The following is a 40,794-nucleotide window of genomic DNA, read 5'->3' on the forward strand; positions in this document are numbered from 1 at the left end:
GCAGGTTGCCTACGTGTTACTCACCCGTCCGCCGCTAACCCCGAAGGGTCCGCTCGACTTGCATGTATTAGGCACGCCGCCAGCGTTCGTCCTGAGCCAGGATCAAACTCTCCATTAAGGTATCTTTTTCGGACCGAAGACCGAAATGGATACAAATTGCTTGCATAATCCGAAGATCATGTTCGCTATAATGTAAGCTGATTGAGCTCAAAATTTACTGCTAGCGAGAATTTGCATTCTCTATTTCACTCACTCGTTGTTCAGTTTTCAAAGGGCAATTGGTGATCGTTTGCGTCAGCCGCTGTTAGCAGCCGACAAGAAAGTAATATATCACATTTACTATCTTCAATGCAAGTGCAATGTTTTCCATTCTTGGGATAGTCCATCAAGCTCAGAAACGAACACTGCTTACAGCAATAACGACCAGGTAAAGAAATATATCACATTTACTTTTGTAATGCAAGTGTGATTATCTTCCGCACTTTGGATCAATTCCTGCAAGCTCAGAAGAACATCTCTTGCCTCACTGGCCTCGTTGTTCAGTACAACGACGACCGGAATTAGAAATTTATCATATTTGCTCTTGTTATGCAAGTGTAAATATTTTTTTGGTTTGGTTGCGAGAACTTTGATCTGTAACATAATCAAAAATAGGAAGCACGCTTCTTACGATCCTTAATGAAATATAGGCCGCTTATGCGGTAAAATCGTGCCTTGCGTATAGGACCGCTGACCATCTTACAATATCGAAACGCACGCGATAGTTGCGAAGAGGACCCCTAATATGGTTGCGGACGCATGCTCTAGGAACATATTAAGGAAATGGGGAGCCTCAGTCGAGCCCCCCGTTTACGCATTCGACAATTCAGATTCGAAATGAGACCCCCGTCAGTTTCTCGCTCAGTTGCCAGAGCCGCTCGGCTGCTTGTACATCCATGGCCCAGGGCCATACGCCGGTTAGGCCGGACTCATGAATTTGTTCCTTGGGCACCGCCGGAGCAATGTCAGCATTTTGACAATAAACGCCCCCCTTGCCGTCCAACTGCTTGCTTACGGCACACCAGACGATCGTGGCCGCTCCTTCGGGAATCGTTTTGTGTTCTTCTGTCATTTTGGTAAAAGTACGCTGCCCCTGTTCGTCAAGCGCCCCCATGGCCTTCATCTCGTTATCGGACAAATGGCGGGACAGATCCGTTACAATAGAACCGGGGTGAACCGAGAACGCCCGTACATGGTGAACGGCCCCCTTCCTGTCCAATTCCAGGGCAAAGAGCGCATTCGCCGTTTTCGATTGTCCGTAAGCTTCCCATTTCTCGTAGGATCGGCTCCTAAAATTCGGATCTTCGAAGTTGATGTCACCCAATCGGTGTCCGCCAGAAGAAACGGAGACGACACGTGCGCCGTTCGCGCGCTGCAACGCCGGCCACAGCCCTGCCGTGAGCTGATAGTGTCCCAAATGGTTGGTGGCGAATTGAAGCTCGTACCCTCTGCCGTCACGCTGCTCCGGAATGGCCATAATGCCGGCACTGTTCACCAAGATGTGCAGCGGACGTCCGGATCTTTCGAACGTGCGGGCAAACCGATCGATGGAGGCAGGATCCGCCAGATCCAGCTCCGCTAGCTCCACTCCCGGGATGGACGCTGCGGCGGCTTCCGCTTTTTTCAGCGATCTCGCGGGGACGATGACATGGGCGCCAGCCTTGGCAAGCACTCGGGAAACTTCCAGTCCTAGACCGGAGTAACCGCCCGTGACAATGGCAATTTTTCCGTTCAAGTCGACATGCCCGATCACTTCCTCTGCCGTGGTGCGCGGTCCGTAACCGGTATGGAGCGGCCGTTGGGACGTTCTTTCCAAGTTTGCTTTATCCATCACAATGTGCCTCCTTTTGTTGTACCGTCTTTAATTTCCTGAAAATGTTCAAGCTTGTACTTGATTAACTGAAGCGTTGTGTTCAATTCGGTCAGCTGGCACTCGATTGACGCCCGGTGTTCATCGAGCAAAGCATAGCAAGAGTCTTCATCCTGTTTGTTATAGGATTGAACGTACGCAAGGATTTTTTTGAGTGGCATGTTCGTTCGCTTGAGATACGTAACAAACTGGATTTTTCCCACATCTTCGCTGCTGTACATTCGTTGCCCGCCGGCACCGCGTTTCGGAGAAGCGATCAATCCGATTTTCTCGTAATAACGGAGCGTATCGAGACTAAGTCCGGTCATTTCCGCGGCTTCCGCAATAGTAAAGGTCTGTCCAGTCAACAGCTTGAAGCCCTCCTTTCAACGATGCAGCATCGCTGCACATCCCAACCTTAATCCTTGGAGTATGCTCCAGGTCAAGCGGATTTTTCAAAAAACTACTGCCCCAGGGTCTGCTGCCGATTGAACGTTAATCGCATCAATTTGGATAAACTGTGTTTATCATCATGTTCTTCTCCAACAGCTCGGTTCGTGTATCTGCAAACAGGAAATATCTGCTATCCTTCGCATGTTATGCCCCGAACATCATGGGTTCTACTTGTACAGAATGAACTTCTTTTAACGCAAAAAAGCGCGCAAGAAGCCTGAGGGCTATGCGAGCTCGCATTTTCGATGAAATGTTATTATTAGATCAGTATCACGAATATTGTTTCGTTCCCCCCCCCCGCTGCCGCATCGCTTCGAACAGCACGACTGTCGCGGCCATCGCGGCATTGAGCGACTCGGTACGCCCTTGCATCGGAATGCGCACATGATGCTGCGCCAGCTGCTGCACGGAGGCCGACACGCCCTGCCCTTCGTTGCCGATGACGAACCAGGTCGGCTGTCGAAAGTCGTATTCGTACATGCTGACCGCATCCTCCAAACGGGTGGATACGACCTTCACCCCACGGCTTGCTGCTTGCGGCAGCCATTCCTGCAGATCGCCCTGCACGATCGGCAGATGAAACAGTGACCCCATCGTGGAACGGACCGTCTTCGGATTATACAAGTCGACCGTACCTTTGCCCAGCAATACGCCAGAGGCTCCGACGGCATCGGCGCTCCGAATGATCGTCCCAAGATTGCCAGGGTCCTGCATCCCGTCAATAACGGCGACGAGACCGCCCTTCTCGCTTGCGGCAAGCAGGTCCGCCGGACGCCATGGCAGCTTCGGCACGACCGCGAACACCGGCTGCGGCGATTCCGTATCGGTGCACTTCGCCAGCACCGATTCCATGACCGCCACGCATTCAATGCCGAGCGCCGCCGCTTCTTTCCGCAAGCGCAGCGAAGCTTCCGCCCGCTCTGCAGAATATACCAGCACCTCCGGCGGCACGTCGCTGCGGAGCGCCTCCTCGGCCAAATGAATGCCCTCGATGAGAAAACGCCCCTGCTTATCACGCCCCTTGCGGTCCAGCAGCTGCGTCCATTGTTTCACGCGTTCGTTATGAACGGACGTGAGCACCGCTTGTTGTTTCCCTGACTTTTCCATGTAATGTCCGTACCCCTATTCCGTTCGTTTACTCGGCAAATGTTACTTCAAAATGCTGCAAATCCGTATTTTTCCCGACGACGACCAGTACGTCGCCCTCTTGTATCAGATCCTCCGCATGCGGAGCGATATTCATTTTATCCCCGTTCTTCACGGCCATAACGTTGCAGCCGTATTTGGCCCGGATGTCGAGCTGGCGCAAGTTTTTGCCGATCAGCGCGTGGGTTGCGGCGATTTCGACAATACTGTAATCGTCCGACAGCTCGATATAATCGATAATATTCGATGAGACGAGATGATGCGCCACCCGCATGCCCATATCGCGCTCGGGATAGATGACCTTGTCGGCGCCCACTTTTTTGAGCACTTTGCCGTGCAGCTCGTTCTGCGCCTTCACGACGACCTTCGGCACGCCGATCTCTTTCACGATAATCGTCGTCAGGATGCTCGCCTGAATGTCCTGTCCGATCGCCACAACCACCACATCGAAGTTGCGCAATCCGAGGGCGCGCAGCGCTTCCTCATCGGTCGAATCCGCCTGCACCACATGCGTAACGATGTTCGACGCCTCTTGTGTGCGCTGCTCGCTGCTGTCGATGGCCAGCACTTCAAAGTCGAAGTTCGCCAGCGTTTTGGCTACACTGAACCCGAACCGGCCCAGGCCGATGACTGCAAATTGTTTTTTCACCGCCGCTCATCTCCCTTCGGGACTATTATAACAGTCGGGCCGAGCAAGCACAAAAATCGCTGCAACGGCCAGGCCTGGACGAAAGCGGCGGGAACAAGCAAGCATGAAAAAAAGAGAACCCGCGCATAATAATGGAGTGAACTGCCGCAATAAGGTAGACGAACCAACATAAAGCGAGGGCCGAGCATGAACCTAAACTTGAGACAAGCCATTATTCAACGCATGCAGGATAAAAATAACGAAGAACTTCAGGACGTGATCGAGGACTCCATCGACGGAGAAGAACGCGTGCTACCCGGTCTCGGCGTTCTTTTTGAAATCATTTGGAAGCATAGCGAAGCCGGCTTGCAGGACCAGATGGTCACGACGCTCAAGGAGCATTTGGCATAGCCGACCTGCAGCCGCACAGTGCAAAGAAAAAGCGCGAGGCCTTCACCGAAGCCTTGCGCTTTTTCTTTGCGTTCAATCCAGGATGCCGCGTACGAGACCTTGCGGCATGGGCGCCGGACGCTCGCAGCTGCTTTTCATCGCATAGTGCCTGCCTTCGTCCGACGCATCGTGGAACGCATGCATCGCTTCAAGCACGTGATACGCGAGCTGGCCACAGGCCCGGTTGATCCGGCCGCCGCGAATCGCATAAGCCATATCAAGCACGCCCAGCCCCCGGCTGTTGTCGGTATACCCATGGGTCAGCGGCATTTCCTTCCATTCCTTGGCGTCATGGCGCTTCAGCAGAACCGGGCCGCCGAACGTGTTCGGGTCCGGAACGCTCAGTGTGCCCAATCTTCCGTATATTTCGATCCGCGGAAGCTGCGCGCCGCCAAACACGTCAAAGGACGTAATGATCGTCCCGATCGCCCCGCTGTGGAAATCCATGATGCCTGCCACATGCGTCGGTGTTTCCACTTGGATCGTTTTGCCGAATTTCTTCTCGCTCGTAATCGTCCGTTCCGGGAATGTCATCTTCGTCGACCCTGTGATGCGCGCAATCGGTCCGAGCATCGCGACCAGCGCCGTCAAGTAGTACGGACCCATATCGAACATCGGACCGCCGCCCTTGGCGTAGTAGAACTCGGGATCGGGATGCCAGTGCTCATGCCCCCGGCCCATCATGAAAGCGGTCGCTGCCACCGGTGTGCCGATCCAGCCGTCGTCGATCAGCTTGATGCATGTCTGGATGCCGCCGCCGAGGAACGTATCCGGAGCGCTGCCGACGAGCAGCCGCTGCTCCGCCGCCTTCGCGAGAATCGCCTGCCCTTCCTCGCGCGTGACGGCCAGCGGCTTCTCTACATATACATGCTTGCCGGCTTCAAGCGCTTGAAGGCACACGTCCGCATGCGCCGCCGGTATCGTGAGATTGATCACGAGGTCGATCGCCGGGTCGGCAAGCAATTCCGCAACCGAGCATGCTTTCGGTACGCCGTATTCTTCGGCGCTGGCGGCGGCACGGCCCAGATCCAGATCAGAGCAGGCCGCGACCTCAACGGCGCTATACGATTTCAAGTTTTTAAAATACGCGCCGCTGATTTTGCCGCAGCCGACAATCCCCACTTTGATTGGTTTCATCCGTAAGGTCTCCCTCTCCCGCGTTTATTGGCTGTCGCCCATGCCCGTATATGCCGCTTTCGCCGCTTGCTGCCGCCTGGAAGCTTCCGCGGCCGTCTTGCCTTCCGCGCACCATGCGAAGCCTCGGCGCATGATTTCTTTCACCGGAGGCATCTCCACGATGTTCGCTTTATGGCCGAGGGAGCAGTAAAATACGCGCCCCACGCCCCAACGCTTCGTCCAGACGACTGGCATATCGACCGCTTTATTGAGCGAGTGCGGTCCCTGTACGACCGGAAACCGCGTCGTTGCCAGCACCTCGACGGCCGGATCCACATGGAGGTAATACTGTTCGCTTCTTACGTCGAAATCTTCGATCCCTTCCAGCAGTGAGCTGGAGCTGTACTTGATATTCACCGCATATTCGACGCCGTCATTCCCCGGATGCGCTACCCATTGACCGCCTGTCATGAACTGCCAGTCGACGTTATCCCGGAACGCGTCGCACATGCCGCCGTGGCAGCCGGCGATGCCAACCCCGCTCTGAACAGCAGCTGAGACGTTGCCAGCCTGTTCTTTGGATATTTTGCCCATCGTCCATACCGGCACGATCAGGTCGAGCGCCAGCAGCTTCTCCTTATCGTTGAACGCATCCAGCGTATCGGACACTTCGACCTCGAAACCTTGTTCCCCGAGTACTTCATGGAAGATGTCAGCGACTTCCTTCGGCTCATGGCCGAGCCAGCCTCCCCATACAATCAACGCCCGCTTCATCCCGATCACGCTCCTCGCTTCGTTTATAGTTCCTCGATCCGTACCCAGCGGCGCTGCTCGATCGACCAATCGACGGCCTCAAGCACCTGCTGGCATTTGACGCCGTCCGCGAAATTCGGCACCGGCTGGCGGCCCTCCTCGATCGCTTGCATCAGCTCGACCGTCTCGTGAATGAACGTGTGCTCGTAGCCGATCGTATGACCCGGCGGCCACCAAGCGTCGGCATACGCGTGCGCCGGGTCTGTGGCGAGCACACGCCGGAAGCCCTGCACGTCGTCCGCGTCGCCTGTAAAATATACCTGCAGCTCGTTCATCCGCTCGAAATCGAATTTCACGCTTCCTTTGCTGCCGTTAATCTCGAATGCGTTCGTGCAGCGATGGCCCGGCGCGAACCGCGTCGCCTCGAAGCTGCCGAGCGCGCCGCTCTCGAAACGCGCCATGAACAATGTAGCGTCGTCGACCGTTACGGGGCCTTTCGCCGCATCGCCGCTCCCCTTGGCGCTCAGACCCGTCATTGAAGATGGCAGCGGACGTTCCTTGATGAACGTCTCGCTCATCCCGATCACCTCGGTCAGGTTGCCGATGAGAAAATGCGCCAGATCGATCAGATGCGCACCCAAATCGCCATGCGAGCCGGAGCCGGCGATCTCTTTTTGCAGCCGCCAGACAAGCGGAAACTGCGGATCGACGATCCAGTCCTGCAAAAACCAGGCGCGGAAATGGTAGATTTGGCCGAGGCGGCCTTCTTCGATCAGCTTCTTCGCGAGCTGAACCGCCGGAGCGAACCGGTAGTTGAAGCCGACCATATGCTTGACGCCCGCCGCTTCGGCTGCCTGCAGCATCTCGCGCGAATCGGCCAGCGTCAGCGCCAGCGGCTTCTCGCAGAACACATGCTTGCCGGCCGCCGCCGCCGCAAGCGCAATTTCCTTATGCGCATCGCTCGGCGCGTTGATGTCGATCAGGTCGATATCGTCGCGCTGCACAAGCTCCCTCCAGTCGGTGCCCCAGCTTTCCCAGCCGAACTGCTCCGCAGCCTGCCGCACCCCTTCCGCGCTGCGCCCGCAAATCGCTTTCATGACCGGTTTAGCCACCTTCGGAAAAAACATCGGCACATCGCGGTACGCATGGCTGTGCGCCTTGCCCATAAATTTATAGCCGATCATCCCCACACGAACTTGTTTCAACTGCGCTCGCCTCCTCGCGGATTTATGGCCAGAGCCGCAGCGGCGGCCCGGCGTTACCGTTCACACGATTGTCTTACGACCAGCTTCGTTTCAAGCTTGATGGATACGGGCGACGCCTCTTCCCCGGTCTGGCTGCCGCCGGCCGCACGGGTCAGCACGCTCTCCGCCGCCAGCCGCCCCATTTCGTAGAACGGCACCGCGACGCTCGTCAGCGGCGGGTCCGTCACACGGGCGGCTTCCGAATCGTCATAGCCGACGATCGCAATATCGCGGCCCGGCACAATCCCGTGCTCCCGAAGTCCTTGCATCAGGCCGATCGCCATCCGATCGTTCGAAGCGAACACCGCATCGATCCGCTCCCGATTCCGGACCATTTCGGCGGCCGCCTTGTATCCGCTTGTACGGCTGTAGTTGCCTTCGTAGTACCAGTGCGGCGGAACCGCTCCCGCGCCGATGACGTCTTCACCTGCTTCCGCTTCCGGCAAGAGTCCGTCTTCCTGCATCGCCTGCACATAGCCGCGAAGACGGTCGCCGCTGTTCGAATACTGCGGCGAGCCATTCAGGAATGCAATGTGCCGGTATCCCTTGCCGATCAGATGACGTACGGCGCGGTAGCTGCCCTCGGTATGATCGGCATCGATCTCCGGGAAGCGCTCGCCGGCAAAATGCTGATTGACCAGACAAAACGGCAGACCTGCTTCCGCCATCGTTCTCAGTTCTTCGCGTTCTCCCGGCGTATCCGTTGCGCCGAGAATGATGCAGGCATCGACCTTTTGCGATCGGAAAATACGCATGTAATCGCTTTCTACACCGGGCGTCCGGAACATGAGAAGCATGTCGTAGCCCATCTCCTTCACCTGCTGGCCGATCCCGCTTAACACTTCCGAGAAATAATAAGTGGAGAATATATGCACTTTCGGCACGTAAGGAAGCACTACGCCCACATTGCCGCTGCGGCGGCGGGCGAAGCTCTGAGCGATCGCGTTCGGATGATAGTTCAAGCTCTGGGCTGCCTCAAGGACCCGCTGTCTCGTTTCCGCTTTGATCGGGCCTACGCCGCTCATGACGCGGGAAACGGTCGCCTCGGATACCCCCGCTAACTCAGCGACTTCCTTTCGGGTAACGATGAACTCCACCCCCTCATCTCTTATTATATTTGGCTGTTATTCCCATTATGTACGCGCGTTCATTATCTCATGGGCAATGCACGGTGTCAATCTTCTTGTTGGCGCAGCGCCCCGCCGACTCCAGGTTCGGCCGACCTCTGCGCAGCGCCGAAGCTGGCTTGGGATTCGCGTGCACCGGATATAAGTCTCCCTTCATCACGGCACCGTAGCGGACGATGCAACTTTTCACCATACCCCATGGTTTTCGTCTTGCCAACGGTAGCCGAAGCGGATATGCTTGATTTAAATGAAGCCATTTGATACGTGGGAGTGTGGCCGGATGAAGCTGTTGGTGGCAGAAGATGATCGTTCGGTATGTGAAATGCTTCAACTTTTTTTTCAAAAAGAAAAATATGAAACGACCTTCGTCTACGACGGTTTGTCGGCCGAGGCGCAGCTCGAGCAGCAAGCATGGGACTTCATCATATTGGATTGGATGCTGCCCGGCAAGGACGGCATCGCGCTCTGCCGCGACATTCGCCGCCGCTTCGAGACGCCCGTCATTCTGCTGACCGCGCGGGACCAGGAACAGGACCGCATTCTCGGTCTGGAGCTCGGCGCCGACGATTACGTGACGAAGCCGTTCAGCCCGATGGAGCTGATCGCCCGCATGAAGGCGGTGCTGCGCCGCTACCAGCGCGGAAGCGGTACGGCGGAGCGTCCTCCCGAGGCGGATCCATATACGATCGATTCGAGCAAGGACGAGCAGCTGCGGTACAAAAATATTGTCGTCGACCTGTCTTCGCGAACGGCAACGATCGGCAGCATGACGATCACCCATCTGACGCCGAAAGAATTCGAGCTGCTGTCGCTGTTCGTCCGGTATCCGAAACGCGTGTTCACGAGAGAACAGCTGCTGGAAAGCATCTGGGGCTTCGATTACGTAGGCGAAGAACGAACCGTCGACGTCCATATCAAACGTCTGCGCAATAAAGTATCTACAGCGGAGCACCCGCTCATCATTACTGTATGGGGCGTCGGGTATAAACTGGAGGAATAACGGATGAGCAAGAAACGAAGGCCGTTCCGCTACCGTTTCACTTTTTTTCAGCGCCAGTTTCTCAGTCATCTCATTATTTCCTTGCTTATTCTGGTGCCGCTCTTTTTCGGCTTCACCTATTTTATGAAGCAGTACATTTACAAGCTGGAAACCGACGAGCTGGTCAGCGTCTCTAAAGCGGTTACAAGAACGTTGGTCAAAGAGGAAGAAGAGCACGCGGCGGCGCTGCAATCGTTCCGGAATTTGCTCGTGGAACGGAAAATCACCTTCATTCTGCTGGACAAATCGGGACAGCTCGTCTTTCGCGATCCGCGCATGCCGAGCGCCATGCGTTCCAAAGCGTTCCTCGATAGCCTGAAGCTGAAAATGTTCGGTGCCAAAGAAAACGAAAGCTTCATTATTCAGCGCAATACGGAGGACCCGCTGGTCGTCATTTTCAAGCCGATACGGACGAAAGGCGCGCGAGGCGACTTTTACCTGTTCGTCATTTCGCCGCTCAAAGGGATCCAGACCGCCGTGCAGACGCTGAATAAAGCGCTGGTCTATATGGCGATTTTCATCTTCCTGCTCGCCGTCGTCGTCAGCTTGTTCGTCTCGCGCAGCCTGAGCCGGAGCATCAGCTCCCTCCGGCAGACGACCCGGCAAATCGCGGCCGGCGATTATGCGGCCCGTTCGCCCGTGAAGCGCTCCGACGAGCTGGGGGATCTGGCCAGCGACTTCAACTCGATGGCGCACCAGCTCGAGATCACGTCCAGCAAGCTGCAGCAATTCGAGATGCGCCGCAGCCACTTCATCATGGATATGACCCATGAGCTGCGTACGCCGCTCACGTCCATCCGGGGCATTATCGAAGGATTGAAGAACGGGCTGGTTAACGCTTCGGAAGAACGGCATAAGTATTACGGCATTATTGAAAAAGAAACGTTCCGCCTCATTCGCCTCATTAACGAACTGCTCGATGTGGAAAAAATCGAGGGCGGCATGATTACACTGCATAAGCAGCGCACGCCGCTCGGCGAGCTGTTCGAAATTGTGTCCGAGGCGCTTGAGGTGCTCGTTCTGGAGAAAAAGCTGCGGATTCAGATCGAATGCGCGCCGGAGCTTCTCGTGTACGGGGATTACGACCGGCTGATGCAAATTTTTATTAATCTCGTTAAAAACTCGATTCAGTTTACGGAATACGGCACGATTTGTCTGACAGGTCGCGAAACGGAGCAATCGACGATCATCGAGATTGCCGACACCGGGCGGGGTATGTCCAAAGAAGAACTGCGGCTCATCTGGGAGCGGTTCTACAAGGCCGACCCCTCCCGCACCAAAGCTAGCAGCGAAACCGGCCTCGGACTATCGATCGTCAAGCAGCTCGTGGAAGCGCACGGCGGCACCATCGTAGCGGAAAGCACGCCAGGCATCGGCTCGACGTTCACGATTACGCTGCCAAGGGCGGAGCTGGGGGCGCCGGCCGATGGCCCAATCGCTCTCGGACCGGGTACGTAATCCGGCGGCATGCCGCGCATCGTCAAATAAACCCCATCCCGCATGTGAACGCCCTCTACGGTTAGAAGCAAATCTAACCGTGAAAGGCGCGGTACCATCGCGGGATGGGGTTTTGTATAAGGCCCGGCTGGATGACCGTGTAGCTTACGGGGCCATCTCCAGGAATTTCATATTCGGATTTTTCTCCATGGCCGTGCGCAGCGCATATTCGTTCTCGAACAGCGCGACGTAATTGTCCTTCTTATCCTTCACGAGCTGCGAATTGATGCGGAATTTGCCCGGGTCGATGTCGTCGCCGACAAGCCAGCGCGCGAATTGGTAGCTCATGCGCGACAACTGCACTTCCACACCGTACTCCGCCTTCATCCGGTATTCGAACACCTCGAACTGCAGCTGCCCAACAACGCCCAAGATCATATCCTCGAAGCCGATCGTCTTGAATACCTGGATCGTGCCCTCCTCGGTCAACTGATCGACGCCCTTCTGGAACTGCTTATGCTTCAGCGCGTTTTTCACCGTTACTTTGGAGAACAGTTCCGGCGAGAACGTCGGCAGCTCGTCGAATTCCACACCGCCCGTTTGGCTGAGCGAATCGCCAATGCGGAAGATGCCCGGGTCGAACAGACCGATAATATCGCCAGGGTACGCATCCTCGACAATATCGCGGTCCTGCGCGAGAAACTGCTGCGGCTGCGCCAATTTGATATCTTTGCCCACACGCACATGCTTCACGGACATCCCGCGCTCGAATTTGCCCGAGCAGATGCGCAGGAAAGCGATGCGGTCGCGGTGCGCCGGGTTCATGTTCGCTTGAATTTTGAAGATATAGCCGGAAAACTTCTCGTTGAGCGGCTCGATCATGCCTTCGTTGCTCTTGCGCGGCGTCGGCGTCGGCGCAAGCTGCAGGAAGTTCTCCAGGAACGTCTGTACGCCGAAGTTGTTGATCGCGCTGCCGAAAAATACCGGCGTCAGCTCACCGGAACGCACCTTCTCGAAATCGAACTCGTCGCCCGCTACGTCAAGCAGCTCCAGATCCTGCACGAGCTGATCGTAAAAAAACTCGCCCGCGATTTCCTTGACGATCGGATCGTCATAGCCGCTTACTTTGCGTACTTTGATCTCCCGGTGATCGTCGCCCTGGAACAGCTCCACTTGCGTCTGCTTGCGGTCGTATACGCCGCAAAATTGCTTGCCCATCCCAATCGGCCAGTTCATCGGATACGAGCGGATGCCGAGCACCTGCTCCAGCTCCTCAAGGAGATCGAACGGATTTTGCCCTTCGCGGTCCAGCTTGTTGATGAACGTAAAGATCGGGATCCCCCGCTTGCGGCATACCTGGAACAGCTTCTTCGTCTGCGTCTCGACCCCTTTGGCCGAGTCGATCAGCATGACGGCGCTGTCGGCAGCCGTCAGCGTCCGGTACGTGTCTTCGCTGAAGTCCTGGTGACCCGGCGTATCGAGAATATTAACCCGATGTCCGTTATAATCGAACTGCATGACGCTCGACGTGACGGAGATCCCGCGCTGCTTCTCGATCTCCATCCAGTCGCTCGTCGCGTGGCGGCTTGCTTTCCGTCCTTTGACCGTCCCGGCAAGCCGGATCGCCCCCCCGAACAGCAGCAGCTTTTCGGTCAACGTCGTTTTCCCTGCATCAGGGTGCGATATGATCGCAAAGGTACGCCGCTTCAGTACCTCTTGCTTTAATGTTTCGGATAATCCGGTGCTCATGGTGATGAAATTCCTTTCTTATACGAGTTTGACCGTCCAATCGGCTTCTTTAATCCAAGTGCGGTCTGAAAATTCTCTGCCGCGCAGCGTCACCCGGTCCGAGTATACTTGCACGTACAGCCCTTGCGACCGTTCTTTGGCCGCGTTCTGATAGCTTCGGTTCAACACCCGACCGACCGACGAGTTATGAAAGTAGTGGAAGCCTGCGCTATCTTTTACATAGTGTTCCATAGTTCCGATAAAATCTTGATGACGATGGCCGCAAAATACAAAAACATTATTGTACGGCTTCAAAATCTCGCGGAACTTCTTGGCCGGAATGAGCGAGTGCGAGCCTCCATCTTGACCTGCCGGCGGCAGCGGCTGATGCGTCATTACAAACACCGGTTTGCCGTCCTTGTGCGAGGCTAGCCGTTCCTTCAGCCATTCGAGCTGCTCATCCGAATACCACGCGCCTTCGCCGACCTCCGGCTTTTCCTGAACGTACGTTTCCTGGGACATCAAGATCAGATGATATCCTTTCACCGTGGCATCGTGATACGGCTTATCGAGTCCCCAAAACTTCTGGAACCGTTCGCGGGACTGCCAATCGGTCTTGCTGTTAGGCATCGTGTCCTTGTTGAACCAGCCGTTTTTATCGATCCATATGTCGTAATAATCGTGATTCCCCATATTCGCATACATGGGCGGAAGCTTGTATTCGGACAAAATGTTCCGCAAGTCCTTATAATCCTTCTCCCGGCCGTACTCCGTCAAATCGCCCGTCATGACCAGCGCCTCGATCGGAGACTCGAACTGCTTCATATCCTCGAGCGCTTCCTTCAAATGTTTGATCGTATTCGGGTCGTCTTGCGATATGTGCAGATCGCTGATGATGAAGTACGAAAACAGCGGCACGGTAGGATCGACAGGCTTCTCCGGTGCTTTCTCCTCTGCGGGCTCGGACTTCGGTGCGGTCACGCCCGGATTCGCGCCTGCGGCTGCGCCTCCGCTTGTTTGTTTGGCAACTGATGCTTCAAGCAGTTTCCATAATGCGGTTGCGGCAGCGCCGATCATGACCAGCAGTGCAAGCATCCAACGAATAAATGCGCGTCTTGACATGAAGAATAATGCCCCCTGAACTCTCTTTCTAGGATCGCCCCATCCTTACATTATATCGCGCAGGTAGCCCTCTTGCCTACTCCCGCTCAAAAATTAACCCTGGCCCGCCGCCAGCCTTGGGGAACGAAAAAAGAGGCTGGTTCCAGCCCCTCTTCCTCTTGATATGCAAGATGTTACGATCCGAGCAAAAACGCCCGAGCCGGTGCCGCCTCGATGCCCTCAAGCTTCAGCGGCGCCAGTACGAAAAAGTAACTGCCCGCCGGAACATCCTTGAGACGCAGCCCCTCGAGAATCAGCACGTTATTCCGCATGAGCGAACGATGCGTCGGATACTCCGGCTGCGATCTTTCGATGCCGAGCGCATCTGTGCCGACGCCCTTAATCCCGATCTCGGCCAAATACTGTGCGCCGTCGGCACGCAGAAAAACAAAGTCGACGTCGAAATTCGGGCTCTCGTTGTCCGAATTGCGCGTTTTGAACAAAATCCATTCGCCCTTCTGAATCGCGAACGGCTCCAGATCGCTACGCGTAATCTCGTACTTCACGTGGGTCAAATCGAGCACCCGCGCCGTGCCGATCAGATCGCTCAGCGGAATCGACTCGATCGTCGCCCCGTTCTCCAGCATATGCAGCGGCGCGTCCAGGTGCGTTCCCGTATGCGCATCAAGACTGATGCGAGATTCGTATGTCGTGCCGGTTTGGAAGTTGCTCGTATTCGTAAACGTCGGCCGTTTCGCGTCCTTGTCTTTCCACACTTGAACGGACGTGCTGACCGTCATGGATATGTCGTACAGCTTGAACATGCGGTTACCTCCTAGTACGAGGGGGCGGGTTATCCGCTTCCGATCGCCGCTGTCGAACGCTATCGCTCCTCCGGCGGATACCCTACCTTCGTATATATGGCTTTATTCTTTTCAATAAGACTCGGGCATTGCATGGCCGCGCCATGCTGCTGCGCTTCTTTTACTTGTGGACCTGTGTAAATTCCCAAGCGACTTCGCCCTCATCCTGCCCGTTGACCGGCCACCAGCGGAAGCCGTCCTCGGCGAGCAGCTGCGAGCCGCGCTCCGGCCCCCATGTTCCTGCGCCGTACAGATGCAAATCTTCCGTGCGCTCGCCCCAAGCGGAGGCGATTTTATCGACATACTTCCATGCAAGCGCCACTTCGTCCCAGCGGGTGAAGTACGTCGAGTCTCCGCGCGCCGCATCGTACAGCAGACGCTCGTAAGCTTCCGGCGTATTCAGGCCGACTTGGCAGCTTTGGCAAAAGTCCATCGCCACAGGAACGATCGCTCCTTCGGAACCCGGCTGCTTAGCGTTCATCTTAAAGTAAATGCCTTCCATCGGATTGACGCGGAACACGAGCAAATTCGGCTCCAGCTTATGTTTACGCGACAAATAGACGTTGTTCGGCACATTTTTAAATTCAATGACCACTTCGGTCGTTTTCACCGGAAGGCGTTTGCCCGTGCGGATATAGAACGGTACGCCCGCCCAGCGGAAATTATCGACGAACACGCGGGCGGCAAAATACGTTTCCGTCGTCGATTCGGGATTGACGGACTCCTCTTCGCGATATCCCGGAACCGGCTTGCCCTTCGTCGTGCCGGAGATGTATTGCCCGCGCACGGTATTGGCCCGCACTTCCGCAGGCGACTGGAAGCCGCGCAGCGAACGGAACACCTTCACCTTCTCATCCCGAATGTCCTCCGGGTGCATGCGGCTTGGCGGTTCCATGGCCATGACGGCCAGCATCTGCAGCATATGGTTTTGCCCCATATCCCGCAGCGCGCCGGACCGGTCGTAATAGCCGCCCCGGTCTTCTACGCCGACGGTTTCGCTGAGCGTAATTTGAATATTGGAAATGTACTTGTTGTTCCAGAGCGGCTCGAAAAACGCGTTCGCAAAACGAACGACATTGATGTTCTGAACCATCTCTTTGCCGAGGTAATGGTCGATCCGGTAAACATCCTTCTCCTCGAACACTTGGCGGATTTCCGCATTCAGCTTCTCCGCCGACGGCAAATCGTAGCCGAACGGCTTCTCGATGACGAGACGGTGCCATCCGCCGGCTTCCAGCAATCCGCCCGCCTGCAAGTTATGCGATACGCTGCCGAACAGCTCCGGGGCAAGCGCCAAATAATACAACCGGTTGCCGCCGATTTCGAATTTCGCGTCCAGCGTGCCCGTCAGCTCGCTCAGCTGTCTGAATCCATCCACATTGTTAATATCGAGAGACATATATTCGAAATGCTCCGCAAACGAAGACCACTGCTCGTCCTTCGTTACGTTGTAACGGGCGAATTCCTGAATCGACTCGTACAGATCGTCACGGAACTGCTCGTTCGTCCGCGGACGGCGGGCGAGACCGATCACGGCAAAGCGGTCGCCGAGCTTCCGCTCGCGATAAAGGGCGTAAAATGCGGGAAACAGCTTGCGCCGGGCCAAGTCCCCGGTCGCGCCAAAAATTAAGTATACGGCGTTTGACATTGTATCATCATTCTTTCCTTATCATTTTTTGGTAATCACGAACTGCCAAAGCTTTCCTGATGCCTAGTTATTTCTATAGCATAACGAAAAGCGCAGCGAGATTCAATACTCAGTCGTAATTACCGGTGTGCCGATCGTCAAACGCCATGCTTTTGTAAGCGAATCCCGATGAATCGCCGCCTGCAGATGAATGCGGTGCGCGCCGCTGTCCACCGACTGGCTCAGGACATCCGACGTATACGAGACGCTGACCGTCCCCGCATCCTCATACCTCTCCACCGCTTTGGCCGCCAGTTGCCCCTGTATCGTCCGAAACGCTTCCTGTGCGCCTTCGGCCGACTGCTCGGCCAGCAGTCCTTGCGCCATCACGTTCCATATGCCGCCAAAGCGGAGCTTCGCTGTCTGCCGCTCCAGCGCATCCTGCAAGAAGGCTGCTTTCGACGTCAGCTCGGCCGACTGCACCGCCGCGCATTCCGTCTTCACGATCGCGTAGGATGATCCTTCGCCACGCGAGGTGAGCAGCAGCGACTGCACGCAGCCCTCCGCCATCAACCGCTCCTGCCGGTACACGCGTTCCCCCTGCTGCTCCGTCAGCGCATCCAGCGCCGGCATTCCCAGCGCCCGGCTCCACTCCTGCCCGAAGCGAAGCAGCTCTTCATCATTTGCGTACGGACGGTACGGGCCGGTCTTCTTCAGCACCAGACGAACGGGCGTTTGGGCGGACATGCTCTGCGCCGCCGTCTGCAGCAGCTTCACCGTGTCGGAGGCAGCGCCGGCCCCAGGTTCCGCCATGCCGTGCCCAGCCTGCAGCAGCCACAAGCCGATTATCCCGAGCAGCACCAGTATACCTGCCGTTCTTGTCCATGAAGTCCGCACGCGCTATCACTCCGTTTCCGAATCTATCAATCTATCAAACAGTATGCCCAAGCCCGCGGGGCTTATACCTAGAAAATGGGCGCAGCGACCGGGACATTCGTCTAGGCAACGGACGCGGCGTAGCATAGTCTGAAAGCAGAAAGTAAACTCTTGCGGAGGCGAACATGCGATGAGAGCGATTTATCCGATCAGTGCGGAAAAGTGCAAGCCATTTTACGGAAAGCCCGTATGTATATTTTTGATGGACGGCTCGGAAATTTTCGGAACGTTAAGCCGTGTCGACGGGCAAACATTAATATTGAACGAGGATGCCGCAGCAAGCGCCAAGGCGGGCAAGACGTCGTCACAATCCAAGAAAGGCGCGTCCCGCAAAGCGAAACCGTCCGTGAAGACCTCTGGACCTTTGGGACCGGCCGTATTCCCCGGATTTCGTCCGTTCAGCAGTGCCATTGCGCTTGAACTGCCGATGGTTGCCCGGGTGTACGCATTGAATTGAACGGCTTGCGTGCCATACGACTTACTTTTTCGCGAAGCCGCCATAGCCACCCTACCCACACAAACGAAACAAGCACCGCCAGCCCATTGAAATTCAATGGCGGGGGTGCTTGTCGATTTATTGTAACGCCTTAACGCAAACGTTTGGCCATCAAGTAACAGCGCAGACGCGGATCATAATGAACCGGCTCGAAGCCGTGACGCATATAAAACCGCTGCGCGTTTCCGTTTATATCGTCGACCCACAGCTGGATGCTGCCGCTGCCCTGCAGCTCAGCCACCCGCTCCGCCTGCCGCATCAGCCGGCTGCCGACCCCCGCGCCTTGATACCTGGGGTTAACGGCCAGCATATCGACGAACAAAATATCCTTCTCGGGCTTGAGCGATACGAATCCGATCGCCTGCCCTCCGGAAGAAGCGTCGACATACGTCATGCAGCGGTTCAAACGCTTGCGGATGATGGGCATGCTCAAACGAAGCTCGGGCATCGTCTGTCTCGCATAAGGGAGCAGCAGCTTATCCACCAGCTCGAATAGGATGCCGTCGTCCTTTTTGGGAATTCGCTTACGGATCATTCGGAGGACCGCCTTTCCTGCCGTTTCCACGAAGTACATTATCGTATGAAACGAAAGGACAGATGGTTCAGGCTGTCACTTCAAATATTTTTTGCCGACAAACGCCATGAAAAGAATGCAGATGATAACAACGATGGCGATCACGACCCATTGAATCCAGTTCATGACAGTACTCCTTTTAAAGGGGATACATCATCATACTTCATCCTCCCGCGCACTGTCAACCGATGCATCATCGGCATACGCCGCATGTATCCGCCGACATAACCCTTCTTTCGGCACAAGACCCGGCATCCGGCACTCCGGTATCTTCACTTTCATTTGCTGAAATCCAGCCGTCCATCGCCTGCCGCGCTTCGCCTAAGAAGCTTGACCTGGAGCGATTGCCGGACCGCCTCCGCTTTGACCGCAGCCTGGCGTTCCTTCTCCGGCAGCATGTAAAAGTCGCAGCGCGGATACAAGGCGAGCAGCGTCCGCTCGGCGGCCAGCCGTGCGCTATCCTCGTCTTGCAGCAAGTAATACGCGACCTGGTAGCAGTACACTTCATGCTCCTTCAGCATATCCGCTTTCTCCCCGAAAGCTAGCGTCCTTTGCCGTTCCCGTTCTTGCAGCGCGTAACCCATCGCCCGCTTCACTCCTTTTCCTTGATCTCGACAGACCAGCCGACGTTGGAATATGTTCTATCGATCACCTTGCGGACAAGCGTGAGGCGATCCGGAATCGTTCGTAATCCGCGAATCCGGAAAGCATAATCTTTTCCGGCCGATTCATGTTCCAGCACGATTTTTTCTCCCATCAAAGAGACGCCTCTCATCTGAATCGCGTATTCGTTTCCTTGCGGATCGCGCACGACCCACTGATCGCGGTGAAACTCATTGGCAAATCCCCCTTGTACCCGCAGCACGCCTTCGACATCCTTGATGCGCGGATTATCCTGGCTGGCATCCATTTCGAAGCCCGTAAGCCGCAACTCGTCGCCCGCATCGTTAAACAGAGCCGGATGCTCCTTCAAGGTAATCGGCTTGAAATCGAGCGAAGATCCACTGTTCTCGGCCACGAAATAACCATCCAGAACGAACCTATAATTTTCTCCGGGAGGCAAATACCGGAACGTATACGACATATGCATAAGCCCCGTGCGGGCATCCGCCGTCTGCGTGGAGCTCATCAAGCTGGCGAGAAACGGGCTTTTCCGGCTGTTCACGCTGTGAATCTCTTGGCCCGCCCCATCTTCAAAATGAAACCGTAAGCCTTGCTGCTTCCACAGCTCTCCCGGCGAACGCGCCAATGCTTGCGCATCGAGCTCCGTATCCAGTTCGAGCCGGACGCCCTGCACCGTGCGAATCAGACGTTTCAGCCGAATGGTCATACCGTCTGGCGCCGTGTATTCGCCATGCAGCGGAATGACTTTCGTCTGCGCTTTCGCCTGCCGCAGATCGACGTCGAACGAAAAGTCCCAATTTCCTTCGACGTAGGGGATGCGCAGCATCTCATTGCCCAGCCGGCGAATCGTCCCTTCCACCGTAATATGATCGGCGGACGTCGGTTCGGCAAAGTAGCCGATCAGCATATAGAACGCATCGGTCATGCCGACATCGTGAAGCCGTCCGATCTCGCGGCCTTGATCGTCTTTAACGACGATCCGATTCGGCTCGCCAAGCGACAGACGGTCGTGCAGGTTCTTTCCGTCCGGCCCGGACAGCTGCAAAGCCATAACGACGCGCGCCGGATCCGCAACCGCTTCGTTGATGCGGATCGTGAAGCCTTTATCCTTCACCGTCACGTTCGGATTGCTGACGAGTCCGAGCTCTTTGGCTTGCAGAAGCCCGTAATCTACCGTCGCCTGGGAAAATAACGAGCGCACCAGATCGGCCAGCGTCGGGCTCGAATAAGCGGCAAAAGCGCCTACGGCGAGCACCACGGATGCGACGGCCGCGGCGCGTTTCCATCGAAGCCGCGGCTTGCGCGTCCGAACCGGAACAGGGTCACCCGCAGGCAGCTCCCGCTCCAGATCCAGCTTCGCCATCACGTCGGCTGTGAACGAAGCCGGCAGCTCATCGGCGAATAACGCTTCGGCGGCGCGGGCCTGCTCATCCAGCTCCGCTTCGAACAGCAGCGTGCAACGCGCGCATGATGCGATATGCCGCGCCGCGGCTTCCCGCTGCTCTGCAGGCATCGGCAGCTGCAGGATGTAATCTTCGATCTCAGCGCTGTTTAAGCATTTCATGCACCGCCGCCCCCTCTTCTTCCGTGATCACTTGCTTCAACCGCTTTTTCGCCCGATGGAGATCGTTCTGTACTTTGGCGATCGGAACGGCCAGAATGCCGCTAATTTCCTCATAGGTCAAATCGTTCGTGTACCGGAGCAGCAGCGCCATCCGGTAATTTTCCGGAAGCCGCTTCAGCCGCTCTTGCAGCTCGCTGCGCCGCTCCGCCTGCAAATAAATGTCCTCCGGACTTTCCCCGCCGCTTGTTTCCGCTGCAATCGCCGCCTCGGCCGACGGGCGTCTCCTTTTCCAATGATCCCGCAGCCCGTTGGCCGCGATCGCATAGAGCCAGGAGGCGAAGCTTCTGGACGAGTCATGCCCGGCAAGCCCGCGATACGCTTTGAGGAACGTCTCCTGCGCCAAGTCCTGAGCGTCCATTTCACCCGCTCCCATCCCCCGCAGAAGGCCGTACACTTTATGTTTATACCGATGTACCAGCTCGGCGAAGGCATCCCGGTTTCCCCTCAGCGCTTCGGCGACAAGCTGCTCGTCGCTTACAGGATCGTTCATCGATAATTCCGCTCCGTTCTCTGTCTATCTATGTTATAGACGAACGAAAGGGCCTCAATCTCTCACCCTTCATAAAAACTTAAGATATAACCCCAGCCCGGCCAATATCTCCTCGGCGATGCCGCCAGCGGCATGCGCGGACGCAAAAAAATCCTTGCAGCCCGCAGCATGTACAGGCAATGCAAGGATTCGTTATCGGTACGGTTACTCCGCTAGTCCATTCTTGAACGCATAAATCGCCGCTTGCGTGCGGTCCTCGACGCCCAGCTTGGCGAGAATGTTGGTGACATGGAACTTCACCGTCTTCACGCCGATGAACAGCTCATCGGCCACATCCTGATTGGATTTGCCGGCTGCGATCAGACGCAGCACCTCCATCTCGCGGTCGGTCAGCTCCTCATGTGGCTGAGCCGCTTGCTTCGGCTGGCGGAAGCGGTTCATCAGCTTGGAAGCGACCTGCGATTCCAGCACGGACTGCCCTTTCATCGCGGAACGGATCGCTTGGGCGATCTCTGCGGCGCGCGACGTTTTGAGCAGGTAACTGAACGCGCCCGCTTCGATGACGGGATATATTTTCTCATCGTCGATAAAGCTTGTCAGCACAATCACCTTGCAATCCGGATGCTGCTGCAGCAGCCGCCGTGTCGTCTCGATGCCGTCCATGCCTTCCATGACCAGATCCATCAGCACGACATCGGGTCTGTACTCCAGCGCCAGCCGGATGCCTTCCTGGCCGCTGCTCGCCTCGCCTACGACCTCGATATCCTCCTCTGTGCTGAGCACGGCCGCAAGACCGATGCGCACCATCTCATGATCGTCCACGAGCAGCACATTAATCGTTGTCTCCTCCAATGGAGTCCCCTCCTTCCACCAGTATCGGAATGCGGATGTCAATTCGCGTTCCTTTGCCCGGCGCCGTAATCAGATTGAGCGAGCCGCCAATTTCGTTAACCCGCTCCTTCATGGTCAGTATACCATACGACGCCTGCTTTTTTTCATCCATGTTAAAGCCTACCCCGTTATCCCGGATCATCAGCCGGACCGTGCCCTCCGACGGCTTCGTCAGCCGCACCTCCAGCTTGCTTGCCTTCGAATGCCGCAGCGCGTTGGACATCGCCTCCTGCGTAATCCGGAACAAATGATCCTCGATACCCTTGGGCAGCTTGATTTCTTCCGTCAGCTCCAGATCGATCTCCATCGGCACCTTGGCCGACAGCTCCTGGGTAAGCTCGACGAGCCCTTCGGACAACCGCTTGCCCTCCAGATGCACCGGGCGCAAATGCAGCAGCAGCGCGCGCATCTCGGACTGCGCCACCGACGCCATCTCCTCGATCAGGAAAATTTGGCGCCGCGCTTTGTCAAAGTCCTTGTCGAGCGTTCTTCCGACCGCCGTCGCCGTCATCGAAATCGCAAACAACTGCTGGCTTACCGCATCGTGAAGCTCCCTCGCAAGCCGCTGCCGCTCCTCGACAATGGCCGAATATTTGGCCTTTTGCGCCAGCTGCGCATTGTTATTGGACAGACGCTGCAGCGAGGACACCTGCTCTTCCCACTTTTTCGTAATGCTGTTCAGCTGCTCCCCGAGGCGCCCGATCTCGTCCTCGCCCAGCGGCGGCACAGAGCGGCTCAGGTTGCCTTTTTCCAGCGACAGCATGACCTCGCGGATTTGCTCGAGCCTCCGCTTCATCCGGCTGCTGTACCACAGACCGAAGGAGCCCCCGATCGCCGCCACAATGACGATGAGCGTCAAGCTGAGCCGGACGCCTACCTGCCATGATTCGAAGGGCCGCAAATAACCGCTGGACTGCAGGAAGTAGACCACGACGCCAAACAAAACAAGGCTGAGCCCGATGGACTCACCCATGCTTCGCCATATTAAATTGGTCAGACGCTTGTCATGTCCTTCCATTCCCTAGTCCTCCGGCCCTTAAACGATTTTTATATCAATATCCGCTACGGCGTACGATATTTCCAGCTTCACCTGGCGTTCAGCGGTCCAGTAGTTCGGCGACTCCCATACCATCTTGTTCAACACACCGGCTTCTTTATCGTAGCCGACGCTTGTTTGTCCAAACAACACGGAAGCCGTTACGCTGAGACCCATATCTTCCGGCACGATCAGATCGATATCTGCAATGACGCCCTGCAGCACGATCGTCGTTTCCTTTTGCTCTGGGATTGCATACGTGAAATCCATTTGCAGCTCGCCGAGCACGTTCCAGATGGACATGTTTCGCAAAATCCACGGTTCTTTGCCCCAGCGGATGCTTTCGATCAAGCTCTGCTTGCGGACGTGCCTGTCGCTGCGGTGCATCTTACGCGACTTGTTATAGAAGATGCCGAGCGAGATCAAGACCACCGCGATGATTAACGGAAGATTACCGCCGATGAGCAGCAGCAGCCCGACAATCATCATCAAATAGCCTTTCCGTTCCGCTCCCGAACGAACCTTATGAACGCCAAGCAGCAGTAAAAAAAGAGCGACGACGGTGAAAAAGCTCAGGTGATTGTCCGCCAGCATAAACAAACCGGCCCCGATCAGTACCAGCGCTATGTTGCGGTTCCGTTTGCTGTTCATCCGTGTCACTCCTTTCGCTGATCTGGTTGAATTGGTTTTACGCAAAAGGCCATAGCTGGCGATAACGGCCTCCTATGGCCTTTTGCCTTACATAGCATATCATAACTGTTGTTTCGGCTCCACTAGTTTATTCGAGGCGCCTTGGCCGCTAATTCAGCCCGTTCAGACCGTTTATTGCCCTTGCTCGCTCGACAGCTTTTCTTTCAACAGTTGGAGCTGGTCGTCGATTTTTTGCTGCTTGGCCGGGTCGGCCTGTGCCGGCGTGCCGTAGGCGGAACCGACATAAGCGGAGCCTACGAACGGCTTGCGGGCAATTTCCGCTTCGACTTCCATCGATAATATTTTTTCCTCCATGCGGCGGAATCCTTTCACCGCGCTGCCGCCCTCGATGACGTTATTCGCCGTCACTTCGGCCATCTGCTTTTTCGCTTTGGCAAGCTGCGCCCGGGTAACCAGTTCATTGCGCTTATTGCGCATTTGATAGAACGAATCCTTCATTTCATGCAGCTGCTGAACCAGCTCGGCGGCTTGCGCCTTGGACTGCTCGTGCATTTCCGTATACTCGGCGATTTTGCCTTCGTGGTACAGCTTTTGCTCCAGTGCCTGGCGCGCCGTCATCTCTTGGCCGTTCTTCAGCGCTTCTTTCGCCTGCCCTTCGTAATGGGCCGTCAAGCGGATCGACTCTTCCAGACGCTCTTTCAGCTTGCGCTCGCTTGCGATTTGACGGGCAACCGTCACTTCCGCCTGAGCAATTTCTTCCTCCATGTCGCGGAGATACTGATTCAGCATAACAATCGGATCTTCCACCTTGTCCAGCAGCTCATGCAGCGAAGCCTTCGTCATATCCTTAATTCTGGAAAATACACCCATGATTACACATCTCCTTTAGTCGATTGTTGTTGTTTTTCGTATTTCGCGATTTTGGCGCGAAGCTCTTCGATTTCTTTCCACATTGCTTTTTTCTCGATATCTTTCATCATATCGTCCAGGTTGCTGCCGCTATCGGACTTCGCATCCGTCTGATACGCATAGTTCGCATCGTATTCGTTACGCTCGTGCGGCGGCGTCCATCCGTATTTGGTAGCTTTGCGGTAATGCCGCTCGGCGCGCTTCCAATCTTTCCAGCTGCCGTACGAATGTCCGAAGTGGCCTTTGGAAGAACCGCAGCCTTGCGCATGCCCGTCGTAGCCCGGCTCCGGACCGTACGGTCCGCCGTTCCATGGCTCGCTCGGGATGACCAGCGTAGCCAGGAAGTACAACGGAATGACAATGCCTGCGGAAAAGAACGCCGTTACCACCAGGATCAATCGCAGCAGTGTTGCGTCAATCCCGAGCGTTTCGGCCAGGCCTCCGCACAAGCCGGTTATTTTGCGATCGGTTCGGGAACGGTATATTCTCGTCATGGCCGGTTCCATCCCTCCTGTTCCAGTTTGGAACGAAGCTTCGCCAGCTCTTTCTCCACCGCGCCGTTCGCCGCGGAGCTTGCCGCGGACCATGCGTCGCGGAGCTGCCCGCGAACCTCCCGCAGCGTGCGGGCCGTGATCTCCATGTCGGAGACGCGTTCTTCCAGCCGATCGAACATCCGCGGAGACGGCGCGCCGCCCATCGAGCGGAGCCGTTCATTCATCCGCTGCTGCAGACGAACCGACTCGAGCCTGGCGATGTAGTAGCTGCGCTTCGAAGCGATCTCGTCGAAATCGGCGCGCAGCTGCTGCAGCTGCGCCTCCAGCTCGACGATGCCGAGCTTGCTTTGCTCGTACAGCGCTTTGTACTGCGCCGCTTTTTCTTCCTGCTGCATCTTCTCCTGCAGAGCGATGCGCGCCACTTCCTCTTCTCCCGCCTTCAGCGCAAGCAGCGCTTGCTGCTCCCGGCGTTCCTTCAACTGTTCCGCCGAGCTGTACTGCTGGCGAAGCGACGCTGCGTGTGACAGACATTGCTGCAGCAGCCTCTCGGACTCGCGAATCTGTTCCGATTGCGCGGCCAAATATTTATCGATCATGCGTACCGGATCTTCGGCATTCTCCAACATTTCATTAAAGGTTGCTACCGTAATGTCGCGGAATCGTTTGCCCAGACTCATTCTCCCTTCAACCACCTTTGCTCATAAATTTTGCTTGTGTATTTACAAGAACGATTTGCTGCGAAGCATCGAAATGCCGAAGACGATCAAGCCGACCGCAATCGCGATTCCGATCAGCCCGGACAGCTTGCCCAGCAGGATGAGACCGCCGAAGACGATAAGCACCCAGCCGATTGTCCTTCTTCCGTTGACTAACCCCAAATAGCCGAGACCTACCATGGCCGCCGGGAACAGCCAGCCCGCGATGTGACCGAACAGATGCCCCGTATGCACCCCGAACTTGTTCAAGAGGATCAAAGCGCCAAAGAAAATCAACAGAATCGCCAGTCCCTTTTGTCGATTCATTTTCATGTTATGTAGTCACCGCCTTTCGCTCAGTTATCGTTTGTTCATGTCTTCATTTTAGGCTCAATGGCGTTTTTCCAAAACGGACCTGCGGCGGTTTTTGAAACTGGACCTAAGTCCAGTACGCCCTGGCCTCCGGACAAGAGTCTTCCGGCAAGGCGCATTTTCACTCCGAAGTCCGTTCTCTCCTCGGCGCATGCTGCGGATAAAGAAGGCTATACTAAGGTAACATTACTTCACGAAGGATGGTGCCTTATGAAAAGTAAGCTGTCGCCGCGCCGTTTGCCGGTATGGATGCGCCTTTGGGCCGCATTAAGTCTCATTGCCGCCGTTGCTTCTCCCGCTCCCGCCTTTGCCGTCGCCGCCGCTGCGCCCGAGCAAAGCCCGGCTGCCGACCAAGCCGATAAACCGATGTTGATATACGATGTCAAGCAGGAGAAGGTTGTCGGAGCGATCCCGAATTCCGAGGACATCCGCCGGGAAGCGGAAGGCTGGCTGAAGAAGGCTAAATCGATTACGCCGAAGGTGAAGATCGGCTACGACAACGGCATTATCATCCGCATCCCGTTCGAGCCGGCCTTGCCCGTCTCGCAGGCGGGGCTATCCTTCCAATGCCGGGATTTGTTCGTCGTCATTCCATCCGAAAAAAAACAAAATCCCCAGTTGCTGGCGTTCAGCACTGAGGATCAAACGTATATATATGAAGGAAACATGAAGGCAATCAAGCCGTTTCTGGAGAAGTACGACCTGATGCATTGGCTGCTGGCGCGCCCGAAGAAGCAGCCCGCTCCGGCGCCGGATACACGGCTGGGCAACTCCGTCAAGCAATAAGGACGCGCGCCAACAGTCAACCGTGAGGCCCCCCGTCGCACCCGCAGCAGGAGAAATACCTTTCGGCCTTTCCGAAAGCCGGTCAAAAATAATCGGGCAAATACGTCTGCCGGCATGGAATGAGCCGTTCCAGCGTATCGAGCGCCTCCTCCTGCCCTTGCAATCTGCCGATTTCATGCAGGAACGACGGTCTCTGATAGCTGAGCAGCATCGCCGTCAAGGCCTGAATATCGCAGCGGATGATCGGGTACTCCCCGTGATCCGCTGCTTCGGTTTGCACTTCCGCGGTTCCCGATTCGTCGATCCTTAACATGAACGTTCCGTTATTCCATGCCGCCTGGGCGTCGGTAACCTGCAGACAAACCGTGCCCTCGACGCCGGACGCAAACGGATACTTCCGTAAAAATCCGGGTACGTCGACGATTCGCGCCATGAAGTAAGGCACAAGCTCCTGCTGAATTCGCGGATTGTCCAGCAAAAACGGCAGCCGATCATCCGCAGGCGCAGTCAGCTTCAGCTTGTCGATCATCGAATCGTGATCGGCCAAAAAACGCCAGATGGCAAGCCTCGCTCCGTGATGCAGCGCCACCAGCTCATGAACCGTGCATACCCGGTTTTTCACCTGATAATGAACGTAGCCCCCTGGCTTCCCCGCTTCGTCGTAATACACGACGATATCCCCCGGTCTCCGGCCGAAAATGCGGTCGGTCCACCATTTCTCGCTGCGAAGCAAGCTGCCGTTATAACGGGAGGCATACGCATCATACAACGGATTCAGCAGGCCGGCGTCCGGAGCGGTACGGACCATCCGGCCCGGCTGCGGTGCCAGCTTCGGCAGCAGCGCCGCCGGAATTTCGTAAGCCTTGTGCTCCGTATACGTTTCCCAACCGAATCTCCGGTAAAATCCGAACTGGAACGGATGCAGGAACGAAACTGTTTGCCCTTTGTCCCGCATAGAGCGCAGCGCATTGTCCAGCATTCGCTTGACCAATCCGCCGCGCCGGTATTCCGGCCACGTCGCCACGCTGGCAATGCCGCCCATGTCGAACGCCTTTCCCTGGATCCACGTTCGCAGCTCCAGAATGTTCATCGCAGCCGCCAGCCGGTCGTCCACATAAGCGCCCCACAGCTCATAATGACGCATATCCAATTTGCGCCGCTCGACTTCTTCCGGTGTATACGTCATCTGAAAGGCAAACGACCAAAGGCTCAGCGTATCCGGAAAATGCGCCTCCGGAATTCGATTGATCTCGATCGCTGCCGCTTCGCTCGCGTCTTGCTGCCGTACTTGGCTCATACCGCTCCCCTACCTTCCACCCTCAACAGTATCTTTGTCGATTGTACCAAAGCCCCGGCGAAAATGCCATGTACGGTCAAAGCAGATGGTTGCTCCAGCTGCGCCTCTCCCAACAAGCTTCACGAATGCTATCCCCGGTTTATGTCGGTGACTCAAGGCTCATTTCCAGTCCGGACACAAAGGTTTCATCTTCTTCCTTCCCATCCGATCTCCGTTTATTTCGGAATAAATCATTCGAAAGGCATATGTACATACCCGTTTTTATTCGGAACAACGAGAATGCATAGTTCTATAGGCATAACCCCTTCTTTTCGCATCCGGGATTACCCACAATTTCCCACTCTATCTTATTTCGGGCCTATGCTATCATATCGGTAGAAAGGAAGATTTAACAACTACAGGAGGCTTCCGCCAATGAAAAAACAGCTTATCGCCCTCGTGATGAGCGCCGCCGTATCGCTGTCGGTCATTCCTTACCACGCCCTCGCCTTCTCCTACGACACCGAAAAGGCGAAAGTCGTCCAAGCCGTCAATTTCCGCGAGCAGCCTTCCACTTCCGGAGACCGCATCCGCTATTTGAAGGTAGGGGAACTGCTGGATATCGTGAGCACCTATAACAGCAGCTGGCTCCAAGTTCGCGATGACACAGGTCAAGTCGGCTACGTCTCTTCTTCTCCAACGTACATACAGTTGACCAGCGTCAAGGTTCCGGCCGAACCGAACGGACAAATCGTCAAATCGGTCTCGTTCCGGACCGGTCCGACGACTGATGCCTCCCGTATTCGATATCTGCAAGCCGGAGAGCCTGTTCTTATATTAGAGAAAATGAATGCCTACTGGTACAAAGTGCAGGATAAAAACGACGTGATCGGCTACGTCAGCACGAGCGAGGAATATATAAGCACCGCATTCGAGCAGACCCAGGAGCCGGAGGAGCCGCTCTTCCAGTCGACACCGAACGCAACCATCGTCAGCTCCGTATCGTTCCGAACCGGCATGTCCACCGATGCCGACCGCATTCGTTATTTGCAAAAAGGCGAGCAGGTGCTTGTGCTCAATAAGGCGAGCGATTACTGGTATAACGTGCAGGACCGCAACGGCGTGATCGGCTATGTCAGCACGAGTTCCCAATACATAACGACCACGTTCGTCGAACCGTACAAGCAGCTCGACCATACCGTTGCAGCAGGCAAAGTGGTCGATGCCGGCATGAACTATTTGGGCGTGCCGTATGAATTCGGCTCGAGCCGCAACGATACGAGCACCTTCGACTGCTCCGACTTCGTAAGACAAGCCTACCTTGACGGCATCAAGCAGCTGCTGCCGGGCGATTCGCGCAGCCAAGGCGCCTATGTCCAAGCCGTCGGTAAAACGAAATCCGATTGGCGCCAGTTAAAAAAGGGCGACCTGCTGTTTTTCATGAACTACAAAGGCTATAACGCATCAAGCTACGCCGGCGTAGACAAATCGAAAGAGACGATTACGCATGTCGGCATCTACCTCGGCGACGGCAAGATGCTGCATACGTACTCAGCCGCTTCCGGCGGCGTACGGATTGACAACATCGCCGACTCCCAGTGGGAGCTCCGTTTCCTTTACGGAGGCGCGACCTACTGATTCCCGTCTTGTGCCAGGAGACGCGTGTACTTTTCGCCGCCAACCGGGCTAACGTCCAATCCCGGCAGGTCAATCGCTCATATAATTTATCAAATCTCTGAAAGGGGGAAGTTACATGAGCGCAGTTGGCGGATACTTTACGACTACAGGCGTGATTCTGGTACTCTTCATTTTGCTGGTAATCGTTTCCCGTGCATTCGTGATCTAATGCATAGCGCAAAAAACCTCCGAAAGGCGCTTCATTGCCCTTTCGGAGGTTTTCTTTTTTTGAGGATCTATCCTCATCTGAATCCATCGTATTTATGTTCGTTCTGGTCTTGTCTTTCCAACGCGGCATACTGTGCCGGATCGTTAATGTTTTGCACGAACCCGAGCCCGACTCCCGCGCTTTCGAATACCGCTTCCTCAGCCGCACGCCAGTTGATGCGGTCGAACAGCCGCATCAGCCTGCGCTCGTCTTCCGCAAGCATCGCCTCCAGCTGCGGCAAGCATCGCCGATGATACACGCCATGCAGCGGATGAAGCCGTCCGCCAATCTGAGCGATCGCAGCCTCGGCATCCGTTTCGGCTCTCAACTGCGCCAGCACCGCCGCTGCCTCCGCGCTGATACAAGGCATATCGCAGCCGATAATCCACAGCAAGTCGCTCGCGGCTGCGTGCAGCGCTGCCTGCATGCCGGCAAGCGGTCCAGCCCCCGGCCGCAAATCACGTATGACCTGAACGTCTCCCTTTACCCGCCCGAGCGCCGCTTCATATCGCTCCGGCTCATTCGTAACGATGATTCGCTCCCGGCACAGCAGCGCCATCTCCTCCAGCTGCAGCTCCAGAAACGTCCGCCCGTTCCGCTCCAGCAGCGCTTTCGGCTGCCCGCCCATGCGCCGGTTCATGCCCCCGGCCAATATGACGCCACATAAATTCATCGGCAATCCCTCACCTCGTCATCGCATCCATGCGTATCCGTGCGTATCTATACGCTTCACCGTGCTTCGCCCCATCCTTAGCTTCGCAGCCGTTTCTCGAACGACTCGCGCCAGCTGGCCGACAGCGCGCCCACCGCCAGAAGCTTCCGAATGCCGTCCATGTCGGATTTGTCATGGTATTTAAGGCGGTTCGCTTCGGCAATTGTAACGCCGGACGCATCGCGCGCGATGCGCCGGAACGGCTGACCGGCTGCTACGAAGCCTTCTTGGAGCACACGGAGGTAATATCCCGAGTAGCCCGTGTCCTGAATCCATACGGGCAGCTCCGGCCAATCTTGTTTCAGCGCCACCTTGAAGCAGGGCTGGCGAGGCTGGCTGATCTGTACCGCGGCCGAGCCGAGCTCAAACACATCCCCAATGCACACCTCTGCTTCCGGCATGCCGGAGACCGTAAAGTTTTCGCCGAACGCGCAGCCTTCAAGCTTGCGTCCCGACCGCTGCTCCCAATACGCGTAGTGCTCCTGGCTGTATACGCATACCGCTTTGTCCGGGCCTCCGTGGTTGATCAAATCCGCTTGGCCGTCTCCCTCCAAATTCGTCCTTGCCAGAAATACCGTTCCTTCCGCCGGCTGCTTGTATATCCCCGTCTCCAGCGGCTTGCCTTTGTACTCTGCCTTCACAGGCTTGCCTACATAAAGCGATAACAGCTGCATCATGTCTCCCCCGCTTGCTTTTCTTTACATAGTAACGGCCGCAGCGCCTCTTGTCTACACCCGCCGGCTCCCCGGCACCCATGCATCGTTGTCGTATCCGCGCAGCTCCCAGTAACCGGTATGCTCCTGATCGATCAACTCGATGGCCTGCAGCCATTTCACCGATTTATAAGCATACATCTGCGGCACGACAAGCCGTACGGGACCACCCAGCTTTTGCGGGATCGGCTTGCCGTCCATCATGACCGCTACCATCACGTCGTCCATCTCCGCCTGCCTCAGCGACAAGCAATCCGTATATTCCTTATCTCCGGAATAAAACTTGACATATTTGGCCGCTTCCGTCGGCTTCGCCATACGAAGAAGTTCGGATAGCGGAATCCCTTCCCACGTGACCTTGTAAACCGACCACCCGGTGACGCAATGAAAATCGCTGACTTGGACTTTGCGCTTAAGCTCCAAGAACTGCTTCCAATTCCACGTATGCTCCTGTTCTACAAGACCGGTGAGGACAAACTTCCAATGGTCGCTAGTAAAAGAAGGGAACTGCGTCACCGTATAAATGCGAAATTGTCCTTGTGCGCCCCCGCCAGCCGGCGGATTCGATGCAGGCAGCGCAACCGGCTCCGGCAGCATCGAATTCTCGTCGCCGAGAATCGCAGGATCCATACTCGTTCCTCCGGTGTCGGACACCCTCTTCAGCCAGCGGTAAAAGGCGGGCCCGACCCCAAACACGAGCAGCAGCGCGGCGGCGCTCCGCAGAAATGCAGCGCGAGAGATCGGAGCGTTCTTCAGCGATTCGACGAACGCTTGCGCCGCCGTACGCTGCGGTTCTGCTGCAAGGGCATCGGCCGCCGCTCCCCCGCTTGCAGCCGTTCCGAATCCCTGCGCCTTTCTGGACGCTTTCACCCAGCGGCTGCGGGATACCGCATGATACACGGCATACGGAATGCCTATCCATGTCAACGCGTCGTGCACGAGCAGCGCCGCATTGCTCCAAGCCGGCGATATGCGGCGAAGCTGCCAGAGCAGCAGTCCGCTCACGATCCAGCCGGCCAGCAGCACGAGCACCCAGCCCAAATTCCAGCGCTGCGCCGGCCTGGTACGGAGCTGCCTCCAATGCTTGCGCAGCAAGGGCATATACAAGATCACAACGAATATAGAAACAAATCCGAACCATACGTGCAGCAGCTTGAGCCAGGAACGGCCCTCACCAAGCTCCCTTACCGCCGGAACAAACAGCATAATGCCGCTCACAGCCAGCAAACCGATCAGCCAAGCATTCCAGGCGTGCAGCCGTTTCAACTGCTTCCCGTACGGCGCTGCGGACAGCCAATCCGTCCAATGCTTCCTCTCCCTCATGCCTAACGCCCCCCATCATGGAATTCGTTTCCGTTCATCTGCATGCCTGGATTTTCCCGGTCGCCGTCGGCTGACCCATACCGGCTGCCCGCTGCAAATGTGCACCCACGCGGCTTGAACGTCCACAGGACAATAAAAAGCCTGAACCGCTTCTCGGTCCAAGCCTTCTTCTCGCTGCCTTATTTCAAATACCCCATAATGATGCCTGCCGTCTCTTCGATCGCCTTATCCGTCACGTTGATGATGTGGCAGCCGAGCTGCTTCATGACGCGATGCGCGTAATCGAGCTCCTCCGTAATCCGCTCCATTGTCGCATATTTAGCTCCGAACGGCAGACCGACCGCCTTTAAACGCTCCGTGCGGATCTTGTACAATTTCTCCGCATCCATCGTTAAACCAACGATCCGGTTGCCTGGCAGCAAAGACAGCTCCTTCGGCAGCTTCGCTTCCGGGACGAGGGGCAAATTCGTCACCTTGATCCCCTTATGCGCCAAAAAAATGCTGAGCGGCGTCTTCGACGTTCTAGACACGCCGATCAGTACGAGACTTGCCTTCAGCAGTGCGCTCATATCCCGGCCATCGTCGCATTTCACGGCGAACTCGATCGCCTCTACCCGGCGGAAATAATCTTCATCCATCTGATGCAGCAGCCCCGGCTTACGCTTCGGCGCATCGTTGAACGTATCGATGAACGCTTCCATCATCGGCCCCATGATGTCGACCGCACGAACGCCGAAGCGAAGCGCCTCCTCCTTCATCATCTCCCGCAGCTCGGGCTGGACCAGCGTATAGGCGATGAAGCCGCCGCGCTTCGCCGCACTTTCGACAATCGCACGGATTTCGTCCTCGCTCTTGATGTGGCCGATACGTTTGGTTGTCACCTGATGGGCGTCAAACTGGCGGATTGTCGCTTTCACGACCGCTTCCGCCGTTTCGCCAACCGAGTCCGAACATATCGTTATTTCATAAGGCTGATCGTCCTTCATCCGGTTTTGCTCCCTTTCCCTCTATTAGCCCTTGATCGCCAGATCAAGCAATATTTTCGTCATAATCGTTTTGGTGATGCGCCCGACCACGTCAAACCGTTTTCGCCCGTCTGCCGCACTGCTCTTGGAGACGACGACCGGCAAACTGTCCACCTGATGGTTAATCATTTTGCGCGCGGCATCGATCACCGATTCTTCCGGCGTGACATGAACGACGTTCGGTTCGCGGGTCATCACCATGCTAACGGGCATCGCCGCCGCATTCGTGTTGCCAAGCGTAAACTTTAACAAGTCTTTCCGTGAAATGACGCCTGTCATACATCCCTCGTCATCGACGGCTACCAGGCTGCCGACATCTTCCATGAACAGCTGTACGACCGCATCATGCACGGACGACTGTTCCCGAATGACTACAGGCATAGACTGCACGTCTTTCACTTTAATTTGTTGCAAATGCTGAGCCGCAATCGAGCCGGGAGTTACCGTCACGCCAGGCGTATATCCCACCTTCGGTTTCGCATCGATCAGCCCCAGCATCACCAGAAGCGCCAAATCCGACCGGAGTGTAGGCCGGCTTAGGCCGAGCAATTCCGCGATTTGCTCTCCCGTTATGGGAGCGTTTGCTTTTACTAGCTCGACGATATGCAATTGACGTGCACTAAGCTCGATGACCGCTCACTCCCTTCCCTGTACTTATCAAGTTGCGCGTGTCATTTCCATCATTGTACCATACTTTTTTTCCGAATCGGGGATATTCATCCGAAGAATTTAATTATTGCACATTATATAATTAATTAGTATGATATATTAAATTATATATTGTATATTACTGGAGGAATTAGCAGCATGGAACGAGAATTGGCACTGGAATTTGTACGGGTTACGGAACTTGCCGCGTTGTCGGCAGCCAAATGGATGGGCCGCGGAAACAAGCATGAGGCTGACGGCGCGGCTACGGCGGCCATGCGAACGATGTTCGACTCCGTTTCGATTCGCGGAACCGTCGTCATCGGCGAAGGAGAAATGGATGAGGCGCCGATGCTGTACATCGGAGAGCAAGTCGGCAACGGACAAGGACCGGAAGTCGACGTAGCCGTCGATCCGCTGGAAGGCACAGAGCTCGTCGCCAAAGGCTTAAACAACGCATTGGCCGTCATTGCGATCGCCAATAAAGGAAACCTGCTGCATGCGCCGGACATGTACATGGAGAAGCTGGCCGTAGGTCCGGCGCTCGCCGGCAAGCTGAGCTTGAGCGATCCGCTGGAGACTACGCTGCGCCGCGCGGCCGAGCTGCTCGGCAAGCCGCTCAACAACATGACAGTCATGATCTTGGATCGTGACCGTCACCGGGAACAGATCGAGACGCTGCGCCGCGTCGGCGTCAGAATCAAGCTGCTCACCGACGGGGACGTCGCCGGCGCCATGGCACCTGCCCTTCCCGATTCCGGGATCGATATGTATGTCGGCTCGGGCGGTGCTCCAGAAGGCGTCCTCGCTGCAGCTGCGCTGCGTTGTCTGGGCGGGGAATTGCAAGGGCGGCTTATGCCTGCGGACGAGGGTGAGTTTCAACGCTGCCTGGATATGGGGCTCCAGGATCCGCGTAAAATTTTGACGATGGACGACATGGTTGGTACAGATGACGTCATCTTCGCCGCTACCGGGATTACGCCCGGCGAAATCGTCGACGGCGTGCGCATTTTCTCCGATCTCCGCGCAGAGACGCACTCGCTTGTGATGCGTGCGAAAACACGTACGATCCGATTCATTAAGTCCATTCATTATTTACCTAATAAAACTTATATCAATGAAACCGCATAAACATACTAGGGATTGATAATCCGCTCAACTGTGTTAATATTTATGTGTATTAAATATGACACGGAAGAAGGTTATCAGCATGAGCTTTTTATTTTATACCGCAGTCGGTCTGATCGCCGCCACTCTCGGCAGCTTGGTCGGACTCGGCGGCGGTATAATTATTGTGCCCGCACTCGTATACCTTGGGCCGTTATTCCTTGGAGAGCACATATCCGTCGCTACGGCCGTCGGTACCTCGCTGGCCGTTCTTATTTTTACCGCTTTGTCTTCGACGATGACCTTCTTCAAGCAGAAGCGCGTCGATTTCAAGAGCGGCTGGCTTTATTTTATTACTTGCGGTCCCGGCGCCATGCTCGGTTCGTATACGACGCAATTCGTCAACGCCAAGTCGTTCCAGCTCAGCTTCGGCTTCTTTATGCTGCTGATGGCGATTCTGCTCGTGCTTCGCGATTACATGAAGCCGCTGAATATCCAGTGGCGCATTGAGCGTACTTATACAGATGGCAGCGGCCGCACGTTTCAATACGGCTACAGCGTGCTGCCGGCGCTTGTAACCGGCCTTGCTGTCGGCTTTGTTTCCGGACTGTTCGGCATTGGCGGAGGCTCCTTGTTCGTTCCAGTTATGGTGCTGTTGTTCCGTTATCCGCCGCATGTGGCTACAGCCACTTCGATGTTCGTTATATTGCTCTCTTCTATTATGGGGAGCTTTACTCATCTTGGCCTCGGAGAAGTCGACCTCTGGATGGTGCTTGGGCTCGCGCCGAGCGCATTGGTCGGCGGTTGGCTTGGCGCGCAAATTGCAAGCCGGCTTAGCAGCAAAAAGCTGCTATGGGTGCTTCGCGTCACATTTGTCGTCGTTTCGGTCAAAATGATCTGGGAAGGGCTGTACCTCACTGCCTAAACGTATACTAAAGCCGTAGATCTACGCCTATGTTCGTTTCTTCCAACGCCGCATTGGATAAAATACTCCCTTTCATCCAACACTAACCCCAATCATCCATGGGGGAAAGGGGCGTTGCTGGAATGAGCAAGTGTATGTTTACGGTTCTTTTTTATCAATCGGTCCTCCTGTGCCTCTTATGCTCCTGTTCTTCTGTATCACCCAAATCGGCTCAGCCGCGCGAGCCGCAGACGGTCCCTAATTCCGTTCAGCGCGATCCCGGATCGCCGCTGCCGCCGGAACTGGATCCTTCCCGACGATTCACCGATCTCAGGCCTCAGAGCGACCTTGCGCCCGTGCCTGAAGCCGCACAACCCAGCGTGCCACAGCCTGCACCACAGCCACCGGCTCCGGTCCCCGCGCCCCAACCAAAGCAGCCGGAAAAACCGAAGCCAAAGCCAAAAGAACGCGCCTCTTCCCCACCGGCTGCCTCAACAAGCCAGAACCATCGGCTCACGCTGTCTCAGCTGGTGAAAAAATACCCGGACCGTCTGCGGCTCAAAGGCCCGTCTCGCTCCAATACGGTTGCGCTGACGTTTGATGATGCACCGGACAACACGTTTACGCCGCAAGTGCTGGACATTTTGAAAAAGTACAACGTTCGCGCTACTTTCTTCCTGCTAGGCGTTCAAGCAACCAAGCATCCTGATGTCGTCAAACGAATCGTAAGCGAAGGACACGTGATCGGGAATCATTCATATAACCATAAGCTGTTTACGAAATTATCGGACGACGTCTTTCGCGATCAAGTGCTCGATACGCAAAAGGTGCTGAAAAACTTAATCGGGTATACTCCGAAGCTGCTTCGTCCGCCTTATGGAGAAATAAGCGAAAGCCAGCTGTTATGGGCTTCTGATAGCGGGTTTACCGTCGTCAACTGGAATGTCGACTCGCTGGACTGGAAGCAGCTTGACGCCTCTCGCGTCACCTCCAATATTTTGAACCATACCCGGTCCGGTTCGATCATCCTGCAGCACAGCGGCGGAGGCCCAGGGCAAAATTTGGGCGGAACCGTCTCGGCTCTCCCTACGGTGATCAAGACGCTGAAGAGCCGTGGCTACAAGCTCGTTACATTGCCCGAGCTGCTTCAAGTATCCAAGCAGATGTAGTAGGCACACCACCCGCCCTGCTTCTTACGGTGCAATAAGAAAGCCACAGCAGTAGGTACCGCTCACTGTACGCTGTCACAAGCATGTGAGAGCATAAAAAAAGGAACACGAACCATCGTTATCCGTTGATTCGTGTTCCTTTTTCATATTATCGGCTCTTACGCGTGTACCGCTTCCAGCCAAGCCTTGGCGATCAATGCGTGACCTGCAGGAGACGGATGAACACCGTCTGGCGCCCAATAAGCCGGGGGCGCTTGTGTACTCGCTTGCGCGAACAATCCATCCAACGGAACGTACAACGCCTGAAACTCTCTAGCCAGCTCCCGGACCACATTGATTTTCGGGTCCAAATCTTCTCTCCATGCTTTCCTGTCTTCCGGCACAGGCAACACGAACGGCTCGACAAGGATCAGCTTGGCATCCAGCTTTTCCTTCGTCTGCACGATCAGATCCCGGTAGCCCGCCGCATATGCTTCAGTTGATGTAGGGTCATTACGATCGTATCTTCTCCATGTATCGTTTATGCCGATATAGATCGATATCCAAGTCGGCTTTAGATCGATACAATCCTGCTGCCAGCGGCCTTGCAGATCTTTGACGCGGTTCCCGCTGATGCCGCGGTTGATAAACTTGACTTGTTTCTCGGGGTACTTGCTTTGAAACAAGCCCGCAGCCATGAGCGCATAGCCTCGGCCAAGATCGGCCCCGGTCTCCCGATTTCGCCCGCAATCGGTAATGCTGTCCCCTTGGAAAAGAACAACGGCCTGATCCTCAATTTTCGTCACTGGATTTGCTCCTTCACCCTGAAATGGATTCTTCTAAAATCATTGCTCTTCTATGTACGATACTAGATATCCCAGCTTTTGTATATTGGTTCTTTTATGTTTCGAAAAACTAAAATATAAAAAGAGCCTACGAAGTAACTTCGTAAGCTCTTTTTTGATGCCGGTAGAGGGACTCGAACCCACACGGTTTCCCTCACGATTTTGAGTCGCGCGCGTCTGCCAATTCCGCCATACCGGCAAGTGGCGTGCCCTAAGAGATTCGAACTCCTGACCTTTTGATTCGTAGTCAAACGCTCTATCCGGCTGAGCTAAGGGCACACATTATAAAGTTGTTGGAGTGGTGCCGAAGACCAGACTTGAACTGGTACGGTAGTCACCTACCGCAGGATTTTAAGTCCTGTGCGTCTGCCGATTCCGCCACTCCGGCGTAAAAGTTGGAGGCGCCACCCAGACTCGAACTGGGGGTAAAGCTTTTGCAGAGCTCTGCCTTACCACTTGGCTATGGCGCCATAGATGGAGCGGAAGACGGGATTCGAACCCGCGACCCTCGCCTTGGCAAGGCGATGCTCTACCCCTGAGCCACTTCCGCATATTAAACTGGGGATCTAGGATTCGAACCTAGGCATGACGGAGTCAAAGTCCGTTGCCTTACCGCTTGGCTAATCCCCAATGATAGTAAAAAACATGGGGCGATCGAAGGGAATTGAACCCTCGAGTGTCGGATCCACAAACCGATGCGTTAACCACTTCGCCACGATCGCCATAAAATGTAATTGGCAGGGGCAGCAGGAATCGAACCCACACCAAAGGTTTTGGAGACCTTTGTTCTACCTTTAAACTATGCCCCTAAAAATAATGGTGGAGGCTGATGGATTCGAACCACCGAACTCGTCAGAGAACAGATTTACAGTCTGCTGCGTTTGGCCACTTCGCTAAGCCTCCATATGAAATTAACTGGTGCCGCCGAGAGGACTTGAACCCCCAACCTACTGATTACAAGTCAGTTGCTCTACCAGTTGAGCTACAGCGGCGTAAATGGTGGCTCGGGACGGAATCGAACCGCCGACACGAGGATTTTCAGTCCTCTGCTCTACCGACTGAGCTACCGAGCCATTATAATATATTTCTTTCATTCTGTAAACCTTTTTGTAAAATAAAAGCTACGCGTTCTATTTCCAAAAAGTAAATCAATGGCGGAGCCGACGGGATTCGAACCCGCGGTCTCCTGCGTGACAGGCAGGCATGTTAGGCCTCTACACCACGGCTCCACACAAAGTAATTTGGTTGCGGGGGCAGGATTTGAACCTGCGGCCTTCGGGTTATGAGCCCGACGAGCTACCGGGCTGCTCCACCCCGCGTCAGTAGTAATCTTATGGTGGAGGCTGACGGGATCGAACCGCCGACCCTCTGCTTGTAAGGCAGATGCTCTCCCAGCTGAGCTAAGCCTCCATGGGATAAAGTGACCCGTAGGGGATTCGAACCCCTGTTACCTCCGTGAAAGGGAGGTGTCTTAACCCCTTGACCAACGGGCCTTACATAACAATCTAGTTGAAAATCTACGGAGAGAGAGGGATTCGAACCCTCGAGACGCTTGTGACGCCTACACGATTTCCAATCGTGCTCCTTCGGCCAACTCGGACACCTCTCCATATGGCTCCCCGAACAGGACTCGAACCTGTGACAACTCGATTAACAGTCGAGTGCTCTACCAACTGAGCTATCAGGGAATAATGCTTGGCGACGTTCTACTCTCCCAGGACCCTGCGGTCCAAGTACCATCGACGCTGGAAGGCTTAACGTTCGTGTTCAGGATGGGTACGCGTGGTTCCCTTCCGCCATCATCACCAAACGATGTTTTGCATCAGCAAAACGGGTTGCGAAAGCATAAGCTCTCGTCAAGGCTTGCGCCCTGAAAACTGGATCGAAACAATACATGCTGAATAGCTTTTTGGATAAGCCCTCGACCGATTAGTATTCGTCAGCTCCACACGTTACCGCGCTTCCACCCCGAACCTATCTACCTCGTCGTCTACAAGGGGTCTTACATACTGGGAAATCTCATCTTGAGG

41 protein-coding genes, 17 tRNA genes and 3 rRNA genes are annotated in these 40,794 nt (G+C 55.6%); 10 read left to right on the forward strand and 51 right to left on the reverse strand.

Going from position 1 to position 40,794, the window contains the following annotated elements; all coding sequences use genetic code 11:
• The 5 genes from KXG62_RS30365 to KXG62_RS30385 all read right to left on the reverse strand — a co-directional run.
• A 16S ribosomal RNA gene (locus tag KXG62_RS30365) occupies window positions 1-118 on the reverse strand; the annotation flags it as partial.
• A 747-nt stretch (window positions 119-865) separates the two neighbouring features.
• Window positions 866-1,870, reverse strand: coding sequence for an oxidoreductase (locus KXG62_RS30370; protein WP_218095771.1), 1,005 nt, complete (start codon window positions 1,868-1,870; stop codon window positions 866-868).
• Window positions 1,870-2,256 (reverse strand): MerR family transcriptional regulator, encoded by a 387-nt coding sequence (locus KXG62_RS30375; RefSeq protein WP_246627716.1) that lies wholly within the window; start codon window positions 2,254-2,256, stop codon window positions 1,870-1,872. The genes KXG62_RS30370 and KXG62_RS30375 overlap by 1 nt, the downstream gene beginning before the upstream one ends.
• 355 nt (window positions 2,257-2,611) lie before the next feature.
• The gene (locus KXG62_RS30380; RefSeq protein ID WP_218095772.1) at window positions 2,612-3,448 is read right to left on the reverse strand and encodes a TrmH family RNA methyltransferase; all 837 of its coding nucleotides are present in this window, start codon (window positions 3,446-3,448) and stop codon (window positions 2,612-2,614) included.
• Window positions 3,449-3,476: 28 nt separating this feature from the next.
• Window positions 3,477-4,136 (reverse strand): potassium channel family protein, encoded by a 660-nt coding sequence (locus KXG62_RS30385; RefSeq protein ID WP_218095773.1) that lies wholly within the window; start codon window positions 4,134-4,136, stop codon window positions 3,477-3,479.
• Between the two features lie 186 nt (window positions 4,137-4,322).
• On the opposite strand from KXG62_RS30385, the gene sspI reads away from it, so the two are divergent.
• Complete coding sequence (gene sspI, locus KXG62_RS30390) at window positions 4,323-4,526, forward strand: small acid-soluble spore protein SspI (RefSeq protein WP_218095774.1); 204 nt, start codon at window positions 4,323-4,325, stop codon at window positions 4,524-4,526.
• Between the two features lie 72 nt (window positions 4,527-4,598).
• Here the strand turns inward: sspI and KXG62_RS30395 are convergent, their stop codons facing one another.
• Genes KXG62_RS30395 through KXG62_RS30410 form a run of 4 tightly spaced genes read right to left on the reverse strand, consistent with a single transcriptional unit; the run spans window position 4,599 to window position 8,775 of the window.
• Complete coding sequence (locus KXG62_RS30395; protein ID WP_218095775.1) at window positions 4,599-5,702, reverse strand: Gfo/Idh/MocA family protein; 1,104 nt, start codon at window positions 5,700-5,702, stop codon at window positions 4,599-4,601.
• 24 nt (window positions 5,703-5,726) lie between these two features.
• The gene (locus tag KXG62_RS30400; RefSeq protein ID WP_218095776.1) at window positions 5,727-6,455 is read right to left on the reverse strand and encodes a ThuA domain-containing protein; all 729 of its coding nucleotides are present in this window, start codon (window positions 6,453-6,455) and stop codon (window positions 5,727-5,729) included.
• A 23-nt stretch (window positions 6,456-6,478) separates the two neighbouring features.
• Complete coding sequence (locus tag KXG62_RS30405) at window positions 6,479-7,639, reverse strand: Gfo/Idh/MocA family protein (RefSeq protein ID WP_218095777.1); 1,161 nt, start codon at window positions 7,637-7,639, stop codon at window positions 6,479-6,481.
• A gap of 53 nt (window positions 7,640-7,692) precedes the next feature.
• The gene (locus KXG62_RS30410) at window positions 7,693-8,775 is read right to left on the reverse strand and encodes a LacI family DNA-binding transcriptional regulator (protein ID WP_218095778.1); all 1,083 of its coding nucleotides are present in this window, start codon (window positions 8,773-8,775) and stop codon (window positions 7,693-7,695) included.
• A gap of 310 nt (window positions 8,776-9,085) precedes the next feature.
• Between KXG62_RS30410 and KXG62_RS30415 the strand changes: the two genes are divergently transcribed.
• On the forward strand, window positions 9,086-9,805 hold the full coding sequence (locus KXG62_RS30415; RefSeq protein WP_218095779.1) for a response regulator transcription factor: 720 nt from the start codon (window positions 9,086-9,088) through the stop codon (window positions 9,803-9,805).
• Between the two features lie 3 nt (window positions 9,806-9,808).
• The gene (locus KXG62_RS30420) at window positions 9,809-11,302 is read left to right on the forward strand and encodes an ATP-binding protein (protein ID WP_218095780.1); all 1,494 of its coding nucleotides are present in this window, start codon (window positions 9,809-9,811) and stop codon (window positions 11,300-11,302) included.
• 144 nt (window positions 11,303-11,446) lie between these two features.
• Here the strand turns inward: KXG62_RS30420 and KXG62_RS30425 are convergent, their stop codons facing one another.
• The 5 genes from KXG62_RS30425 to KXG62_RS30445 form a co-directional block, all read right to left on the reverse strand.
• Entirely contained in the window at window positions 11,447-13,030 is a 1,584-nt protein-coding gene (locus KXG62_RS30425; protein ID WP_218095781.1) for a peptide chain release factor 3, read from the reverse strand.
• An 18-nt stretch (window positions 13,031-13,048) separates the two neighbouring features.
• Window positions 13,049-14,131, reverse strand: coding sequence for a metallophosphoesterase family protein (locus KXG62_RS30430; RefSeq protein WP_218095782.1), 1,083 nt, complete (start codon window positions 14,129-14,131; stop codon window positions 13,049-13,051).
• Between the two features lie 173 nt (window positions 14,132-14,304).
• A complete protein-coding gene (locus tag KXG62_RS30435; RefSeq protein ID WP_218095783.1) occupies window positions 14,305-14,934 on the reverse strand; it encodes a cyclase family protein in 630 nt (209 codons plus the stop codon).
• A gap of 160 nt (window positions 14,935-15,094) precedes the next feature.
• The gene (gene zwf, locus KXG62_RS30440) at window positions 15,095-16,621 is read right to left on the reverse strand and encodes a glucose-6-phosphate dehydrogenase (RefSeq protein ID WP_218095784.1); all 1,527 of its coding nucleotides are present in this window, start codon (window positions 16,619-16,621) and stop codon (window positions 15,095-15,097) included.
• Between the two features lie 102 nt (window positions 16,622-16,723).
• The gene (locus KXG62_RS30445; RefSeq protein ID WP_218095785.1) at window positions 16,724-17,497 is read right to left on the reverse strand and encodes a YwmB family TATA-box binding protein; all 774 of its coding nucleotides are present in this window, start codon (window positions 17,495-17,497) and stop codon (window positions 16,724-16,726) included.
• 169 nt (window positions 17,498-17,666) lie between these two features.
• On the opposite strand from KXG62_RS30445, the gene KXG62_RS30450 reads away from it, so the two are divergent.
• Window positions 17,667-17,993, forward strand: a complete 327-nt coding sequence (locus KXG62_RS30450; protein ID WP_218095786.1) for a hypothetical protein — start codon at window positions 17,667-17,669, stop codon at window positions 17,991-17,993.
• A gap of 130 nt (window positions 17,994-18,123) precedes the next feature.
• Here KXG62_RS30450 and KXG62_RS30455 read toward each other — a convergent pair whose 3' ends face one another.
• The 11 genes from KXG62_RS30455 to KXG62_RS30505 all read right to left on the reverse strand — a co-directional run bounded on the left by KXG62_RS30455 (window position 18,124) and on the right by KXG62_RS30505 (window position 26,353).
• Window positions 18,124-18,567, reverse strand: a complete 444-nt coding sequence (locus KXG62_RS30455; protein WP_218095787.1) for a GNAT family N-acetyltransferase — start codon at window positions 18,565-18,567, stop codon at window positions 18,124-18,126.
• A gap of 317 nt (window positions 18,568-18,884) precedes the next feature.
• Complete coding sequence (locus KXG62_RS30460) at window positions 18,885-19,190, reverse strand: hypothetical protein (protein ID WP_218095788.1); 306 nt, start codon at window positions 19,188-19,190, stop codon at window positions 18,885-18,887.
• 8 nt (window positions 19,191-19,198) lie between these two features.
• Window positions 19,199-20,794 (reverse strand): DUF4179 domain-containing protein, encoded by a 1,596-nt coding sequence (locus KXG62_RS30465; protein WP_218095789.1) that lies wholly within the window; start codon window positions 20,792-20,794, stop codon window positions 19,199-19,201.
• Entirely contained in the window at window positions 20,772-21,344 is a 573-nt protein-coding gene (locus KXG62_RS30470; protein ID WP_218095790.1) for an RNA polymerase sigma factor, read from the reverse strand. Before KXG62_RS30470 ends, KXG62_RS30465 begins: the two co-directional genes overlap by 23 nt.
• A 204-nt stretch (window positions 21,345-21,548) precedes the next feature.
• The gene (locus tag KXG62_RS30475; protein ID WP_218095791.1) at window positions 21,549-22,196 is read right to left on the reverse strand and encodes a response regulator; all 648 of its coding nucleotides are present in this window, start codon (window positions 22,194-22,196) and stop codon (window positions 21,549-21,551) included.
• Window positions 22,177-23,253 (reverse strand): sensor histidine kinase, encoded by a 1,077-nt coding sequence (locus KXG62_RS30480; RefSeq protein WP_218095792.1) that lies wholly within the window; start codon window positions 23,251-23,253, stop codon window positions 22,177-22,179. Before KXG62_RS30480 ends, KXG62_RS30475 begins: the two co-directional genes overlap by 20 nt.
• An 18-nt stretch (window positions 23,254-23,271) precedes the next feature.
• A complete protein-coding gene (liaF, locus tag KXG62_RS30485; RefSeq protein ID WP_218095793.1) occupies window positions 23,272-23,922 on the reverse strand; it encodes a cell wall-active antibiotics response protein LiaF in 651 nt (216 codons plus the stop codon).
• Between the two features lie 171 nt (window positions 23,923-24,093).
• Entirely contained in the window at window positions 24,094-24,792 is a 699-nt protein-coding gene (locus KXG62_RS30490; protein ID WP_218095794.1) for a PspA/IM30 family protein, read from the reverse strand.
• 2 nt (window positions 24,793-24,794) lie between these two features.
• A complete protein-coding gene (locus KXG62_RS30495; RefSeq protein ID WP_218095795.1) occupies window positions 24,795-25,325 on the reverse strand; it encodes a PspC domain-containing protein in 531 nt (176 codons plus the stop codon).
• Entirely contained in the window at window positions 25,322-26,002 is a 681-nt protein-coding gene (locus KXG62_RS30500; protein ID WP_218095796.1) for a PspA/IM30 family protein, read from the reverse strand. The genes KXG62_RS30495 and KXG62_RS30500 overlap by 4 nt, the downstream gene beginning before the upstream one ends.
• A 42-nt stretch (window positions 26,003-26,044) precedes the next feature.
• Window positions 26,045-26,353, reverse strand: a complete 309-nt coding sequence (locus KXG62_RS30505; protein ID WP_218095797.1) for a LiaF transmembrane domain-containing protein — start codon at window positions 26,351-26,353, stop codon at window positions 26,045-26,047.
• Window positions 26,354-26,602: 249 nt separating this feature from the next.
• On the opposite strand from KXG62_RS30505, the gene KXG62_RS30510 reads away from it, so the two are divergent.
• A complete protein-coding gene (locus KXG62_RS30510; protein ID WP_218095798.1) occupies window positions 26,603-27,178 on the forward strand; it encodes a hypothetical protein in 576 nt (191 codons plus the stop codon).
• A gap of 82 nt (window positions 27,179-27,260) precedes the next feature.
• Here KXG62_RS30510 and KXG62_RS30515 read toward each other — a convergent pair whose 3' ends face one another.
• A complete protein-coding gene (locus tag KXG62_RS30515) occupies window positions 27,261-28,475 on the reverse strand; it encodes a GNAT family N-acetyltransferase (RefSeq protein WP_218095799.1) in 1,215 nt (404 codons plus the stop codon).
• A gap of 414 nt (window positions 28,476-28,889) precedes the next feature.
• On the opposite strand from KXG62_RS30515, the gene KXG62_RS30520 reads away from it, so the two are divergent.
• Window positions 28,890-30,092: a C40 family peptidase gene (locus KXG62_RS30520; protein ID WP_218095800.1), complete on the forward strand. Its 1,203-nt coding sequence runs from the start codon at window positions 28,890-28,892 to the stop codon at window positions 30,090-30,092.
• Window positions 30,093-30,207: 115 nt separating this feature from the next.
• A complete protein-coding gene (locus KXG62_RS30525; protein WP_218095801.1) occupies window positions 30,208-30,300 on the forward strand; it encodes a YjcZ family sporulation protein in 93 nt (30 codons plus the stop codon).
• A 73-nt stretch (window positions 30,301-30,373) separates the two neighbouring features.
• Here KXG62_RS30525 and mobA read toward each other — a convergent pair whose 3' ends face one another.
• The 5 genes from mobA to KXG62_RS30550 form a co-directional block, all read right to left on the reverse strand.
• Complete coding sequence (gene mobA / locus KXG62_RS30530) at window positions 30,374-31,012, reverse strand: molybdenum cofactor guanylyltransferase (protein ID WP_218095802.1); 639 nt, start codon at window positions 31,010-31,012, stop codon at window positions 30,374-30,376.
• Window positions 31,013-31,089: 77 nt separating this feature from the next.
• Window positions 31,090-31,725 carry an MOSC domain-containing protein gene (locus KXG62_RS30535; RefSeq protein WP_218095811.1) on the reverse strand — a complete coding sequence of 212 codons (636 nt, stop codon included), beginning with the start codon at window positions 31,723-31,725 and terminating at the stop codon, window positions 31,090-31,092.
• Between the two features lie 54 nt (window positions 31,726-31,779).
• Window positions 31,780-33,087, reverse strand: a complete 1,308-nt coding sequence (locus tag KXG62_RS30540; protein ID WP_218095803.1) for a molybdopterin-dependent oxidoreductase — start codon at window positions 33,085-33,087, stop codon at window positions 31,780-31,782.
• A 179-nt stretch (window positions 33,088-33,266) separates the two neighbouring features.
• The gene (locus tag KXG62_RS30545; RefSeq protein WP_218095804.1) at window positions 33,267-34,073 is read right to left on the reverse strand and encodes a pyruvate, water dikinase regulatory protein; all 807 of its coding nucleotides are present in this window, start codon (window positions 34,071-34,073) and stop codon (window positions 33,267-33,269) included.
• 24 nt (window positions 34,074-34,097) lie between these two features.
• The gene (locus KXG62_RS30550) at window positions 34,098-34,721 is read right to left on the reverse strand and encodes a helix-turn-helix transcriptional regulator (protein ID WP_218095805.1); all 624 of its coding nucleotides are present in this window, start codon (window positions 34,719-34,721) and stop codon (window positions 34,098-34,100) included.
• A 198-nt stretch (window positions 34,722-34,919) separates the two neighbouring features.
• On the opposite strand from KXG62_RS30550, the gene glpX reads away from it, so the two are divergent.
• From glpX to KXG62_RS34275, 3 genes are all read left to right on the forward strand, one after another.
• Window positions 34,920-35,891 carry a class II fructose-bisphosphatase gene (gene glpX, locus KXG62_RS30555; RefSeq protein WP_218095806.1) on the forward strand — a complete coding sequence of 324 codons (972 nt, stop codon included), beginning with the start codon at window positions 34,920-34,922 and terminating at the stop codon, window positions 35,889-35,891.
• A 79-nt stretch (window positions 35,892-35,970) separates the two neighbouring features.
• A complete protein-coding gene (locus KXG62_RS30560) occupies window positions 35,971-36,792 on the forward strand; it encodes a sulfite exporter TauE/SafE family protein (protein ID WP_218095807.1) in 822 nt (273 codons plus the stop codon).
• 509 nt (window positions 36,793-37,301) lie between these two features.
• Complete coding sequence (locus tag KXG62_RS34275) at window positions 37,302-37,940, forward strand: polysaccharide deacetylase family protein (protein WP_246627718.1); 639 nt, start codon at window positions 37,302-37,304, stop codon at window positions 37,938-37,940.
• Between the two features lie 158 nt (window positions 37,941-38,098).
• Here the strand turns inward: KXG62_RS34275 and KXG62_RS30570 are convergent, their stop codons facing one another.
• The 20 genes from KXG62_RS30570 to KXG62_RS30665 all read right to left on the reverse strand — a co-directional run.
• Entirely contained in the window at window positions 38,099-38,725 is a 627-nt protein-coding gene (locus tag KXG62_RS30570) for an SGNH/GDSL hydrolase family protein (protein ID WP_218095809.1), read from the reverse strand.
• 158 nt (window positions 38,726-38,883) lie between these two features.
• Window positions 38,884-38,963, reverse strand: a tRNA-Leu gene (locus tag KXG62_RS30575).
• Window positions 38,964-38,966: 3 nt separating this feature from the next.
• A tRNA-Arg gene (locus tag KXG62_RS30580) sits at window positions 38,967-39,043 on the reverse strand.
• Window positions 39,044-39,063: 20 nt separating this feature from the next.
• Window positions 39,064-39,152 (reverse strand) — tRNA-Leu (locus KXG62_RS30585).
• An 8-nt stretch (window positions 39,153-39,160) separates the two neighbouring features.
• Window positions 39,161-39,234: transfer RNA gene (locus tag KXG62_RS30590), tRNA-Cys, on the reverse strand.
• A 5-nt stretch (window positions 39,235-39,239) separates the two neighbouring features.
• A tRNA-Gly gene (locus KXG62_RS30595) sits at window positions 39,240-39,314 on the reverse strand.
• 8 nt (window positions 39,315-39,322) lie between these two features.
• A tRNA-Gln gene (locus tag KXG62_RS30600) sits at window positions 39,323-39,394 on the reverse strand.
• Between the two features lie 16 nt (window positions 39,395-39,410).
• Window positions 39,411-39,486: transfer RNA gene (locus KXG62_RS30605), tRNA-His, on the reverse strand.
• A gap of 13 nt (window positions 39,487-39,499) precedes the next feature.
• Window positions 39,500-39,573, reverse strand: a tRNA-Trp gene (locus tag KXG62_RS30610).
• 8 nt (window positions 39,574-39,581) lie between these two features.
• A tRNA-Tyr gene (locus tag KXG62_RS30615) sits at window positions 39,582-39,667 on the reverse strand.
• Between the two features lie 13 nt (window positions 39,668-39,680).
• Window positions 39,681-39,756: transfer RNA gene (locus KXG62_RS30620), tRNA-Thr, on the reverse strand.
• A 5-nt stretch (window positions 39,757-39,761) separates the two neighbouring features.
• Window positions 39,762-39,837: transfer RNA gene (locus KXG62_RS30625), tRNA-Phe, on the reverse strand.
• 79 nt (window positions 39,838-39,916) lie between these two features.
• Window positions 39,917-39,993, reverse strand: a tRNA-Asp gene (locus KXG62_RS30630).
• 13 nt (window positions 39,994-40,006) lie between these two features.
• A tRNA-Met gene (locus KXG62_RS30635) sits at window positions 40,007-40,083 on the reverse strand.
• 15 nt (window positions 40,084-40,098) lie between these two features.
• Window positions 40,099-40,174, reverse strand: a tRNA-Val gene (locus KXG62_RS30640).
• Between the two features lie 11 nt (window positions 40,175-40,185).
• Window positions 40,186-40,257 (reverse strand) — tRNA-Glu (locus KXG62_RS30645).
• 27 nt (window positions 40,258-40,284) lie between these two features.
• Window positions 40,285-40,373: transfer RNA gene (locus KXG62_RS30650), tRNA-Ser, on the reverse strand.
• Window positions 40,374-40,376: 3 nt separating this feature from the next.
• Window positions 40,377-40,452, reverse strand: a tRNA-Asn gene (locus tag KXG62_RS30655).
• A gap of 5 nt (window positions 40,453-40,457) precedes the next feature.
• Window positions 40,458-40,574: ribosomal RNA gene (gene rrf / locus KXG62_RS30660) — 5S ribosomal RNA — on the reverse strand.
• Window positions 40,575-40,673: 99 nt separating this feature from the next.
• Window positions 40,674-40,794, reverse strand: a 23S ribosomal RNA gene (locus KXG62_RS30665); the annotation flags it as partial.

This window comes from Paenibacillus solanacearum, from assembly GCF_910593845.1.
GTDB classification, from domain to species: Bacteria; Bacillota; Bacilli; order Paenibacillales; family NBRC-103111; genus Paenibacillus_G; species Paenibacillus_G solanacearum.

What these genes read in the sequence shown, in the direction of transcription:
- KXG62_RS30370 (WP_218095771.1), bottom strand. Translation starts at nt 1,870, where the DNA reads ATGGATAAAGCAAACTTGGAAAGAACGTCCCAACGGCCGCTCCATACC.
- KXG62_RS30380 (WP_218095772.1), bottom strand. Translation starts at nt 3,448, where the DNA reads ATGGAAAAGTCAGGGAAACAACAAGCGGTGCTCACGTCCGTTCATAAC.
- sspI (WP_218095774.1), top strand. Translation starts at nt 4,323, where the DNA reads ATGAACCTAAACTTGAGACAAGCCATTATTCAACGCATGCAGGATAAA.
- KXG62_RS30395 (WP_218095775.1), bottom strand. Translation starts at nt 5,702, where the DNA reads ATGAAACCAATCAAAGTGGGGATTGTCGGCTGCGGCAAAATCAGCGGC.
- KXG62_RS30400 (WP_218095776.1), bottom strand. Translation starts at nt 6,455, where the DNA reads ATGAAGCGGGCGTTGATTGTATGGGGAGGCTGGCTCGGCCATGAGCCG.
- KXG62_RS30415 (WP_218095779.1), top strand. Translation starts at nt 9,086, where the DNA reads ATGAAGCTGTTGGTGGCAGAAGATGATCGTTCGGTATGTGAAATGCTT.
- KXG62_RS30420 (WP_218095780.1), top strand. Translation starts at nt 9,809, where the DNA reads ATGAGCAAGAAACGAAGGCCGTTCCGCTACCGTTTCACTTTTTTTCAG.
- KXG62_RS30425 (WP_218095781.1), bottom strand. Translation starts at nt 13,030, where the DNA reads ATGAGCACCGGATTATCCGAAACATTAAAGCAAGAGGTACTGAAGCGG.
- KXG62_RS30430 (WP_218095782.1), bottom strand. Translation starts at nt 14,131, where the DNA reads ATGTCAAGACGCGCATTTATTCGTTGGATGCTTGCACTGCTGGTCATG.
- KXG62_RS30435 (WP_218095783.1), bottom strand. Translation starts at nt 14,934, where the DNA reads ATGTTCAAGCTGTACGACATATCCATGACGGTCAGCACGTCCGTTCAA.
- zwf (WP_218095784.1), bottom strand. Translation starts at nt 16,621, where the DNA reads ATGTCAAACGCCGTATACTTAATTTTTGGCGCGACCGGGGACTTGGCC.
- KXG62_RS30450 (WP_218095786.1), top strand. Translation starts at nt 17,667, where the DNA reads ATGAGAGCGATTTATCCGATCAGTGCGGAAAAGTGCAAGCCATTTTAC.
- KXG62_RS30455 (WP_218095787.1), bottom strand. Translation starts at nt 18,567, where the DNA reads ATGATCCGTAAGCGAATTCCCAAAAAGGACGACGGCATCCTATTCGAG.
- KXG62_RS30460 (WP_218095788.1), bottom strand. Translation starts at nt 19,190, where the DNA reads ATGGGTTACGCGCTGCAAGAACGGGAACGGCAAAGGACGCTAGCTTTC.
- KXG62_RS30465 (WP_218095789.1), bottom strand. Translation starts at nt 20,794, where the DNA reads ATGAAATGCTTAAACAGCGCTGAGATCGAAGATTACATCCTGCAGCTG.
- KXG62_RS30470 (WP_218095790.1), bottom strand. Translation starts at nt 21,344, where the DNA reads ATGAACGATCCTGTAAGCGACGAGCAGCTTGTCGCCGAAGCGCTGAGG.
- KXG62_RS30480 (WP_218095792.1), bottom strand. Translation starts at nt 23,253, where the DNA reads ATGGAAGGACATGACAAGCGTCTGACCAATTTAATATGGCGAAGCATG.
- liaF (WP_218095793.1), bottom strand. Translation starts at nt 23,922, where the DNA reads ATGAACAGCAAACGGAACCGCAACATAGCGCTGGTACTGATCGGGGCC.
- KXG62_RS30490 (WP_218095794.1), bottom strand. Translation starts at nt 24,792, where the DNA reads ATGGGTGTATTTTCCAGAATTAAGGATATGACGAAGGCTTCGCTGCAT.
- KXG62_RS30495 (WP_218095795.1), bottom strand. Translation starts at nt 25,325, where the DNA reads ATGACGAGAATATACCGTTCCCGAACCGATCGCAAAATAACCGGCTTG.
- KXG62_RS30500 (WP_218095796.1), bottom strand. Translation starts at nt 26,002, where the DNA reads ATGAGTCTGGGCAAACGATTCCGCGACATTACGGTAGCAACCTTTAAT.
- KXG62_RS30505 (WP_218095797.1), bottom strand. Translation starts at nt 26,353, where the DNA reads ATGAAAATGAATCGACAAAAGGGACTGGCGATTCTGTTGATTTTCTTT.
- KXG62_RS30510 (WP_218095798.1), top strand. Translation starts at nt 26,603, where the DNA reads ATGAAAAGTAAGCTGTCGCCGCGCCGTTTGCCGGTATGGATGCGCCTT.
- KXG62_RS30515 (WP_218095799.1), bottom strand. Translation starts at nt 28,475, where the DNA reads ATGAGCCAAGTACGGCAGCAAGACGCGAGCGAAGCGGCAGCGATCGAG.
- KXG62_RS30520 (WP_218095800.1), top strand. Translation starts at nt 28,890, where the DNA reads ATGAAAAAACAGCTTATCGCCCTCGTGATGAGCGCCGCCGTATCGCTG.
- KXG62_RS30525 (WP_218095801.1), top strand. Translation starts at nt 30,208, where the DNA reads ATGAGCGCAGTTGGCGGATACTTTACGACTACAGGCGTGATTCTGGTA.
- mobA (WP_218095802.1), bottom strand. Translation starts at nt 31,012, where the DNA reads ATGAATTTATGTGGCGTCATATTGGCCGGGGGCATGAACCGGCGCATG.
- KXG62_RS30535 (WP_218095811.1), bottom strand. Translation starts at nt 31,725, where the DNA reads ATGCAGCTGTTATCGCTTTATGTAGGCAAGCCTGTGAAGGCAGAGTAC.
- KXG62_RS30540 (WP_218095803.1), bottom strand. Translation starts at nt 33,087, where the DNA reads ATGAGGGAGAGGAAGCATTGGACGGATTGGCTGTCCGCAGCGCCGTAC.
- KXG62_RS30545 (WP_218095804.1), bottom strand. Translation starts at nt 34,073, where the DNA reads ATGAAGGACGATCAGCCTTATGAAATAACGATATGTTCGGACTCGGTT.
- glpX (WP_218095806.1), top strand. Translation starts at nt 34,920, where the DNA reads ATGGAACGAGAATTGGCACTGGAATTTGTACGGGTTACGGAACTTGCC.
- KXG62_RS30560 (WP_218095807.1), top strand. Translation starts at nt 35,971, where the DNA reads ATGAGCTTTTTATTTTATACCGCAGTCGGTCTGATCGCCGCCACTCTC.